Here is a 56,520-nt window from a genome sequence, read left to right as displayed (position 1 = left end):
GGTCCGGCACCACGACGGCAGCGTCGTGCCGCGCACCGCGCTCACCCTCATCGACGCCGCCGGCCGGCAGATCGGCCGCGGCGCCACCGGGGAGGACGGCCGGTACGCGCTGAGCGCCCCCGGAGTCGGCGGGTACGTCCTGATCGCGGCGGCCGGCGGGCACCAGCCGCAGGCCGTCACGGTGACCGTCGGCGAACGCCCGGTGGAGCTGGACGTGGTGCTCGGCGGCGCCGGGCGCCTGGTCGGCACGGTCACCACCGCCGAGGGCACACCCGTCCGGGACGCGACGGTCACCCTCACCGACGTCCGCGGCGAGGTGGTGGCGACCGCCCGCAGCGGACGCGAAGGCGGCTATGCCATGGGGGAGTTGGTGGCCGGCGCGTACACGCTCGCCGGCAGCGCCCCGGCCTTCCGGCCGGTCGCTCTCCCGGTGGCCGTCCAGGCGTCCCGCGAAACCCGGCAGGACGTGGAACTCGCCGGTGGCGCGGTGCTGCGCGGCACCGTGCGGGCCGGCGACGGGCACCGCGTCGAGGACGCCCGGGTCACCCTCCTCGACGCCGGCGGCAACGTCGTCGACACCGCGACCACCGGCACCGACGGGCTGTTCCGCTTCGTGGACCTCTCGGCCGGCGAGTACACCGTGATCGCCGCCGGGTACCCGCCGGTCGCCACCGTCCTGCGGCTGGCGGGCGGCGGTCGGACCGAGCGGGATCTTCAACTGGGGTACGAGGACTGACGCAGCCTCGGATGGGGTGCGCGCCCGCGCACGCCCTCTTGGCGCATTGCCGCCCGCCGGGTCCGCCCGCGGTCGTACCGTGGTAGCGGTGGCGCCACATCGGTGTACGAAGGAGCAACCGCCCATGGAGCGTGGCCCGACGCACGGCGACGATCTCTCGGGCCCGGCGTTCCGGGCGTCCGGCCCACGGGAGGCGGTGCCCGGACGGATCCCGCTCGCGGTCGTGGTGGTGGACTCCCGAGGGCTGGTCTCCCACTGGAGCACCGGCGCACGCCGGCTGTTCGGCGCCGCCCGCGAGGAGGCGGTGGGCGCCCCCGCGGTCGATCTGCTGCCGGTCGGCGGCGCGTTGGGCACCGAGGAGTGGGACGACCACGAGGACGCGCCGGGCGGCCCCGGAAGCCTGTTGCGGGACCTTCCCGAGAGCCCTCCGCCCGGACTGGCGGCGCCCCTCGGCGGCGCGTCCCACCCGACCGCGGGCCGGGCCCGGATGGCGGCCGAGGCCGGCCAGGTGGACCTGCTGTGGTGGGCGTACCCCCTCGTGGGCCCCGGGACCGAGCGGCTGCTGGTGCTCGCCGCGGACGCCGCCACCCTGCCCGGTGCTCCCGCGGACCCCGCGGCGGGCCCCGCCGGCCGGCAGCGCCACGCGCCCGGTTTCGCGCTGCACACTGACTTCCCCGGAGCCGGGGAGCTGGCCCGCCGCCTGCCCGAGATCCTGCCGAGCATGAGCCCCCGGGAGAGCGTCCGGATCGTCGCGCAGGTACTCGAACTCGGCTATCCCGTACTGGAGATCAGCCAGCAGGAGCGCGTCCCGGTGACTCCGGACTGGGGCGTGCCGCGCCGGGTGGAGCGGCGCGCCCGGCTGCTACGGGCGGTGCGGGCGGCGGAGCACGACCCGCGGGCCGCCGCGGCGGCCGTCGCCGAGCTGGAGTCGGACCTCGAATACGCCGCGGTCCGCGAACGCCTGGAGTTCCTCAACGAGGTCAGCGGCCGGATCGGCTCCTCGCTCGACCTGACCCGGACGATCCAGGAGGTCAGCGAGGCCGTCGTGCCCCGCTTCACCGACGTCGCCGGCACCTATCTGCGCGAACAGGTCGTCGCCGGCGAGGGGTTCCCCGACGGCGCGCCGGACGCCACCACCCTGTGGCACCGGGTCGCGGTCGAGCACAACGACGAGCCGGGCCGCTGGGACGACGTCGTCCCGGTCGGCGAGTCGATGCCGTTCCCCGTCCACACGCCGTTCTTCCAGTGCATGACCACCGGGCAGCCGGTGCTGATCCCGCGGCTCACCGAGGAGTTGGGCAACGCCATCGCCGCGCAGTTCGAGAAGCGGGACATCAGCCCGCTGATCAACGGCCGGTCGCTGCTGGTCGTCCCGCTCAAGGCGCGCACCGTGGTGCTCGGCTTCATGATCCTGCTGCGGCATCCGGAGCGCGCGGAGTTCAACGACATGGACCGGGTGACCGGCGCGGAACTCGCCGCCCGCGCCGGACTCGTACTGGACAACGCCCGGATGTACACCCTCCAGGAGAACGTCGCCGAGACGCTCCAGGACAGCATGCTGCCGCAGATCGCGCCCCGGATGCCCGGCTGCGACACCGCCACCCGTTACCTGCCCGGCACCCGGCTGGGCCGGGTCGGCGGCGACTGGTTCGACACCATCAAGCTGCCCGGCTCCCGCACCGCGCTGGTCGTCGGCGACGTCATGGGCCACGGCCTGAACTCCGCCGCGATGATGGGCCAGTTGAGGACCGCGGTGCAGACCATGGCGGCCATCGACATGCCGCCGGCGCAGCTGCTGCGCGGCCTGGACGACCTCGCCCAGCGGCTCGGCGACACCCACCTGGCGACCTGTCTGTACGCCGTCTACGACCCGATCGGCCAGCGGCTGACCCTCGCCAACGCCGGGCACATCCCACCCGTCCTGGTCCGCGCGGCGGACGGCCGCGGCGAACTCCTCCGACTGCCCACCGGCGCGCCGATCGGTGTCGGCGGGGTGCCCTGCGAGGCGGTGACGGTCCCGGTGGCGCCCGGCGACCGCCTGGTGCTGTGCACCGACGGGCTGGTGGAGGTGCGCGGCGAGGACATCGGGGTGGGACTGGCGGCGCTGGTGGAGTCCGCGGCGCACCCCGCGGCCTCGATGGACGACGCCTGCGACGCCGTCATCCGGGCGCTGAACGTCACCGACGACCGCAAGGACGACGTGGCGCTGCTGATGGCCCGGCTCAACGGCATCCCGCCGGAGTCGGTCGCCGAGTGGCGGTTGCGGCTCGATCCCCGGGAGGTCGGCCGGGCCCGCCGGCTGGCCGCCGGGCAGCTCACCGCCTGGGGCCTGGCGTCGGCCGTCGAGACCGCCCGGCTGCTGGTCAGCGAGGTCGTCACCAACGCCGTGCGGCATGCGCACACCGAGCGGGTGGTCCTGCGCCTGGTGCACACCGACGCCCTGCTGTGCGAGGTCTCGGACGACGACCACGCCCTGCCGCAGTTGCTCGACGCGGCCCCCGACGACGCGTTCGGGCGCGGGCTGACGGTGGTGAGCCGGCTGGCCCGGGAGTGGGGGACGAGCCGGACCGGCACCGGGAAGACGGTCTGGTTCGAGCAGTCGCTGCCCGGGGCGCGCCGCGGGCAGCGCTGAGCGATCGGGCACGACCGGCCGGCGGTCCGGCCCCCGCAAGCCCGTCGCGGGACCGCGCCGCCCCCCTTGCGGGCGGTCGCCGACCGGCGTAACAAAGGGCGATGACCGCTACGAGCCGCAATCTGCGGGCGTGGGAAGGCTTCTGGCGCGCGGCGCCGACCGGCGCTGGCCAGGTCTTCTGGGACGCCGACCCGGCACTGACCGCCGCGCGCCACCTCCCGCTCCTCGTCGAACACGCCGACACCGGACTGCCGTTGGTCGACCTGGGCTGCGGCAACGGCACCCAGACCCGCTATCTGGCCGGCCACTTCGGGCGCGTGCTGGGCCTGGACCTCTCCGCCGCGGCCGTTGCCCGGGCCCGGGCCGAGGACGTGGCCGGGGTGGCGGAGTTCCGTCGGCTGGACGCCGCCGACGGGGCGGCCGTCGGGGCGCTCCACGCCGAACTGGGCGACTGCAACGTCTACCTGCGCGGGGTGCTGCACCAGTGCGCCGCCGGTGAACGGTTTCGGATCGCCGGGCACATCGCCGCGCTGCTGGGTGCCCGCGGCCGGCTCTTCGCCGTCGAACCGTCCGCGTCCGCGAAGGAGGTGCTGCGGACCCTGGCGCAGGGCCCGGGCGGGCCGCCGGCCACGGTGCGCGCCGTCCTCGCCCACGGCATCACCCCCGGCGAGCTGCCCGACGCCGAGGTGCCCGGGCTGCTGCGCGCCCACGGGCTGCGGATCGCCGCCTGTGGTCAACTGCCGCTGGCCACAACGGAATACGGGCCCGACGGGTCCCGCCTCGACCTGCCCTCGCACTGGGTGGTGGCGGGTCCGGCCGCGGAGACCGGCTGAGGGGCGGTGGGTCGGGGGCCGGACCCCGCGGCTCCCGCCGTCGAGCCCGGCCCCGTCCCTCCGGTCGCCCCGCTACTGCCCCTGCTGGGCGGCGAGGATCTTGGCCACCTCCTTGCCGATGAACGCCTCGGCGGCCGTCTTGTCGATGCCGAGGTCGGTGAGCGGCCCGGAGCCGTTCTCCTGCTCCAGCAGGGCCAGCAGGAGGTGTTCGGTGCCGATGTAGTTGTGGCCCAGTCGCAGGGACTCGCGGTAGGTGAGCTCCAGCGCCTTCCGCGACTGGGCGTCGAACGGGGTGAGGGCGGGCAGGGAGTCGACGGCGGGCGGCAGCAGCGCGGTCACCGACTCGCGGAGCGTCTTTGCGGTCACGCCCTGGGCGACGATGGCCCGGAGGGCCAGCGCCTCCGGCTCGCGGAGCAGACCGAGGATCAGGTGCTCGGGGCGGATCTCGTCGTTCCGGGCCGTGTGGGCCTCGTTCTGGGCCCCTATCACGACGTTTCGGGCCCGTGCGGTGAACCGGCTGAAGCCCTGGTTGGGGCCCAGGTCGGAGCCGCCGCCCGGGCCCTTGGGGACGAAGCGCTTCTGGGCGGCCTGCTTGGTGACCCCCATGCTCTTGCCGATGTCGGTCCAGGAAGCGCCCGAACGCCGCGCCTGGTCCACGAAGTGCCCGATGAGGTGGTCGGCCACCTCGCCGAGGTGGTCCGCGGCGATCACGGCGTCGGAGAGCTGCTCCAGGACGTCCGAACGGTTGTTCTTGATGGCCTCGATCAGATCGTCGAGGCGGACGGGATGCGTCATGCGGACGGGTTCTGTCATGCGTCAACCATAAGTTGACGATCTCGCGAACGTCAACCGTTAGTTGACGATGAGATGCCGCCCTTTTCGCCCGGCTGCGCGCCCGCCGACGGGCCGCTCGGCCCGCTCGCCCCCTACCTGGCATCACCGGCCGCCGCCAGGTCCCGATGGATGACCTTGGCCGCCGCCTCCACCGTGGCCACCCCGTAGCCCATGGTGTCGCTGCCACTGGAGAGGACGGCCATCGCGTAGTCGGTGCCGCTGCCGTCGAAGGTGCCGACGCTGTGCACCCGCCAGCCCTTCTCCGCGCGCGGCAGCCAGCCGTTCTTCAGGTGGGCGGTCGTCGAGGCGGGCGCCCCCGCCGGTACGCCCCACCGCTGCTCGGGGACGACCCGCTGCATCAGGTCGAGGGCGTAGTCCCGGGACTCCTGGTCGAGCGCGCCGTTCTCCGCGGTCAGCAGCTGCAGCAGGGTGAGCTGGTCGGCGGCGGTGATCTGGGTCAGGCCCCAGGCGCCGCCGGACCCGGGCACCGTGTTCCGCATGCCGGCCAGGTCCAGGAAGTGCTGGATCCCGCTCCGCCCGATCTGATGCCACAGGGCGTCGGTCGAGGCGTTGTCCGACTTGGTGATCATGTCGGTGGTCAGCTTGACCTCCTGCGACGTCAGCGCGCGGTGCGCCTCCTCGGTCTGCCGCAGCAGCGCCCCGAGGACGGTGACCTTGACCACGCTCGCGGAGTCGAAGGGCGTGCCCGCCTGGAACGCGCAGTTGGTCCCCGAGGTGCGGTCGTAGAGGGCGAGCGCCGAGGTGCCCTGGCGCCCGTTGAGCGCCGCGGCGATGTCGTGGGACAGGGTGGGGGCCAGGCCCGGCCGGTCGGAGGTGCAGACGACCTTGGCGTCGCCCACGGTGTCGCCGCCGGTGCTCGCCGGGTCGCCGGTGCCGGCCGAGGCGGGGGCCGCCGTGCTCCATACGGCGAGCGCCGCTCCGGCGGCCACCAGGGCGGCCAGTCCGCGACGGGTGCAACGTGTCGTGCGTGATCCGTGCATGAAGGTGGTGTCCTGTCCCACTGTGCGCGCCGCCCGCCTGGCATCCACAGGGGAGCCCGCCCGGTATCCCACCGGCTACGGCGATCAAGCGACGGCCCGTGCCCGCTCTCGGGCACTTCAGCAGAATATGGGGCCGATCGACCTATGGGAAAAGAGCGAACGGGTGTGATATTCGCCAAACGGGCATAGGTGTCACCCTGTTCGATGCCTCCGCCGGCCCCACGGGTTCCCGCGCCGCCGGCCGCCCCGTCCGTGCGTCCCCCTGCCCGACGCACGCCCACGTCTCCGTGCACCGGCACGGTCGCGCTATCGGGGCAACGGCACACACCACCACCCCGATACCGCCCGGACCCCGCACTGCCCGGACACCGCGGCGAACTGCCGCCCGCCTACGGCAACAACGGCTGCTCCGGGTCCATCCACCACGCGGCGGTGGCCCCCGGAAGCGTCCCGGCCGGACAGGCACCACTGGCCAGCAGAGGGTCACCGGCCACCGGTGCGGGCACCGACTCGGTGCCGAAGTTCACCGCGCACACCAGGCCGTCACCGCGCACGAACGCCAACACCTGCGGCGGCGACGCCAACCAGCGCAGCGTGCCGTCCCCGAGCTGCGGCAGGCCCCGGCGCAGCTGGAGCGCCTCGCGGTACAGGTGCCAGAACGACCCGGTGTCGGCCACCGCGCGGTCGGCGGTGTGCCCGGCGAACGACGCGGGCTGCGGCAGCCAGGTCCGTGCCGCCTCGGCCGCGCTGAAGCCGTACGGGGCGGCGTCCCCGGACCACGGCAGCGGAACCCGGCAGCCGTCCCGGATGTGCTGCCGACTGCCCGTGCGGTGGAAGATCGGGTCGGTGAGCACCTCGTCCGGGAGGTCGTCGACCTCGGGCAGGCCCAGCTCCTCGCCCTGGTAGATGTAGGCCGCGCCGGGGAGGGCCAGCATCAGCAGTGCCGCGGCACGGGCCCGGGCCGGGCCCGAAGCGCCCTCCGGCGTGCCCGGTTCGCCCGCGTAACGGGTGACCGTCCGGACCTGGTCGTGGTTGTTGAGCACCCAGGTCACGGTGGACCCGGTGTCCGCGATGTCGGTCAGCGCCTCGGAGATGACCTTGCGGAAGAGGCCGATGTCCCAGCGCGCGGTCAACAGGTGGAAGAAGAACGCCTGGTGCAGCTCGTCCGGCCGGACGTACGCGGCCTGCTCGCCCGGGGTCCGCACCGACACCTCGCCCACCAGCAGCCGGTCGTGGCCGTCCCGGGCGGTGTACTCCTCGCACAGCGCCCGCCAGTCCCGCCACACCTGGTGTACCTCGGGCTGGTTCCAGGCCAACGGGTTGACCGAGTCGCGGGTGCGCTCGTCGGCCGCCGGGTCGGGGGAGTCGGGGAGCTCGGGGTGCTTGAAGAGCCCCGCGGCCACATCGATGCGGAAGCCGTCCACCCCGCGGTCCAGCCAGAAGCGCAGCACCTTGTCGAAGTCGGCCGCCACATCGGGGTTGCGCCAGTTCAGGTCGGGCTGCTCGGGCGTGAACATGTGGAGGTACCACTGTCCCGGAGTGCCGTCCTCCTCGGTGATGCGGGACCAGGCGGGCCCGCCGAACATCGCCCGCCAGTTGTTGGGCGGCAGCTCGCCGTGCTCCCCGCGCCCGTCCGCGAAGTGGAAGAGCCGCCGCGACGGCCCGTCCGGCCCTTCCTCCAAAGCGGTCTGGAACCAAGGGTGTTCACTGGAGCAGTGGTTGGGGACGATGTCCAACAGGACCTTCAGCCCGAGCCGGTGGGCATCGGCCATCAAGCGGTCGAACTCGTTGAGATCGCCGTACGCCGGGTCCACGTCGCGGTAGTCCGCCACGTCGTACCCGTGGTCGTGCTGCGGTGACGGGAAGAACGGGCTGAGCCAGATCCCGTCCACACCGAGCCTCTTGAGGTAGGGCAGCCCGGCACGGACCCCGGCCAGGTCTCCGGTACCGTCTCCGGTGGTGTCGCGGAAGCTGCGCACGTAGACCTGGTAGATGACCGCATCGCGCCACCAGCGCTGGGCCGTGTCCTGGGCGGGGGTCGGAAGGCCGCGATCTGCGGTGGCTGTGAACATCTGCCGGATCCACTTCTTACGGAGCAAGTCGGCGTGGCGCCTTGCGAGTTGCTGTGATGCATGCATGTTAGGTAGCCGCATCTTTTCGGTGTCAACAGAATGACGAAAGTCGAACGGTACGTGCCCGGATTTGTGGGGTATGGCGTCGGGATCCTGCACCGAACCGCACCGGTGTCTGCCATGAATCGTCCGCCTGGATTCGCCAACTCCCTTATGCGGCAAGCGAGTACGGGCGGTAGCGAGTGGGGGAGTGCGGCTTGGCGAGGGTGGCCCCGCTCTCCGCCCTCCCCATGTCCGGTTCGTGACCGCGCCTTTGCGTACCTGTTAGCCATGCGGGAGTGGGGAAGTGGGGAGCCTGGAGAAAGGATTTCCCTACGAGGTCCCGAAGGCGGGACCTCGACTGCGGACGACGACATGCAACGGGCGACGAGGGCACAGGGAGAGGGAAGGCGTGCGGCTGCCACTCCTGGCGCTGCTGGTCAGCGCACCCGCGCACGGCTATGAACTGAAACAGGCCCTGGAGGCACTCCTGGGTGCGGCCTACCCCCGGCCGAACATCGGGCAGGTCTACGTCACCCTGGGGCGGCTGGAGAGGGCGGGCCTCATCGAGGGCGAGGAGGTCGAGCAGTCGGACCGGCCGAACAAGCGGATCTACCGGATCACCGCGGCCGGCCGGGAGGCGGTGGAGGCGTGGTTCGAGGAGTCCACCGTCGGGCCGCGGCTCCGCGACGAGTTCTTCATGAAGCTGGCGCTCGCCTCCCGGGTCGGGGCGGTCGACCTGACCCGCCTCATCAACAGGCAACGCCGGCACTACCTCAAGAGCATGCGGGAGCTGTCCAGGTTGGCGGTGTCCGAAGACCGGGGCAACCGGGTCGCGCACCTGCTGGTGGAGGGCGCGATGCTGCACCTCCAGGCGGACCTCGAATGGCTGGAGCGCTGCCAGGAGGAACTGGAATGAGGGGGAGGGGCGACGTAAACGATCTTCAGTGGTCTGGACCTCCGGAGTTGTCCACAGCCCTGGCAGGGGTGTTCGCCGCCGCGTAACGTGACGGGTCGAGGGCCCTGCACACGCCCTCTCACCTGCGATGGGACTGATAGACGTGAAGATCTTGATCTCCGCGGACATGGAGGGTGCGACGGGAGTGACGTGGCCCGCCGATGTGCTGCCGGGCACACCGCAGTGGGAGCGCTGCCGCCACATGTTCACCTCCGACGTGAACGCCGCCATCGCCGGTTTCTTCGACGGCGGGGCGGACGAGGTGGTCGTCAACGAGGCCCACTGGACGATGCGCAACCTGCTGCTGGAGCAGCTCGACGAGCGGGCCGCGATGCTGACGGGGCGTCATAAGGCGCTGAGCATGGTCGAGGGCGTGCAGCACGGCGACGTCGACGGCATCGCGTTCGTCGGCTACCACACCGGGGCCGGGACGGAGGGCGTACTGGCCCACACCTATCTCGCCAACACCCTCACCGGCGTCTGGGTCAACGGCATACGCGCCAGCGAGGGGTATCTCAACTCCCTCGTCGTGGCCGAGTACGGGGTACCCGTGGTGCTGGTGACGGGCGACGACCGGACCTGCGAGGATGCCAAGGAATACGCGCCGCGGGCGCCCGGCGTGGCGGTCAAGGACCATGTGTCGCGCTATGCGGCGGTGTGCCGGCCGCCGGCCCGTACGGCGGCCGAGATCCGGGCCGCGGCCCGCGAGGGCGCGGCGCTCGCGGTGCGTCACGATCCGGTCCGCGGCGGCCCGTTCCGGTTCGAGTTGGAGTTCGACGCCGAACACCTGGTGGGGGCGTCGACATGCGTGCCCGGCGTGGAGCGCTGCGGCGAGCGCCGCGTCGCGTATACCAGTCAGAACATGTACGAAGCCATCCGGTGTTTCAAGGCGGTCACCACGGTCGTCTCGTCCGCCGTGGAGGAGCAGTATGGCTGAGAGGGAGCTGGCGGAGCACGGGCCCGGCCCGGCCGCCGAGACGGTCGATCAGCAGGCGCTCGACGAGGTCGTGCGGTTCACCTCGGAGCTGATCCGCATCGACACCGGCAACGCCGGCGACGGCAGCTGCCGGGAGCGTCCGGCCGCCGAGTACGTCGCCGAGCGGCTGACCGAGGTGGGCGTCGAACCGGTTCTGCTGGAGCGCACCCCGGGGCGGACGAACGTCGTCGCCCGCATCGAGGGCAGCGACCCGTCCGCCGACGCCCTGCTGGTGCACGGGCACCTGGACGTGGTCCCGGCCGAGCCCGCCGACTGGCAGGTGCACCCCTTCTCGGGGGAGGTCCGGGACGGTGTGGTCTGGGGCCGGGGCGCCATCGACATGAAGAACATGGACGCGATGATGCTCGCCGTCGTCCGGCAGTGGGCCCGCAGCGGGGCGCGGCCCCGGCGCGACATCGTGCTGGCGTTCACCGCGGACGAGGAGGCGAGCGCCGAGGACGGCTCCGGCTTCCTGGCCGACCACCACGCCGACCTCTTCGAGGGCTGCACCGAGGGCATCAGCGAATCGGGCGCCTTCACCTTCCACGCCGGCGGCGGGATGCGGATCTATCCGATCGCGGCCGGGGAGCGCGGCACCGCCTGGCTGAAGCTGACGGCCCGGGGCCGGGCCGGGCACGGTTCGAAGGTCAACCGCGACAACGCGGTCAGCAGGCTGGCCGACGCGGTGTCCCGGATCGGCGCGCACGCATGGCCGGTGCGGCTCACCCCCACCGTCCGGGCCGCGCTGCGCGAACTCGCCGCGCTGCACGGCATCGACATCGACCCCGAGCGGCCCGACGTCGACGTCGACGCCCTGCTCGACAAGCTCGGTCCGTCCGCCAAGCTGGTGGAGCCGACGGTCCGCAACAGCGCCAATCCGACGATGCTGTCGGCCGGTTACAAGGTCAATGTGATCCCGGGTTCCGCCGTCGCCCATGTGGACGGCAGGGTCGTCCCCGGTGGCGAGGCCGAGTTCCGCACGACCATGGACGAGCTCACCGGGCCCCAGGTCACCTGGGACTACCACCACGGAGAGGTGGCGCTCCAGGCCCCGGTGGATTCCCCGTCGTTCGCCGCGATGCGGGCCGCGATCGAGCGGTTCGACCCGGACGGCCACACCGTGCCGTACTGCATGTCCGGCGGCACCGACGCCAAGCAGTTCTCCCGGCTGGGCATCGTCGGCTACGGCTTCTCGCCGCTGAAGCTGCCCGAGGGGTTCGACTACCAGGCGCTCTTCCACGGCGTGGACGAGCGGGTGCCGGTGGAGGGCCTGCACTTCGGCGTCCGGGTCCTCGACCACTTCCTGCGCGGTGTGCCCGGCCGCGGCCGGCCCGCCGTCTGACGACGGGTGCCCGATCGGCCGGCGGGCGCCGGCCGGGAGACGGCGCACGGGTTGGGTGGGCGCGCGGGCGCACGCCGCTCGATCGGACGAGCCGCGCCGGTGCGGGTGACGAGGCGTGGCCATGGGTCGGACGGTCGGCCCTACGGCGTCGTCCGAACGGCCCCTCTCGCCCCCGTTTCCCGGTCGACCGCGGTGAACTGACGTCCTATCAGCGACTCGTGTCATGAGCGTTGACATGCTAGTTACTCGTGTCACAACATGAGCGCGCCGTTACCGACTGGTTGGTACGACGTGTTCTTGTGGAGGTCTGCGTGCTCAGCGTGTCCCGAGTCGTGTCCCGCCCCGTGCTCCGCATGTCGCTGGCCCTGCTGACCGGCACCGCCCTCACCGCGCCCCTCGTCCTGAACGCCCCCGCTGCCGCCGCGGGCGACGCCGCCGAACCGTACACGGTCTCCGCGCTCAAGGTGACCGTGCGGGCCGGCGACCGCAACTGCACGGTGGACGCCGACCTCTACCGCCCGCGGGGCGTCGACGCCGCGCACCCGGCGCCCGCCGTGCTGACCACGAACGGCTTCGGCGGCAGCAAGGCGGACGGCTCGACCGACGCCACCGCCCGGGCGCTCGCCGCCCGAGGCTATGTCGCACTCGCCTACTCCGGCCTGGGCTTCGGCCGGACCGGCTGCCCGATCTCGCTCGACGACCCCGCGATCGACGGCCGGGCGGCAAGCCGACTGATCGACGTGCTGGCCGGGTCGCGGGCCGCCGACGACGGCACCCGCGTCGACTTCGTCGCCGAGGACCGGCCCGGCGACCCCCGGGTCGGCATGATCGGAGGGTCGTACGGCGGGGCGATCCAGATGGCCACCGCCGCGGTCGACCATCGCGTCGACGCGCTGGTCCCGCTGATCACCTGGAACGACCTCGCGTACTCCCTGACTCCGAACAACATCGGCCGCACGGACGGCGTCGGCGGTGCGGTCCCCGGGGCGTACAAACACCAGTGGACGAACGGCTTCTTCCTCATCGGCGAGGCGCAGGGGCTGCTCCACCCGAGGCTGGACCCGTCCCGGGCCGGGGAGCTCGGCTGCCTGCACTTCGTCGCGCCGGCCTGCCGCACCAAGCGACTGCTGGAGTCCCGCAAGTACCCGGCCGACGAGACCCGGGCGATGCTCCAGTACGCACGCAGCGTCTCCCCGGTGTCCTACCTGAAGTCGGTGAAGGCGCCGACCCTGTTGGTCCAGGGGCAGGCCGACACCCTCTTCAACCTCAACGAGGCCACGGCCACCTACCGCACGCTCGCCGCCCAGGGCACGCCGGTCAAGATGATCTGGCAGTCCTGGGGCCACAGCGGCGGGATGAAGGACCCCGTGAAGGGCGAACTCGACCTGGCGCGGGGCAACTTGGACACCAGTTACGTGGGGCGCCGGATCCTCGCCTGGTTCGACCGGTATCTGCGGCACCGGACCGCCACCGACACCGGACCGGCCTTCGCGTACTACCGGGACTGGGTGACCAGTGGTCCCACCTACGCCACCTCGTCCGCCTTCCCGGCGGGCGGCAGCCGCCGGCTCTATCTCTCCGGTGACGGCAGGCTCGTGGACAGCCGTGCCGAGGTGGTCCGCGGGACCCGCGCGTACCGCAATCTGCGGGTGCCGACCAGCCACTCGGAGAACTCGCTGGCCGGCCTTGTCAGGGTGCCGGACTTCCAGCCCTACGACATCAAGGGCACCTACCTGGACTGGACCTCGGCGCCGGTGACGGGCGGGCCGCTGGACGTGGTCGGGGCGCCCAAGGTCACCCTGAGGGTGCATTCGCCCCGCGCCGAGCGGGAGCAGAACTCCTCGGACGCGGCCGACAAACTGGTGCTCTTCGTCAAGCTCTACGATGTCGCGCCGGACGGTCGGAAGGCGCTGGTGCACCGGTTGGTCGCCCCGGCCAGGGTGCCCGATGTGACCCGTGCGTTCACCGTGGAACTGCCGGGCATCGTGCACCGCTACCAGCCGGGGCACCGGTTGCGGCTGGTGATCGCCGCGAGTGACACCGCCTATGCGGGCAACCGCGGGGTGAAGGGGGTGTCGGTCGCCAGCGCGCCCGAGGACGGCGGAGTCCTCGAACTCCCCGTCACCCGCGGGGTCGTGCCGTAGCGGATGGGGCGGATGCCGTGGGTGTCGACGTCAGGGGCGGCACGTGTCGGGCGTGCCGCGGCCGCCCGGCGGCACCGGCCGGTCGGGGGCGGGGTGTTCCGGCGTCACTCCTCCGTGATCTTGATGGCCTGCACCGGGCAGGCGCGGACGGCTTCCCGCACCAACGGGTCGCCCCCGCCGTCCTCCCGGCCCGGCAGCAGCGCGCTGAAGCCGTCGTCGTCCTGGGTGAAGACCGACGGCGCCGTCAGCGCACACTGGCCGGCGCCGATACAGACGTTCGTGTCAATGGTGATCCGCATTGTCGGGCCCCTTTCGTGGGCGTACCGCCTCCGGTGGCGCCGATCGGTGCTACCAGGCAAGCGGCAGTTCGATCATTCCTTGGAGAGTGTGCCCCGGCTTGAACGGAATCTCGGCAGCCGGCACGGCGAGTCGCAGATCGGGGATTCGCCTGAAGAGCGAGCGTAGCGCGATCTCCATCTCGGCGCGGGCCAGATTCTGCCCCAGGCACTGGTGGACGCCGAAGCCGAACGCGACGTGGTGGCGGGCCGAGCGGTCGAGGTCCAGTTCGTCCGGGGCCGGGTAGGCGGCCTCGTCCCGGTTGATCATCGACGTCGAGAACATCACGCCGTCGCCGGCGCGAATGGTCCGGCCGGCGATCTCGATGTCGTCGGTCGCCACCCGCAGCATGCCGTCGGCGATGGACAGGAACCGCAACAGCTCCTCGACCGCGGTCGGGATCAGATTGTCGTCGGCTTTCAACTGCGCCAGCTGGTCGGGGTGTTCGAGCAGGGTGAAGGTGCCGAGCGAGATCATGTTGGCGGTGGTCTCGTGGCCGGCGACCAGCAGGACCATGGCCAGCCGGACCAGCTCCTCATGCCGCAGCGAGCCGGTCCGCAGCCGCTCGGTGATCAGCTCGTCCAACAGGCCGTCGCCCGGGGTCTTTTCCTTGGTCGCGATCAGCTCTGCCAGATATCCCTCCAGTTCGAGCCGGGCCTCCTCGCTCTCCTCGGCCGACCGCCCGCGCAGCAGCCGGTGGGACCGCTCCTCGAAGAACTCATGGTCCGCGTAGGGGACGCCGAGCAGCAGGCAGATCACCATCGAGGGGACCGGCAGGGCGAACGCGGAGACCAACTCGGCGGGCGGCCCCTGGGCCACCATCCGGTCCAGCAGCTCGTCCACGATCCGCTGGATCTGCGGCCGGAGCGCGATGGTCCGCTTGACGCTGAAGCTGGGGATCAGCATGCGCCGCTGGGTGTTGTGCTCCGGGTCGTCCACGCCGATCAGCGGGGTCCGCACGCGCCGCACGGCCTCGAACCGCTCCAACGTGATGGGGAACGCGGGATTCTGCCGGTCGGCCGACAGGCGCCCGTCGACCAGCAGCGCCCGTGCCTCGGTGTGGCCGGTCACCGCCCAGATTCTGCGGCCGTCGTAGAGGGCGACGTGGGAGAGCGGGCCGGACTCGCGCAGCGGCCGGTAGTTCGTCGGCGGGTGATAGGGGCAGGTGCGGTCCTGGGGGAAGGAGATGGTCTCGGTCACGGTTCCTCCCGTGCGGGTGGGGTGAGTTGCTCGTCACGGGGACGTCACCGGTGCCTGCCGTGTGACATGCCGCCCCGGCGGCGAGCAGTGTGCGCCGCGCTGATCTCCGTGGGTGTGCGGTGTGCGTGAGGTCTGCGTGAGGTGTGCGGGGTGTCGCCACGCCAGGTCGGTCAACAGGGCGCGACTGCGGTCCGGTTGGGTGCGATCACCCCCTCTCGGCTGCGGATCCCGCTACGCGCCGCTGCGGGTTCGCTTGTCGAACGTCCGGGCCCGCGCCGGGCGTTCCCGCCGGACGCAACAAGGTTTCCAGCAGCGTGTCCAGATGCCGGTCGCGGGCGGGGCCGGCCGGCAGGGACCGCGGAACCGCGTGGCTGAGCTGGGTGTGCCCCAGATACGCGGTGTACGCGAGCAGGCCGCGGCGGTGCGCCTCGTCCTCGGGGAAGCCCAACTCGGCGAAGAGTGCGGCGATATGGCCGATCCGGCGGTCGGTCACCCGGGCGAGCGCGGCGGCCACCCGCGGATCCGCGGCGGAGGCCAGCAGCGAGACCTCCAGTGGATCCTCGGCGGCCCGGCGGGTGGCCCGCAGGAACAGTCGGCGGAGCCGCTCGCCCGGATCGGGCTCGTCGGCCAGCTCGGCGATCACGGTTTCGGTGCGGGTCTCGGCCCAGCGGTCCAGGGCGGCCTCGATCAGTGCGTCGCGGTTGGTGAAGTGCCAGTAGAAGCTGCCCTTGGTGGTGCCCAGGCGGACCGCCAGCGGCTCCACGGCGACCGCCGCCAGGCCGCCTTCCCCCATGGCCGCAAGGGCCGCGTCGGCCCAATCCTGCACGGTCAGTCGCTGCCGTGCGGCGCCGCCGCCGGTCTCCTTCGTCCGCTGTCGCACCATGACCATACGCTACCGTACGGTAAAAACATACGCCACCGTATGGAGGTGCCCCGTGCACACGGTCCGCGACGCCCATACCCGCACCGTCCAGGCCCCGGCGGAGGTCGTGGGAGCCCTGATCGACCGGCTGGGCGGCCAGCCCGACCCGCTCTTCCCGACGCCCGTATGGCCAGCCATGCGCTTCGACCGCCCCTTGGGGGTCGGTGCGGACGGCGGTCATGGATTCGTCCGCTACCGCGTCGCCGCCTACGAGCCGGGCCGCCGCATCCGCTTCGCCTTCACGCCCGGCCCGTCCGGCGAGGACACCGGTCACCACGAGGTCACCGTCCACCCCCTGGGGGCGGACCGCTGCCGGGTCGACCACGTCCTGGAGTCCCGGCTCCCCCTCGCCCGCCGGATCGTCTGGCACCTGGCGATCCGCGCCGTCCACGGCACCGTCGTCGAGGAACTCTTCGACAACCTCGAACGGGCCGCCACCGGACGCCTTGGTGCCCCCGTCCACCGGTCGCCCCGGGTGCGGCTGCTCAACCGCCTCCTGTGGGACCGGCCGACGGCCGTCGCCCTACCGGAAGGCGCGCACCTGGCACGCAGTGCCTTCTCGCGTACGGACTTCCAGGACGCCTGGCAGCTGCCGCTGCGACCAGGTATGCCGCGCGAACCGGAAGCCTGGGAAGGGGTGTTGCGCGGGGCGTCGTTCCCCGTGCTCGCGCGGCGGGGCGGGGAGATCCTGTTGGGCAAGGACGCCGGTCACCTCGACTTCCGGGCCTCGCTCCTGGTCGCCGGCGACCAGATCACGCTCGGCACCGTCGTGCGCACCCACCACCGCGGAGGGCGCCTCTACCTGGCCGTCATACGCCGCATCCACCCCTTCGTGGTGCGCGGAGCGCTGCGCCGGGCCCACCGTGAACTGGCGCTGGCGGCGCCCGGCGCGGCCGAGCGGTGGCGGCCCGCCGTCCCGGAGGAAGGTCGAGAACGACCGTCCTGCTAGCCATGGATGGCACTCAGTGCCAGACTCGGCTCATGATGCAACGAGACGACACGGGACGGCGGCAGAACCTCGGCACGGACCAGGCGTGGGCGGCGCTCGGCGGCGACCTCGGGCTCACGGAACACATCTCCTACGACGGGCCGTCCGGCCTGCTGCCGGCTCGCCTCCCGGTCATGGCCCTGGCCCGTTCCACCGTGGCCGTCTGCGCGCTCGCCGCGGCCGAGCTGGCCGCACAGCGCGACGGCGGCCCGCTGCCCGCCGTACGGGTCGACGACGGAGCCGTGGCCACCGCCTTCGTCAGCGAACGGCATCTGCGGATCGACGGTCGCGCCCCGTCGACCTTCGCCCCGCTCTCCCGGTTCTGGCGCACTGCCGACGGCTGGCTGCGCACCCATGCCAACTACCCGCACCACCGGGCCCGTTTGCTCGGCGCGCTGGGCCTCCCGGACACCGCCGGACCCGCCGACGCCGAGGCCGTGATCGCCGCACGGCGGGCCGAGGAACTCCAGGAGGCCGTCTACGCGGCCGGCGGGCTGGCCGTCGCCGCCCGGACCCCCGAGGAGTGGGCCGCCCACGAGCAGGGCGCCGCCCTCGCCCGGAAGCCACTGCTGACGCGCGAGGACCTGGGGGCCGGCGCCCCGCCGCGGGTACTGCCGGCCCGAGCCGGCGACCCGGTGCTGCCCGCCGCCGGGCTGCGCGTGCTGGACCTGACCCGAGTGCTCGCCGGCCCGGTCGCCACCCGGACGCTGGCCCTTCTCGGCGCGGACGTCCTGCGCATCGACGCACCGCAGCTGCCGGAGAGTCAGGACGCCCACAGCGACACCGGTTTCGGCAAGCGCTCCACCGCGCTGGACCTGGGATCGCCCGGTGGACGCGCGTCCTTCGAGGCGCTGCTGGCCGAGGCGGACGTGGTGGTGACCGGCTACCGCCCCGGCGCCCTCGACCGCTTCGGGCTCACCCCCGAGGCCCTGGTGGAACGCCGCCCCGGGCTGGTGGTGGCCCGGCTCTCCGCCTGGGGCGACGACGGCCCCTGGGGCGGCCGGCGCGGCTTCGACAGCGTCGTACAGGTCGCGACCGGCATCGCCGCCGTCGAGGCGAGTGACGACGGCACCCCGGGCGCGCTGCCCGCGCAGGCACTGGACCACGGCACCGGGTACCTGCTGGCCGCTGCGGTGCTGCGGGCACTGACCGAGCAGGCCCGGACCGGCGGTTCGCACCTGGCGACGCTGGCGCTGGGCCGTACGGCACGCTGGCTGGTGCACGACCTCGGGGACACGCCCGGCCGGCCCGCCGTCGAGGCGGCGACCGGGTACGCCGTCACCACGGGCTACGACCCCGCCCACCACCTCCGCGAGACCGACAGCCCCGCAGGGCGACTGCTGCACGCACTGCCCCCGGTGTCCTTCGAGGGCGGCCCGGTGAACTGGGCCACGCCGTCCGGGCGTTGGGGCACCGATGCGCCCGTGTGGCGCTGACGACCCCGCGCTCCCGTCCACCACGGGACGCACCCGCGGACTCCGGGCCGGCCGGTCAACACCCGTCCGGAGTCCGCGGTGCGGCCTGGCCGTCGGGAAACGGGGCAGTCGGCCCGCCCGCACGGCCCCTCCCTCGTACGATCTGCCGATGACGAGCACCGACCGCTACCTCGCCCGTGGCCCCAGGGTGGGCATCCGGCGCTTCACCGCCGACGATCGGCAGGAGTTCACCGCCCTCGTCCGGCAGAGCATGGATCTGCACCGACCCTGGCTCTTTCCGCCGGGCACCGACGCCGCGTACGACGGTTACCTGGCGCGACTTCAGGAACCCCTGCGCGAGGGCTTCCTGATCTGTGCGCACGACAGCGGGCGGATCGCGGGCTACCTCACCGTCAACAACATCGTGCACGGCGCCTTCCTCAGCGGCGCCATCGGCTACGGCGTGTTCGCCCACGCCGCCGGCCGGGGCCTGATGAGCGAGGGACTACGACTGGTGCGCCGCTATGCCTTCGGCCCGCTGGGCCTGCACCGTCTGGAGGCCAACATTCAGCCGTCCAACGAGCAGTCGATCCGCCTGGTCGAGCGCGCGGGCTTCCGTCTGGAGGGCTTCTCGCCGGACTTCCTCTTCGTCGACGGCGCCTGGCGCGATCACGAACGCTGGGCCCTCACCCGTGAGATGGTCCAGAAGGACGAAGAAGACTAGGCGGACCAGGAAGGCGACCGGGCGGACCGGGGCGCCAGGAGAGGCGGCGAGGCGGAGTGAGCGACACCAAGGAGAAGGGCAGGACCAAGGGGGGCGACGGCACCCAGGCGGGGGAGGTCGTCGTCCGGAGCGCGGTACCGATCTTCCGGATCTTCGACGTGGCCAAGGCACACGAGTTCTACGTCGACTACCTCGGCTGCACCCTCGACTGGGAGCACCGCTTCGCACCCGGCATGCCGCTCTACACCCAGGTGTCCCGGAGCGGCCTGGTCCTCCACCTCTCGGAGCATCACGGCGATGCGACCCCGGGCTCGACCGTGTACGTCGAGTTGACGGGGGTGCGCGCCCTGCACGCCGAACTGACCGCCAAGGACTACCCGTACCTGCGTCCCGGCCTGGAGGAGGACGAGTTCGGCACCTGTCTCACCCTCACCGACCCGTTCGGCAACCGGCTGCGCTTCAACGAGCCGTCCCCGGAGGGACGGCAGGGATAGCGCGCGCCATCGGGCGGCCCGCTACCGGTCCTTGCGGTTGATCTTCATCGTGTCCATGTCGGTGGCGGTGGCCCGCAGCTCCCGGTAGCCCAGCCCCGCCGCCCGCAGCGCGCCCTCCGCCTTCTCCTCGCCGAGCGCGGCGGCCATCTCCTCGCCGAGCGCGGCGTCCGAGACGATGACGTAGCGGTAGCTGAAGGCGTGCAGGGCGGCGTCGTAGGCCAGCGAGCCCTCGGGCGTGAACCTCATCTGGGCGAGCCCGTGGTCGTCCACCTCGGCGAGCAGCTGCGCCCGGGCCTCCGCCGTGAGGTGGTCCCACTTGCCGCGGACGATCACTCGGTAGGTGTGCTGCGTGGCCATCTCCACCGCTTCCGTTCTGGTCTGCGTTCCACGTGTGCAGCAGTAGAGGCTATGCGTGCGGGCCCCCGACCGCCTGCGGTTTTCCCTGCAACCCCCTGCAACGACCGGCCGTTTACCGGCCGCCCGTTACGATCGCCGTATGCGCCGGAACGTGCTCATCGATGCCCCCTCCAACCTGGGACTGCGGCCGCCCGCACCCGGTGCGGTGCCCGGTTGCTACAAGCTCGCCGGAGCGCTGCGGGAACAGGGACTGCTGCGGCGGCTCGGCGCACTGGAGGGCGGGGTGGTGGTGCCGCCCCGTTACGGCCTGGGGGACTGGCGCGAGGGAGACGGGGACTTCCACGCCGCGGCGATCGCCGCCTACAGCGCGCGGCTCGCCCGCCGGGTGCAGGGACACGTGCGCAGCGGCGACTTCCCGGTCGTCCTCGGTGGCGACTGCAGCATCCTGCTCGGCGCGGTGCTCGCGCTGCGGCGACTGGGGCGGTACGGCGTGGCCTATCTGGACGGACACGGCGACTTCCGGCATCCGGGGAACACCGAGGTGACCGGCCCCGTCGGCGCCGCGGCCGGAGAGGGCGTCGCCCAGATCACCGGCCGCGGCCAGGCCGGCCTGACGGATATCGAGGGGATGCGCCCGTATGTCCGCGACGAGGACGTGAGCCTCCTCGGGGTCCGCGACGCGGACGAGGACCAGGAGGAGCTAGCCCGACTGGGCATCAGCTGCACCAACGTCGGCGAGATCCGGCGGCGCGGCCCCGAAGCGGTCGCCCGGGCGGCGCTGCGGCACCTCCAGAACTCCCCGCTGGACGGCTTCTGGATCCATCTGGACGCGGACGTGCTGGACCCCTCGGTGATGCCCGCGGTCGACAGCCCCGACCCCGACGGCCTGTTCACCGACGAACTACGGGCGCTGCTTTCCCCGTTGGCCGCCTCCCCGCGCTGCGTGGGGATCACCGTGGCGATCTACGACCCGGACCGCGACCCCGACGGATCCGGGGCAGTACTGCTGGCCGACCTCCTCGCGGGTGTCTTTGCGCAACCCTGACCCCACCTGGCCAACAGGGGCCCTGTTCAGACGGCCGATCACGTTGTTCCATGGTCAACAGCGGGCCGCCGTAGCCGAGGGGGTCCGGTCCGATCCTGCGAGGCAGCCGTGGCCACGAGTGTGCGACGCACCACCCTGACCCTTCCCCTGGCCGCCCTCGGCCCGGACAACCCACTGCCCGCGCTGCGCGGCCCCGAAGACGTGCACCGCATCGAGATCCCCCGGGACACCGCGCTGCCCGCCGACATGGCGCGGCAGATCGGCTATCGGCCGCTGCGCTCGATCCTGCCCACCCGGATGCGCGACGGCTACGGTCGGGACCGTCGTCGCACCGACCTCGACGCGCTGGTCATCGAGAACGACAAGCTGCGCGCCACCGTCCTGCCCGGCCTCGGCGGCCGGGTGTACTCCCTCCACCACAAGCCCACCGGCCGCGAACTGCTCTACCGCAACCCGGTGGTGCAGCCCGCCGCCTTCGCCCTCAACGGGGCGTGGTTCTCCGGCGGCATCGAATGGAACATCGGCGCCACGGGGCACACCACCCTCTCGTGCGCTCCGTTGCACGCCGCCCGGGTCCCGGCTCCCGATGGCGGCGAGATGCTGCGGCTGTGGGAGTGGGAGCGGCTGCGCGACCTGCCGTTCCAGGTGGACCTGTGGTTGCCCGACGGCGCGGAGTTCCTCTACGTGGGCGTGCGGATCCGCAATCCGCACCACCACACCGCCCCGGTGTACTGGTGGTCCAACACCGCCGTCCCCGAGGACGAGCACACCCGTGTACTGGCCCCGGCCGAGGCGGCCTGGCACTTCGGGTACGAGCGCACGCTGCGGCGCGTGCCGGTGCCGGAGTCCGCCGGAGCCGACCGGACCTACCCGTTGCGCAGCGAGTTCCCCGCGGACTACTTCTACGACCTGCCAGAGGACGCCCGCCCCTGGATCGCCTCCCTGGACCGGGACGGCCGCGGACTGGTGCAGACCTCCACCGCCGCCCTCTCCGGCCGCAAGCTCTTCCTGTGGGGCGCCGGACGGGCCGGACGGCGCTGGCAGCGCTGGCTCACCGAACCGGGCACCGGCGGCTACGCGGAGATCCAAGCGGGCCTGGCCCGTACCCAACTGGAGCACGTCCCGCTCGACGCCGGTGGGGAGTTCAGCTGGCTGGAGGCGTACGGGCCGCTGGACGCCGACCCCGTCCAGGTCCACGGCGCGGACTGGACGGCGGCGCGCGGCACCGTGGAATCCCGGCTGGCGGCGGTACTGCCCCGGGACCAGGTCGATGCGGCGTACGCGGCCTGGCTCCCGTACGCGGACGTGGAGCCGAAGGAACAACTGGCCACCGGCTCCGGCTGGGGCGCCCTCGAAGTGGCCCGCGCGGGCCTGGAGCTCCCCGGCACACCGTTCGCCCCGGCCACCCTGGGCGCCGAGCAGCAGCCCTGGCTGACGCTGGTCAGAACGGGGGAGCTGCCGGCCGCCGGCCCGGTCCCCGGACCCGCCCCGGTCGCCCCGGCCTGGCGCGACCTGCTGGAGTCCGCCCGTCCGGGGCCGGCCGTCGAGTATCACCTCGGGCTCGCCCAGTGGCACGCCGGCGACCGCGCACAGGCCGTCCGCAGCTGGGAGCGTGCGCTGGCGCACGGCGCCGGCTGCCTGCCGCTGTACTGCCTGGCCGTCGCCGAGTCCGTGGCGGGCGAGACCGCGCACGCCGCCGACCGGTTCACGCAGGCTTTCGACTGTGCTGTCGGTTCGGCCGGGTCCGACGATCCGGCGGTGGCCAGGGCCTGGCGGGATGCTCTGCCGGCCCTCGTCCGGGAGGCGGTGCCCGTGCTGCTGGCGGTGGACCGGGCCGACACCGCCGCCGGGATGCTGGCGGCGCTGCGCCCCGCCGAGCGCGCGGGCGGCCGCTTCCGCCTCCTGGCGGCGCAGGTCCTGCTCGCCCAGGGACAGCCGGCGGCGGCGCGCGAGATCTTCGACGAGGGCTTCGAGATCGCCGATCTTCGGGAGGGCGCCGAGGTCCTGAGCGACACCTGGTACGCCCTCGCCGAGCGGCTGGTGGCGGGGGACGGTCCGATCACCGCGGAATCCGCGGCCCGGGCCCGCGCGGAGCATCCGCTGCCGGAGCGGTACGAGTTCCGGATGCGGCCGGCGGAAACGGCATAGCGCAGGCGGGGCGCCTCGGGCAGGGAGGACGGCACCGCCCGGGGCGCCCCTGCGCAGGTTGGCATATGCCAGTTGGAAAAGATCGCAAGGGCGCGGAATCCTCGGGGATCATCACGCGTTGTGACGAACATGAAGGCAATCACCACGAACAGTTACGGCGGCCCTGAGGTTCTCACCTACTCCGAGCAGCCCGATCCGAAGGTCGGGCCGGACTCGGTGCTGATCCGGGTGCACGCCGCCGGCGTCAATCCGGTCGACTGGAAGGTCGTCGCGGGCTATCTGGACGGCATGATGCACGCTCACTTCCCGCTCATTCCCGGGTGGGACGTGGCCGGAGTGGTCGAGGCGGTCGGCGCCGACGCCACCGAGTACGCGGTGGGCGACGAAGTCATCGGCTACGTCCGCAAGGACGAGGTGCAGCACGGCACGTACGCCGAGCTGGTCGCCGCGCCGGTGCGCACCCTGGCCCGCAAGCCCGACACGCTCGGCTGGCAGCAGTCCGCCGGGCTCCCGCTCGCCGGGCTGACGGCCTATCAATCCCTCAAGCGGGCGCGGACCAAGGCGGGCGATCTGGTGCTGGTGCACGCCGCCGCGGGCGGTGTCGGCTCGCTGGCCGTCCAGATCGCGGTCGCCGAGGGGGCCCGCGTGATCGGCACGGCCAGCGAGCGCAACCACGACTTCCTGCGGTCCCTGGGCGCCGAACCGGTGACCTATGGCGACGGGCTCGCGGACCGGGTGCGCGCCCTGGCGCCCGAAGGCGTCGACGTCGCCCTGGACTTCGTCGGAGGTGGGGCCGTGGACGTCTCGCAGGAGGTGCTCAAGGACCGCAGCCGGGTGGTGTCGATCGCCGACGGCGAGGTCCGTGCGAAGGGCGGTCACATGGTGTGGGTCAGACCGGACACCGCCGATCTGACCGCCCTGGCCATCCTCGCGGACGCGGGGAAGCTGACCGTGCAGGTCGATACGGCGCTCCCGCTGGAGGAGGCCGCCGAGGCGTTCCGGCGCAGCATGGCCGGCCGGACCCGAGGCAAGATCGTCCTGGAGGTGTGAGGGGTGTGAGGGGCGAGCAGGCGACCCGGGCGCCGCACGGCGCGCCGCGAGTGTGCATCGGACGCCGTCCGGCCGTCCTCCGACGGGTGAAGGGAGTGCGGCGGAGAGGCTAGCTGCCTTGTGCGCGATCGACGTACTCGAAGACAGAGCCGTCGGGGTGACGGGCAATCAGATTACGTCCGATGGGGGTGGACAGTGGCCCGGCGATGATGTCCGCGCCGACCGCGGTGAGGTCGGCCACCGCTTGGTCGACATCTTTGACGGCGAGGGTCGCGGTGATCTTCCGCAGTACCGACAGCTCCGCCTCGGGGCCGCTCATCAGGAAGAAGCATCCCACCGCGGCGACCGCCACCCCGCCGCGCTGGAAGCGGATCGCCTCGGCACCGGTCAGTCGTTCGTACACCGTGACCGCGGCATCGAGGTCGCCGACACATACCCGAAGTGAGGTCCCCAGAATGTCCATATGAATCAGCCTAGTTGGGCTGCCGGTGACTGCGCGAACCCTGACCGTGGTGTGACTGCGGTGTGCCCACGCGGTGGAGGCGAGGTGGCGGAAGTGTCGATCTGACGCTACGTCAAACCCGGCACAGGATCTCGCCGTGCAGCATGCCGAACCAGCCGTCCTCCTCGGTGCCCCACTCCCGCCAGGCCGCGGCGATGCGGGTCAGGTCGTCCTCGGTGGCGTATCCGCCGTCGATCGCGATCTTGGCGTAGGAGGAGGCGACCGTGCGGTCCGCCCACAGTTCGGACCACCAGGAGCGCTCCTCGGGGGTCTGGTAGCACCAGGTGCTCGCCTGCGCGGTGATGTTCTCCGGCGCGAAGCCGGCCTGGCGTGCCCAGGCATGCAGTCGGCGCCCGGCGTCCGGCACGCCGCCGTTGCCGCGGGCCACCCGGCGGTAGAGGTCCAGCCAGTCGGCCATCCCCGCCACCTCCGGGTACCACGTGAAGGTGGCGTAGTCCGCATCGCGGACGGCGACGATGCCACCGGGCTTGGTGACGCGGCGCATCTCGCGCAGCGCCTGCACGGGGTCGCCCACGTGCTGCAGGACTTGGTGGGCGTGCGTCACGCAGAAGGTGTCGTCGGGGAAGTCCAGTTCATGGACGTCGCCAACCGTGAAGCGGACGTTCTGCACTCCGCGGGCGGCGGCCGTGGCGCGGGCCTGCTCCAGGATGCCGGGCGCGTGGTCCAGGCCGGTGACCTGGCCGTCCGGCACCAGGGCCGCCAGGTCGGCGGTGATGGTGCCGGGGCCGCAGCCGATGTCGAGGACCTGCATGTGGGGCAGCAGTGAATCCAGCAGGTATCCGGCTGAGTTGGCGGCGGTGCGCCAGGTGTGCGAGCGCAGTACGGACTCGTGGTGGCCGTGGGTGTAGACGGCGGACTCCTGCGGCATGGATCGGCTCCTTCGCGGACATCGGGGGCTGCCGCACGAGGCCATGTCGGAACGCGGCCGGGGTGCGGATGCCCTACGGCGGACTGCCTCACACGGTACGCCGGTGTCTCGTATGGCGAGAGATATGTCTTGCGATGTGGACGCGAGGTGGTGGCTCCTGGTGGGTGTGGGGTTGGTCAGTTGGGGAGGAGGCGGTAGACGGTCAGGGCCTCGTTCCTCTTCTCCAGGGTCAACTCGCCGGGTACGGCGCTCACTTCGCCGTCGTAGGCGAGCGGGGTGCCGTTCGGGAGGCCGCCGATGCGCAGGCGGGGGAGCCGGGCCTCGCCCACGAGCGGAGAACTGCGCGGGGTGCCCAGCAGGGCGGCGGTGAGCAGCCGGATGCCGGCCAGCCGACCGGCGTGCACCACGCGGACGTCGAGCACGCCGTCGGCCAGGTCGTGGCGCCGTACGGGCGCGGTGCCCAGGCCGCGGTACTGGCAGTTGCCGACGAACAGCAGCCAGACGGCGTGCCGTTCGCCGTTGATCTCGATGCTCAGGGGCGTGGAGGAGCGCAGCACTTCGCAGGCGGCGAGGATCCCGGCGGGCCAGGCGCCGATCCGATGCGCCCACCGCTCCCGGATCCGGACCAGCTCCGGATACGCCCCGATGGAGAAGGTGTTGAGGAAGTACTGGCCGTCCTGATGCGGCCCGACCTGGAAGCGCGCCAGGTCGACGGCCACGGCCTCGCCGCTCTCCACGGCGCGCGCCGCGTCCGCGTAGGTCTCGACGCCCAGGTCGTAGGCGAAGTGGTTGAGGGTGCCGCCGGGCAGGACCGCGAGCGGCAGTCCGTGGCGCACCGCGACCGTGGCCGCCGCGTTGACGGTGCCGTCGCCGCCGAGCACGCCCAGCGCACCGCCCCGCGCCAGGGCCTGCTCGGCCGCCTCCTCCAGTGCCTTGTCCATCGGCATGCCGTCCGGTCCGCCGCAGACCACCACCTCGGCCTGCGGGAGCGCTCCGTGCACCTCCGCGGCCCGGTCGGGGCGCGGCCCCGAGCGTTGTCCGGAGGACGCGTTGGCCACCACGTACAGTCCGCGTCCGCGGGGCAGTGCGGGCGCCTCGGCGCGGGGCCGGGCGGGCGGGGCCAGTTGGGCGCGGGTCGGCGCCATGCCGCGCACCGCGAAGGCCGCGCCCACGCCGAGCGCGGCACCGGCCAGCACGTCACCCGGATAGTGCACACCCGTATAGACGCGGGAGAACGCCACGGAGGCGGCGAGCGGGGCGAGGGTCAGGCCCCACCACTTGTTCTCGAAGCCGACACCGGTGGCGAAGGCCGCCGCCGAGGCCGCGTGCCCGGACGGAAAGGAGGAGGTGAAGGGCTGGCGGCCGAGCTGACGCATCATCGGGACGGCGTCCAGCAGCGGTCTGGCGCGGCGTACGGAGCGTTTGCCGAGGGTGTTCACCGTCGCGGACGCCAGGGCCAGCGAGGCCATGCCGCGCAGGGCGGCCCGACGCGCGGGCCGCCCGCCCAGGGCCGCCGCCCCGGCCGCCACACCGAACCACAGCAGCCCGTGATTGGCACTGCGGGTCAGCCGGGGCAGTACGCGCTGGGCGCCCGGCCATTCGCGCGCGGCGATCCGATCGAAGGCCCACCGGTCGAGGTGCGGGAGAAGTTTTCGGCTGTGCATGGGGCACGTGTACCCGGGGAGGGACGAGGCAGGCAGGGGGGAGACACTGATGGCCGGTGGCCGGTGGCCGGTGGCCGGTGGCCGGTGGCCGGTGGCCGCTGGCTGTTGCGGGCGTTGCGGGCGGGGAAGCGTGAGGGGTGGGAGCGGTGGAGGAACGGGAGGCGTGGGTGGTTCGGAGGCGGGGGGATGCTGACCTCGGTGCCTGTGTGGCGGTTCTCGCCGAGGTGCACGCCCACAGCGGCTACCCCCACCACTGGCCCGAGGAGCCGGGCCGGTGGCTCACCCCCGACGGGCTGACCGCCGCGTGGGTCGCCGAGGCGGGAGGCACGGTGGCCGGCCATGCCGCGCTGTGCGGACGCGAGGTGAGCCGCCTTTATGTCGCGCCCGGCGCGCGGGGGCACGGCCTCGGCGCGCGGTTGATGGCCGCCGTCGAGGCGGAGGCCGCGGCCCGGGGGGTGCGGCCCGTCTTGGAGGTGAAGACGTCCGACACCTCGGCGGTCGCGCTGTACGAGCGCCGGGGATGGGTGCGGCGCGGCACCGAGCGCCAGGTGTGGGGCGCGGCAGGGGCGGAGGAAACGGTGGAGGTGCATCGGTACGAGGCGCCTACGGGCGGGCGGAGGGCGGAGGCGGCAGCCGAGGCGAAGGCGGAGGCGGAGGCGTAGCGGTCCGAGGCCGCGCGGCCGGGCGGGCGCGGTGCGGGGACGGCTCGGGGACGGCGGGGTATGGCGGCGGGCCGGGGGAGGGCGCCCGGTCGGCGCCGTTCGGCCGGGCGGGCTCCGCGTTCGCCTCAGGAGGCAGTGGTCACCCTCCGCTGACGTGTCGCCCCCGGTCGCCACTCCCGTGATCTGCGAAGGTGGTCGGGGCCGTTCATCATGTGATGGGCCCACGACCGACCGGCCGCCGTGGAGTGGAGGTACGGATGCAGCGGACCGCCCCGGATCCGCAGCGGGAGCCGGATCCGGCCCCGCCGGTGGGCCTGCCGGTCCTTCCCGAACTCGCCGCGCACCTCTCCGCGGCTGCCGGCCGCACCGCCCCCGAACCCTCCGGCGGCTCCGCACCGCTGCGCACCGCCGCCTGCGGCTACTGGGAGCGCCGCGGCCTGTTCACCCCCGCCGATCGGGTGCTGGCCGCCCCAGGGGCAGCCGCTCTGCTGCTCGCCCTGTATGCCGCGGTCGACGGTGCGGTGCTGCTGACGCGGCCGTGCGCCGAGTGGTACGCGCCGCCCGCCAGGTTGCTGGGGCGGCCGGTCCACCTGACGCCGGTACCGGCCGAATCGGGCGGGCTGCCGGACCCGTTCGCGCTGCTGGAGACCGTACGGCGGGCCAGGATGCACGGCGACACCCCGCGTGTCCTGGTCCTCTCCGTCGCCGACGACCCGACCGGCACCTGCCCGCCACCGGAGCAACTGCACGAGGTGTGCGAGGCGGCGGCCGAGGAGGGGCTGTGGGTCGTCAGCGACGAATCGAGCCGGGACCTGCTGCACGACCCGCATGACACCGTGGTGCTCAGCCCCGCCGAGATGCTGCCGGGTGAGGTCGTGGTGCTGACCGATCTGCGGGCGGCGCTGCTGCCCGCCTCCTGGCCCGTCGCGCTGGCCCGTTTTCCGGGCACCCGTCGGGGCGCCCTCCTACGGGACGCGGTCCTGCAGACCCTCACCCGGATCCACACCCCGCTTCCCGGGCCGCTCGCCTGTGCGGTCACCCATGCGCTCGCCGAGCCCGACGCCGTACGGGAGCGGACCGCGGCCGCCGCGCGGGTGTACGGGGCACTCACCGGGGCGCTGTACCGCACGCTCACCGGGGCCGGTGCGCTCTGCCGCCCGCCGCATGCTGGCAGCTCCCTCTACGCCGACCTCGAACCGTTGCGGCGGTCGTTCGGCGCCCGTGGGCCCACCGGATCGGCGGCACTGGAAGGGGAGTTGGCGTCGTGGGCGGCCCGCGGCGCCCATCGTTTCGAGGACGATCCGGAGGCCCTACGGGTGCGGCTGGGAGTGGATGCCCTGCTCGGCGCCGACATGGAGCTGCGGCAGCGGGTGTTGAACACGGCCGATCCACTCCAACTTCCCCATGTGCGGGCGGGGTTGGGCGATCTGGGTCGGGCGTTGGCCGAACTGGGCGCGGCTCCGGCGCGACTCGCCCGCCCGCCTCGTGACTCCGGTTCTGCCCGGCCCTCGAATGGAGCCCCTGGATGACCGAACAGACCGAGCGCTCTCTCGCCGGGCGCTCCCTCGATGAGACCGCTCTCGATACGGCCTCTCTCGATGGGACGTCCCTGGATGAGACCTCATTGGAGGAAACGTCCCTGGACGAGACCTCCGTCGACGAGACCCCTCTCGACGAGACCTCCCCTGTCGAGACCTCCGGCGCCGAGCGGGGTTCGCATGCCGACGACCGACGCGTTGGCGATCGTCACAACGGCAATCGCCACGACGGTGATCGTCACAGGGGGAGCGGTAGTGAGCGCGGGGGCGGGGGCGGGGGCCGCGGTGACGGTGCTGCGGGCGGCCGTAACGCCGTTACAGAGGAGGTTGGTGGTGGCGCGGTCGCGGGCACGGCAGGCGGGCGTCTTGCCACCGCGGCGCTCCCGGAGACCGCGCCGCCCTCGCACCCGCTGGCCGAACCGCGCCCCCTGGGGGAGCCCCGCACCTGGCCCCGTGACTTCACCGACCGGTTGACCGCGCCGCTGCCCGGCGTCCGCGCGTTGGCCCGGATCGCGCGGGAGGGCAAGCTCCGCCCGGCGGCCGAGACGCTCCGGCAGATCCAGCAACTGCCCTTCGAGCCCGGCCCGATGCCGGAGGCCGGTCCCACGACCTTCGCGCTGACCTGGGCCGGGCACGCCAGTTGGGTCATCCGGATCGGTGGGCTGACGGTCCTCACCGACCCGGTCTGGTCCCGCAAGATCCTCGGTACGCCCGCCCGGGTCACCCCCGTGGGGGTCCGCTGGGAGGACCTGCCACCGGTCGACGCCGTCGTCATCAGCCACAACCACTACGACCACCTGGACGCGCCGACGCTGAAACGGTTGCCGCGCGACGTTCCGCTGCTGCTTCCCGCGGGACTGGCGCCCTGGGCCCGGCGGCGCGGCTTCACCCAGGTCACCGACCTGGACTGGTGGGAGGCGGTGGAACTGGCCGGCCCCGCCGGCCCGGTGCGGATCGACTTCGTGCCCGCGCACCACTGGAGCAAGCGGACGCTGACCGACACCTGCCGTTCCCTGTGGGGCGGTTGGGTGCTCACCGCCCCCGACGGGCGGCGGATCCACTTCGCGGGGGACACCGGTTACGGCCACTGGTTCGAGGAGATCGGCCGCCGCTACCGGGACATCGACCTGGCGTTGCTGCCCATCGGGGCGTACGACCCGCGCTGGATGCTGCGGCCGGTGCACACCGACCCGGAGGAGGCGGTACGGGCCTGCCAGGACCTGGGGGCGCGGTGCCTGGCGCCGATGCACTGGTCGACGTTCCTGCTGTCGGCCGAGCCGCCGCTGGAGCCGCTGCACCGCATCCGGGCCGCCTGGGCGGCGACCGGCCGTCCGCGGTCGGACCTGTGGGATCTGCCGGTCGGGGCGTCGCGGGTGCTGGCGGAGCGCTGAGGCCCCGCCCTCACACCCACCGCCCTTACACCCACCACCCTCTACCCTTGCCCCTCCCGCGTGTCCCCCCTCCCGTCCGCCCTCCGTCCCTCGTCCGCCCCCGCCCCGTCCGTCATCCCTCCCCTTCCGCCGACTGTTCCTCGCCGTCCGCCGGCGACGGGCGGAGGCGGCGCCATGCGACCGGGGCGGCGCTGAAGAGCACCGTCAGGCCGATCGCGGCGGCCACGCCCTGCCAGGGTTCGCGGAAGAGGGAGCCGCCCAGCAGGCCGATCAGCTGGTACGTGGCAGCCCAGGCCAGGCAGGCCGGGAGGTCGCCGCGGGCGAAGCGCCGGGGCGGCATCTCGGCGAGCAGGCAGGCCAGCATGACCGGGATCCGGCCGGCCGGTACCAGGCGGGAGAGCACCAGCACCAACACGCCGTGCTCCCGCAGCCTGTGCCGCGCCTGCGCCAGGCGTTCCGGTGCGGCGCGATCACGGAGCCGGGCGAGCCAGCGCGAGCCGTTGCGGGAGTGGACGCCGCGTCGCCCGAGCCAGTACAGGCCCAGGTCACCGAGGAACGCGGCGCCGGACGCGACCACGAAGACGAGCAGCAGGGCGAGCGGCGAACTGTGGTGGAAGGCGACCGCCGCCGCCGAGCTGACCACCGCGCCGGTGGGCACCACGGGCACCAGCGAGCCCAGCACCACCAGCAGGAACAGCGACGGGTAGCCGACCGCCTGCTGGGTCGATTCCGGCGGGGCATGGGTGAGCACCTGGTGGAGGCCGTCGGCCAGCGTCGTGCCGCTCATGGGCGTGCCGTTGATGGTCGTGCCGGCCGGTGGGGACCCGTGGGCATCATCGGGTGGTCCTCGGGTGCACCGACTCGCCGTGCCCGAGCCGGTGCACGGTGACCTCCGGCGCGAGGAGCCCGGCCTGTCGCTCGAACTCCTGGCCCGGCGCGTGGAACTCGTGGGGCCGGACGGCGTCCAGACCGATCGGCCAGTACGTGCCGTAGTGCACCGGCACCGCGCTGCACGGTGCCAGGCGGGCCGCCGCCACCGCGGCCCGCCGGGCGTCGAGGTGGCCATGGCCGAGGAACGGTCCCCAGCCGCCCACCGGCAGCAGCGCCACTTCGCACGGCCCGACCTCGTCCGGCAGCTCCGGGAACAGTCCGGTGTCGCCGGCGAAGTAGGTGCGGGCCGTACCACTGATGACGTAGCCGAGGGCGGGGACGCGGTGCGGTCCGTAGGGGAGTCGACGGCCGTCGTGGGCGGCCGGCACCGCGCGGACGGTCAGGGCGGCGGCGTCCCGGGGCGGTCCGATCCGGCACTCCTGGCCCGGCCGCAGCTCGCTCACCGGCAGGCCCCTGGCCGCGGCCACCTTGCGCAGTCCGGGTACGGCGGCCGGCGCGCCGTACGGCACGATCAGCCGGGTCCCGGGCGCGAGCCGGGCCAGCGAGGCCGGGTGCAGATGGTCGGCGTGCAGATGGGAGATCAGGACCGCGTCCGCGTGGGCCGCCTCGGGGGGCGGCAGTGCGCCGCGGCGGCGCCGCAGGTGGGCGAGCCGGGCGACGAACAGCGGGTCGGTCAGCACCCGCACCCCGGAGTCCTCGACGGTCACCGTGGCATGTCCCCACCAGGTGACTTTCACGGACATGCTCGGTCCACCTCCTTGCCCGGCCGGGCATCGCCCGATCCGGGACGCTCCGGCCGCGACGCCCTGCCCGGGCCGGGCCGGGTCGCTCATCGTCCAGCCGCCCTGCCGCGTACCCGTTCCGATCGTTACCGATCCTCCCTCATGCACCCCGCAGGCAGGTCCCGGGGACGCGTCCAGCGAGCGGCGGGCACATGCCCTGCCCCTCTGCCCTGCCCCCTGTGCCCTGCCCCCAGCCCCGTCCACTCTCCCCGCCCACAATCCCCGCCCGCTTTATGACACCCGCCCGCTTTGATGACACCCTTGGCCGGAATGCCCGTCCGGCTGGTGCGGCGGGCCCGAGCGGGGAGGGCGGGACGGCGTGCGGACCGCGCGGTGGAAGGCCCTCGGCGGCGCCCTCCTGAGGGTGCTGGCCGTCTGGGCGGTCTCCAGCCTGACCCTGCTCGCCCTGGCCGCGGTGCTGCCCGACTTCCGGCTGCAGGCCGTCGGCGGCGAGAGCCTCACCCGCACCGCACTCACCGCGGCGCTGGCCGCCGGCGCGTTCGGCCTGCTCAGCGCCCTGGTGTGGCCGCTGCTGGTGCGCGCGCTGCTGCTGGTGCCGGCGTTGGTGCTCGGGCTGCTGGTGTTCTTCCTCAACGGGTCGTTGCTGCTGGTCGCGTTGGACGTGGTCCCGGCGGGGCGGGGGCAGACCACGCCGGAGACCGCGGTGATCGTGGCGGCCGTGATGTCGGCGGCGTCCTCGGCGACCTCGACCTTCCTGGCGGTGCGCAACGACGAGGCGTACCGGCGTCGGCTGGTGCGGCTGGCCGGCCGGCGGGGGAGGCGGGCCGGCGCGGACCGCGGGCCGGCCACGCCCGGGACGGTCTTCCTCCAGCTCGACGGCGTCGGCCATGAGGTGCTGCGGGAGGCGACCCGCGGCGAGCGCCCGCTGATGCCGACCCTCGCCCGCTGGGTCGGCACCAGTCACCGGCTCGCCCCGTGGCGCACCGACTGGTCCAGCCAGACCGGCGCCAGCCAGCTCGCCATCCTGCACGGCAGCAACGAGGACCTGCCCGCCTTCCGCTGGTACGAGAAGGAGACCGGCGACCTCATCGTCAGCAACCGGCCCAGCAGCGCTGCCGAACTCCAGCGCCGGGCGGTCGCGCGCACCGGCGACGGCGGGCTGCTGGCCCACGACGGCGCCAGCCGCGGCAACCTCTTCAGCGGCGGTGCCGACCAGGTCGCCCTGGTGATGTCGGTGGCCGCCCGGCGCGGCCGGTACAACCGCTCGCGGGCCGGCTACTTCGCCTACTTCTCCGACCCGGCCAACGCCACCCGGACCGCGGTCTCCTTCGTCGCCGAGGTCCTGCGGGAGGTCGGCCAGGCGCTGCGCAGCCGCTGCCGCCGCGAGCGGCCACGGGTCAGGCGGGGCGGCCTCTACCCGGTCATCCGGGCCTTCGCCACCGTCGTCGAGCGCGATGTGGTGGTAGCCGCGGTGCTCGGCGACATGCTGGCCGGCCGCACCGCGGTCTACGCCGACCTGGTCGCCTACGACGAGGTGGCGCACCACTCGGGGCCCGTGCACCGCGACACCCACCAGGTGCTGCGTCGCCTCGACCGCTGCATCGAGCTGATCGCCGAGGCCGGCCGGTACGCGCCCCGGCCGTACCGCATCGTGCTGCTCTCCGACCACGGCCAGAGCCCCGGCGCGACCTTCCGGGACCGCTACGGGCTGACCTTGAGCGACCTGGTCCGCGCCGGGTGCGGGCTGCCGGTCCGGCGGCGGGCCGGGCGCACCGCCAGCGGCGCCGAGGCCCGGGAGGCGGCGCGGGCGGCGCTGGGCCGGCCGGAGGGGACGGCGGACGGGGACCGGCCCGGCGCGCAGCCGGTCGTGCTGGCCTCCGGCAACCTCGGCCTGGTCTCGTTCCCGGACGTCCCCGACCGGATCACCCGTGAGGAGCTGGACCGCCGCCATCCGGCGCTGCTGGACACCCTCGCCGGCCACCCGGGCATCGGCTTCGTCCTGGTCCGCTCGGTCGCGCACGGTGCGGTGGTGCTGGGCCCGGACGGCGGCGAGCACCACCTCGACACCGGGCGGGTCGTCGGCGCGGACCCGCTGGCGCCCTTCGGGCCCGGTGCGGCCGAAGCGGTCCGCCGCACCGACCGGTTCCCGCACGTCGCCGACCTCATGATCAATTCCGCCTGTGATCCGGCGACCGGCGCGGTGCACGCCTTCGAGGAGCAGATCGGCTCGCACGGCGGGCTGGGCGGCCCGCAGAGCCGGCCCTTCCTCCTGTGGCCCGCGGAGCTGTCCCCGCCGGTCCCGGACGGGACGCCGCTGACCGGCGCCGAGCAGGTCCACCAGGTGCTGCGGCGCTGGCTGCGGGAGGCGGACGGTCCGCAACTGCCCGTCGGCCCGGGGGCGGAGGAGCCGTACGGGCGGCTCGGGCCGGAGGCGGACGACCTGCGGCGCTAGGCCGGGCAGCCCGAAGGTTTTTCCGGTCGCCCCACCCCTGGCGGGACAAAAACCGGTGATTTTGCGGGGGCCCTCCGGTCGCCCACCATGTCCTGGCCCGGCAATCCCGGGTGCACCGCGCACGACGAGAGGGCCCACCACGCCATGCACGACCGGCACACCCGCCGTTTCGGTCTGGGGACCGCTACCGCCCTGGTGATGGGGAACATCATCGGCGGCGGAATCTTCCTGCTGCCGGCTTCGGTCGCCCCCTTCGGCACCGTCAGCCTGGTCGCCTTCGGCGTCCTCACCCTCGGGGCGATCGCCCTGGCCCTGGTCTTCGGGCGGCTCGCCGAGCGCCATCCGGACACCGGCGGGCCCTATGTCTACGCGCGCGAGGCGTTCGGCGACTTCGCCGGCTTCCTCTCCGCCTGGTCGTACTGGACGATGACCTGGGTCAGCAACGCCGCGCTGGCGGTGGCCGCCGTCGGCTACGTCCATGTGCTCTTCCCCGGACACGCGTCCCGGGGCGTCGATCTGATGGTGGCGCTGGGCGCGCTGTGGCTGCCGGCGCTCGCCAACTTCGCGGGCACCCGGTACGTCGGGGCCGTCCAGATGGTCTCCACGGTGCTGAAGTTCGTGCCGCTGCTGTTCATCGCGGTCGTGGGGCTGTTCTTCTTCGACCCGCACAAGCTCGGGGCGTTCCACGAGGGCGGCGGCAGCACCCTGGGCGGGCTGTCCGCGGCGGCCGCGATCCTCCTCTACAGCTACGTGGGCGTGGAGTCCGCCGCGATGAGCGCCGGCGAGGTCCGCAACCCCGAGCGCAACGTCGGTCGGGCCACCGTGCTGGGCACCGTCGGTGCCGCCGTCGTCTACCTGCTGGGCACCCTGTCGGTGTTCGGCACCGTCGCCCACGACAAGCTGGTCAATTCGAAGGCGCCGTTCTCCGACGCCGTGGACGCGATGTTCGGCGGCCACTGGGGTGGCACGGTCATCGCGGCCGCCGCGGTGATCTCCATCATCGGCGCGCTCAACGGCTGGACGCTGATGAGCGCCCAGTCCCCGTACGCCGCCGCCAAGGACGGCCTCTTCCCGGCGGCCTTCCTCACCAAGCGGCGCGGGGTGCCGACCTTCGGCGTGCTGGCCGCCGCCGTGCTGGCCTCCGCCCTGACCGTGATCAACTACTTCCTCGGCACCGGCGGCGTCTTCGAGATCCTGGTCCTGATCACCACCTTCTCGGCCACCGTCCCCTACCTGCTGGCCGCCGGCGCCCAGATCTACTTCCTGCTCTCCGGCCGCCGCGACAAGGTCCGCCCGGCCCGCTTCGCCCGCGACCTGACCCTCGCGGTGGTCGCCTTCGGCTTCACCTTCTGGCTGGTGGCGGGCGCCGGCTACGCGGCGATCTACCAGGGCGTGCTGTTCCTGTTCGCCGGGATCCTGGTGTACGCGCTGATGGCGGCCCGCCGCGGGCGCCGGCCGACCGTGTCCGAGGACGCGACGGAGGGTGCCCAGGGCGCCGAGACCGCTTCTGTGGAGGCGGCCGGGAACGCTCCGGCGGACGCGGCGGTGCCCCCCGTCCCCGCGGCGAGCTAGGGCCTGTCGTCAAACTCCCGTCGTTCGCCCGGAGGGCGGGCCTCGCGGCGTCTGGTGCGTGCGATCTCAAGGCGGAGGGTCATCCCGGTACCGGGTGTACCGGGGTGAGCCCGACAACGCAGAGAGCGTGCGTGCCAGGCGTCGCGAGGCAGGCGGGAGTTTGACGACAGGCCCTAGCCGCCCGCCCGCCGACCCCGATGCCCCTGGCCGCACGCCGCGACCAGGGGCATTACCTCATGCGTAATCGACCCTCGTCCGCCGCTCCGGCAGAGTCGAGGCATCGGTTCACGGGCCGGCGTACTCCGGGCCGTGAACCGATGCTGACGAACCGTCAGTCACCCGGCGGCCCGGATCCCACCGGCCGCCGCGACGGATACCACGAGGAGTTCACGATGTCGCAGAACGTGCAGCAGGGCGCCGCCGAGCGGACCGTTGACCACGCGGCCGCCGCCGAGCGGTACCTGGTGGCGTGGAATGCCACCGAGGAGGGCGCCCGGGCCAAGGCCGTCGCCGCGGCGTTCACCGAGGGCGCCACCTACACCGACCCGCTGGCCGAGGTCGCCGGGCACGACGGGCTGGCGGCGGCGATCGCCGGCGCGCACGAGCAGTTCCCGGGTTTCGTGTTCCGGCCGCTGGGCGTGGTGGACGGCCACCACGACATCGCCCGGTTCGGCTGGGAGCTGGTCGCGCCGGACGGGTCGGCGCCGGTCGCCGGCTTCGACGTGGTACGGCTGGCCGAGGACGGTCGGATCCGGTCGGTGCTCGGCTTCCTGGACCGCGTACCGGCGAGGTGAACCGCCCTCACCCCGCCGCTTTGCGCAGATGCTCGGCCGTTTCGGGGTCCGCGGGCAGGAACGCCTCCAGCGCCAGCTCCGAAACGGTCACATCCATCGGCGTGTTGAAGGTGGCGATGGTGGAGAGGAAGGAGAGCACCGTGCCGCGGTGCTCGATCACCAGCGGCAGGGCGAACGGCGGGTGGTCGCCCGGCGTCGCGGTCTCCCGCCCGCCGGCCGGTAGCGGGTAGGAGCGGAGCTCGTCGTGCAGTGCGCGCAGCGGCGCGGACCGCATCAGCGCCAACTGCCGGTCCAGCTGGGCGAAGAGGTGCTCCCGCCACTCCGGGAAGTTGCGGATGCGAGGGGCCATGCCGCGCGGGTGGAGCGTGATCCGCATGGCGTTCATCGGCGGCCGGAGCAGTTCCGGATCGACGCCGTCCAGCAGCACCTCGACGCCCCGGTTGGCCGCCAGCACGCGGTACATCCCGTCGACCACCAGGGCGGGGTACGGCTCGTAGCCCGCCAGCAGCCGGTCCATGCCGGCCCGGAGCTCGGACATCGACGGGTCGTCCAGCGGGGTCTCCGGGAAGGCGGGGGCGTAACCGGCCGAGATCAGCAGGGCGTTGCGCTCCCGGACGGGAATGTCGAGGTGTTCGGCCAGTCGCAGCACCATCTCCTGGCTCGGGCGGGCGCGGCCGGTCTCGATGAAGCTGATGTGGCGGGCGGAGGAGTCGGCGCGCAGCGCCAGTTCCAGCTGGCTTATGCGGCGCCGGTCCCGCCATTCTCGCAACAGGGTGCCCACACCCGTGGTTTCCGGCGCGGACGCCGTGGCAGTCGTCATGCCGGGGACGCTAGCCGACCGGCCAGGTGTTACCTATGGTAACTTCTGGGTTCGCGACGGCCCGGACAGGCCCTGGCCGCACCGGCCGCCCCCATTCGCCCCGCGTGGACGGGCGCGCGACCGCCCCGACGTGACAGGCTGGGACCGCCGCGCCCAGCGGCGGCGACCGGTACCCGGCGGGAAGGCGAACGCGATGAACGCACAGGTGGCACCACTCGACGACGCGGAGATCGCGGACCGCCTCATCGAACTGCCGGGCTGGACCGTCGAGGGCGACCACCTGCACCGCCGCTACCGCTTCGACCGGCACTTCCAGGCCGCCGCGATGGTCGTGCACATCTCCCAGATCCAGGAGGAGTTGGGCCACCACGCCGAGCTGACCCTGGGCTACAACCACCTCGGCGTCTCGGTCAACACCCACAGCGTCGGCGGCCGGGTCACCCATCTCGACTTCGGCCTGGCCCGCCGCGTCGAGGAGATCGCCGCGGCGCACGGCGCCCGCTGACCGGCCCCGCCGTCGCCCGTTCCGAGGCCGGCCCGGTCCGACGTCAGCTCGGGCGGCGCGGCCGGACGACCCGCCCGGCGCGCGCCAGCTCCACGTTGAACTGCGCCCCGGACAGCAGCGACAGGTTGGAGAACCACAACCAGATCAGGAACACCACCGGGCCGGCCAGCGAGCCGTACAGCCGGTTGAAGGTGCCGACGTACGAGGCGTAGAAGGCGAAGCCCGCCGACGCCACCAGCCACAGCAGCACCGCCAGCACCCCGCCCGGCCCGGCCCGCCGCACCCCGCGCGAACTCGGCGGCCCCGACCGGAACAGCACCATCGCCAGCACGGTCGCCAGCACCAGCAGCAACGGCCACTGGAGCAGGTTCCACAGCGTCTCGCCCGCCTCGCCGAACCCCAGGGCACGGCCCAGCGCGGTCGCCACCGGCCCGCTCACCAGCAGCGCCACCGCACTGCAGATCAGCAGCGCCATCAGCAGCAGCGCGGTCACCAGGATCCGCGGCGCCTTCCGCCACGGCGGCCGGTCGTCCTTCGTCCGGTGCATGGCGTGCAGCGCCCGCCGGAACACCGCCAGATAGCTGCACGACGACCACAGCGCGCTGACCGCCGCACCACCGACCACCACCCAGGCGGCCGTCCGTTGGTGCGCCATCACCACCAGCGCGTGCCGGACCGTCGCCCCCGACTCGGCCGGCGCGATCGAACTGAGGTGGTTGATCAGCTGCTCGGTGCCGGCCGGGTCGGCGAGCCCGATCAGCGAGATGGTGACGATCGCCGACGGCAGCAGCGCCAGCACCGAGTAGTACGTCAGGCTCGCCGCGTAGTCCGTCAGGTCGTCGTGCCAGACGGACAGCGGTGTACGGCGCAGCGCCGTCCGGTACCGCTGCCAGACCCGGCGGCGGGGCGGACGCTCCGGCCCGGTCCGCACCGGGGCCACGGACGATGCGGTCTCAGCCTCCATGCCGGACCCCCGCCGTCCTGGCCCAGCGCCGCGCGACGCTCCGCATACCGCTCCCGCCCATGTCGTATCCGTCCCCTGTGTCGTACTGGTCCGGCATCGTCCCGGTCCCCGGGCTGCATCATGCCCCGACGCGGCCGGCGTCCGCGAGGGGCGGGTGACCGGCCCGCCCGGGGGCGGAGCCAGGGGCCCGTCAGTCGAACGACAGACCCCGCCAGGGGGACGCCGGGTCCTGCGTCAGCACCCGGTGGAGGTGCGCCGTCTCCGCGTAGGCAGGCCCGAACCAGCCGTTGTCGTACGCCAGTGCCCGCCCGAGCGCGTAGCCCGCGGCGAACTCCTCCCACGAGCCGTAGACCTCCCGGGCCCGCGCCGCCACCCGCATCACCGCCTGCTCCGCCTGCGGCGGCGCGCACAGCCGCGCGCCCAGGCCCCAGCGAACCAGGGCCACCGCGTGCGCCAGGTCCAGTGCGACCAGCGACACCACCCGGCCGTCGGCCGGCAGCAGCCCGTCCGTCCTGAACCGTTCCTCGTACCGGTCCACCAGCTCCGGAACCGCGGGCGGCGCACCGTCACCGGCCCCGGCAGGGGACCCGCCCTCGGACGCGCCACCGGACTCCCCGCCGGACGCCGCGGCCCGGGCGCGCAGCGCCGTCTCCGCCTCGGCCGGCACGAACTGCCCGTCGAGCAACTGGTCGAACCGCTGCTGCCAGCTCACCGGATCGGCCACCGACCACTGCGCGCGCAGCGTCTCGGCGTCCTCCGAGTAGTCCAGGAACGCCGTGCCCAGCTCGTTCCACGGCACGCTGTGGTGCACCGCGAGCGGCGCGCCACAGGCCAGCCCCTGCGCCACCGGACCGTGCAGCGGCGCCGCGATGGGGGCACCTCCCATGCCATTAAAGCAATGGGGGAGGGTGACCAGCAGCCCGCCCGGCCGGACCCCGACCTGCGCCCGGACCCGCAGCCACGCCGCGCGGTGGGCCGGCGAGGCGGACAGGTACGCGGCGAACGGCGTGCCCGGGTTGATCGCCAGCCGCCACTTGTCGTTGGGCCAGTCCTGCGCCAGCTCCTCGACCGAGACCCGGTCGAAAAGTCGCTGCGGTTCCCACGGCGGCAGCATGCCGCGCGTCAGCACGGGAATGCACTTACCGCCCGCCGTCGGATCGTCGTAGACGGGCAGTGGCTCCTGCCCCTGCTGCGGCACCGCCAGATACAGGTCCTCACCGGCGATCGCCGCGACCTGTCCGTCCCCGTCCCCACGTGCCGTTGCCTCATACAGCCGCCGCTCGGTCTCCGTCGGCGGCATCCATCCCGGAGTACCCACAGGCCAAGACCCTACGGTGACCCCGCCCCCGGTCCGAACCAGGGGCCGTGCCGGGGCCGCCGGACCGGCCCCGCCGCTTGCCGGCGCCCACCCCGTATCGGAGGCTCGATGCCATGAGCAGTGACGACCGCCCCGTGCCAGGGGAGCCTTCGCCCGGCCCGCTGCCCGGTTCCCCCGGCAGGCACGCCCACGCCGGTGCCGACCAGGGCGGCGCCATCGACTGGGAGGTGCTCGGCCCGTTCCTGGAACGGGGCGCCGAGATCCAGACCCCGCTGTACGAGCAGGCCGCCGCCTGGCTCCGCGCGCTGCTCTCCCCGGAGGGCCCCGAGGGCGGGGCGGGCGGGGCATCGGGGGCCGCGGCACCCGGCGTCGGGTCCCGCGCACCGACCGTCCGTCGCATCCTGGACGTCGGCAGCGGCCCAGGGGTCGTCAGCTGCCTGTTGGCGCGGGCCTTCCCGGACGCCGAGGTGTGCGCGGTGGACGCCACCGAGGCCCTGCTGGCCCGCGCTCGCGCCCGTGCCGACCGGCTCGGCCTGGCCGACCGGATCCACACCCACTGCGCCGAGGTCCCGCACGGCCTGGACTCGCTCGGCGGCGCCGACCTCATCTGGTCCAGCAAGGCACTGCACCACGTCGGCGACCAGCGCGGTGCGGTGGCGGCGCTCGCCGGCCACCTGCGGCCCGGCGGCCTGCTCGCGGTCTGCGAGGGCGGCCTCGCCCCGCGCTTCCTGCCGCGTGACATCGGCGTCGGCCGCCCGGGACTCCAGGCCCGTCTGGACGCGGCGGCGGAGGACTGGTTCGCCGAGATGCGGGCCGCCCTGCCCGACGCCACCGACACCCTGGAGGACTGGCCCGCCTTCCTGGCCAACGCCGGACTGCGCACCCCGCGCACCCGCAGCTTCCTGCTGGACCTGCCGGCCCCGCTCGCCGAGGACGTCCGCCGCTACATCCAGGCCAACCTCAGCCACGCCGTGGAGGAGTACGGCGACCAGCTCGACCCCGGTGACCTGAGCACCCTCACCCGCCTCGTCGACCCCCACGACCCCGCCGGCATCACCCGCCGCCCGGACGCCTTCCTGCTCTCCGTGCAGACGGTGCACACCGCCCGCGCCCAGGAGCAGTAGCCATGGCGGCCGTCCACCACGCCTCAGCCAAGGCCGCCACGTCAACCAAGGCGGCCACGTCAACCAAGGCCGCTACAAGCCGAATCGGCGGACTGTCGGCAGTTCGGGTCACTCCATCGCCTTCGGGTGGATCAGGGCGAAGACCGCGCCCTGCGGGTCGGTCACCATGGCGATCCGTCCGGCGATCATGTCGAACGGTTCCATGATCGCGCTGCCGCCGGACGCGGTGACCTTGGCGACCGCCGCATCGGCGTCCGCCACCGCGAAGTACGTCAGCCAGTGGGAGGGCGTGTCGGCGGGGAGCTGCTCCGGCATCGGCTGCATGCCGCCCACGTGGCGGCCGTCCACCTGGAGCCCGTAGTAGTGCTCGATGCCCTCCATCGTCGTGGACTCGATGCCGAAGGCGGCCCGGTAGAAGGCGGAGGCGGCGGACCGGTCGGTGGTGTTCAGCTCGTTCCAGATCAGTGCGCCGGTCTCGTTGACCACGCCCGCGCCCGGGAAGTCGACCGGCTGCCAGACGCCGAAGACCGCCCCGGTCGGATCGGCGGCGATGAACATCCGGCCCAGGGACATCACGTCCATCACGGGCATCAGCACGGTGCCACCGGCGGACTCCACCGCCCGCTGGCTGGCTTCCGCGTCGGCGCTGGCCAGATAGGTGGTCCAGACGGTCGGCGGAGCGGGCTGGTCGCCCATCGCGACGGCGGCCATGATGCCGGCGACGGGCTTCCCGTTCAGCTGGCAGACGGCATAACCGCCGGTCTCCGGAGGACCGATCTCCCCGGTCCAGCCGAGGAGGCCGGCGTAGAAGTCGATGGCGGCCTTCTGGTCGGGGGCCGCGAGATCGACCCAGCAGGGCGTCCCGGGCGCGTAGGGAGTGGTGACGTCGGGCATCGGTGCCTCCTCGGAGCGGAGTGGCGGCCGCCCAGCGGCAGCCGCCCCCGGCGGCCGGCGCCGCTGCGCGACCGCCCCCCCCGTTCCACATTTCCCGCCGCCCGCGGAGCCCGCCACTCGGGGCCGCGGCCCGGCGCCCCGCGCTCCGGCGGAACGGCCCCTCGGGAAGCGCCCCGACATACGGCGGCGCCGCCCGCCCCGAGGGGACGGACGGCGCCGCGGCGCACCGCGCACACGGCCGCGGGCCGTGCCCCGGACGACGCCCGGACCAGCGGGCCCGGGCCGTGACGCGAGCGGTCGGGCCCTCAGGCCACGTCGAACGTGGCAGGGTCCGGGCCGAGGCGGGTGCCGGAGTCCAGGCCGGCCACGGCCGACAGGTCCTCGCCGTCCAGCTCGAAGCCGAAGACGTCGAAGTTCTCCCGGATCCGCGAGGGGGTGGCGGACTTGGGGATGACGACGTTGCCGACCTGGAGGTGCCAGCGCAGGACCACCTGGGCCGGGGTCCTGCCGTGCTTCTCGGCGATCTTGACGATCGTCGGGTCCGTCAGCAGCCCCTTGCCCTGGCCCAGCGGCGACCAGGCTTCGGTGGCGATGCCGTGCCGGGCGTGGAAGGCGCGGGACTCGGCCTGCTGGAGCTGCGGGTGCAGCTCGATCTGGTTGACCGCCGGGACGACGGAGGTCTCACCGAGCAGCCGCTCCAGGTGGGCGGGGAAGAAGTTGGAGACGCCGATGGCCTTGGCGCGGCCCTCGGAGTAGATCTTCTCGAACGCCTTGTACGTGTCCACATAGGTGTCGCGGGCCGGCAGCGGCCAGTGGATCAGGTAGAGGTCGACATACTCCAGCCCCAGCTTCGCGAGCGAGGCGTCGAACGCGCGGAGGGTGGAGTCGTAGCCCTGCTCGGAGTTCCACAGCTTGGTGGTGACGAAGAGTTCCTCGCGCGCGATGCCGGAGGCGCCGAGGGCCTTGCCGGTGCCTTCTTCGTTGCCGTAGATGGCCGCGGTGTCGATGCTGCGGTACCCGGCCTCAAGGGCGTGGCTGACGGCGGTGAACGCCTCGTCATCGGGGATCTGCCAGACGCCGAAGCCGAGCTGGGGCATCGTGACGTCGTTGTTGAGCGTGATGGACGGAACCGTGCTCACGGGGGATTCGATCCTTACGTCGACTGTCGTGTTCGGGGACGTCAACGATCATCCGCCCCCGGACATTCCCGTGCACGCCGAGAAAAACCGCCCGTTCACCGTCATGTCCGGCCGGCCCGCGGACCCACCGCTCTCACCCCCGGTACAGCGCGTCCACCTCCGCCGCGTACGCCGCCTCGATCGCCTTGCGCTTGAGCTTCAGCGAGGGCGTCAGCAGGCCGTGCTCCTCGCTGAACTGGTTGGCCAGTATCCGGAACGTGCGGATCGACTCGGCCTGCGAGACCAGCGTGTTCGCGGCGACCACGGCGCGCCGGATCTCGGTCTCCAGGTCGGGGTCGCGCACCAGGTCGCGCGGCGGCATCTCCGGCTTGCCGCGCATCGCCAGCCAGTGCGTGACCGCCTCCGGGTCCAGGGTGACCAGCGCCGCGATGAACGGGCGGTCGTTGCCGACGACGATGCACTGGGCGACCAGCGGATGGGCCCGCACCCGCTCCTCCAGCGGCACCGGCGAGACCGACTTGCCGCCCGAGGTGACCAGGATCTCCTTCTTCCGCCCGGTGATCGTCAGATAGCCGTCCTCGGCCAGGACGCCGAGGTCCCCGGTGGCGAACCAGCCGTCGTGCAGCACCGCGTCGGTCGCCTTGGGGTCGTTGTGGTAGCCCTGGAAGATCTGGCCGCCGTGCAGCCAGACCTCGCCGTCCTCGGCCAGGTGGACGCTGGTGCCGGGGACCGGCGTGCCGACGGTGCCGAAGCGGGTCCGCTCCGGCGGGTTCGCGGTGGCCGCCGCGGTGCTCTCCGTCAGGCCGTAGCCCTCGAAGATCCGTACGCCGGCGCCGGCGAAGAACAGGCCCAGCCGGCGCTCCATGGCCGAGCCCCCGGACATCGCGTGCCGCACCCGGCCGCCCAGCGCCTCGCGGACCTTGCTGTAGACCAGCTTGTCGAAGACCTGGTGCTGCATCCGCAGCCCGGCGCCGGGGCCGGGGCCGGTGCCGAACGCCTTGTGTTCCAGCCCCTCCGCGTAGCGGACCGCGATCTCGACGGCCTTGTCGAAGGGACCGACCTTGCCCTCGGCCTCCGCCCGCCGGCGGGCCGCGGCGAACACCCTCTCGAAGATGTAGGGCACCGCCAGGACGAAGGTGGGCCGGAACGCCTGGAGGTCCGGCAGGAGCGCCCGGGCCGAGAGCTCGGGCTGGTGGCCGAGCTTGACCCGGCCGCGGACCGCCGCGACCTGCACCATCCGGCCGAAGACGTGCGCCAGCGGCAGGAAGAGCAGGGTGGCCGCCTCGTCGCCGGGCTTGGAGCGGAAGACCTTGTCGTACCGCAGCACGATGTTGTCGGCCTCGGCCATGAAGTTGGCGTGGGTGATCACGCAGCCCTTGGGGCGGCCGGTGGTGCCGGAGGTGTAGATGATCGTCGCGACGGCCTCCGGGGTGACCGCCATCCGGTGCCGGTGCACCACCTCGTCGTCGAGGTGCGCCCCGGCCGCGGTCAGCTCGGCGACCGGGTCGGCGTCCAGCTGCCACAGTTTCCGCAGCTGGGGGAGTCTGCCGACGACCGAGCCGACGGTCATCGCGTGGTCCTCGTGCTCCACCAGGCACGCCGAGACCTCGGCGTTGTGCAGCATCCAGAAGACCTGCTCCGCCGACGAGGTGGGGTACAGCGGGACGGACTGGGCGCCGACCGACCACAGCGCATAGTCGAAGAGCGTCCACTCGTAGCGGGTGCGGGACATGATGCCGACCCGGTCACCGAACCGGACGCCCTGCGCGAGCAGGCCCTTGGCGAGTCCGATCACCTCGTCCCGGAACTGCCCGGCGTCGACGTTCCGCCATTGCCCGGCGGCGTCCTTACGCGCCAGCGCGGTCCGTCCGGGGTCGGTTTCCGCGTTGTCGTACACCGAGTCGGCCAGCCCGCCGACCCGGGGCGCGGTCGCCAAAGGAGGGACGGTGAACTCGCGCAATGACCCAGCTCCTCGTGGTGCTTCTCACAAGGCCGCGACCGTACCCCACGGGGACGGCCGGTGGGAGGGCGCTACCACGCCGCGACGGCGCTGCCACCGTAACCGGCCAGGACGGGAAATCGGGTTACTTCGGGTAACGGTGGACATTGCTTGACTGGTTCACCGCTGGACGAACACTGTGCCGGGACTGGATCTGCACCAAATCTCTGCATCTGTCGCGGGGTCAGAGCACGTCGGAGGCATATTCCGGGGCGCTGCGACGATCTCCGGGAGGTTCTCGGGAGATCCCGGGCAGGCCCGCGGAGGGCGCCGGCGCCGCCCGGCGCACGGCGCCGGCGACCTCAAGCGGTACGGCGGATTCCGGGTGCCTTCTCGGGCGCCGGGACGGCCGCCTACGGGAGGTGCAGCCGGTCGCCGCCCGCCAGGATCGCCTCGGCCAGCGCCTCCGCCGGGCCGCGCGCCGCCCCCGCCCGCTCCCCGTGCAGCAGGACGAAGTCCACCCCGCCCAGCTCCGGCAGCCCGGCCCGGGACGGTATCCGCACCAGGCCCGGCGGGATCATCCCGCGCGTGTGCGCCATCACGCCCAGCCCCGCCCGGGTCGCCGCGATCAGCCCGTTCAGGCTTCCGCTGGTGCAGGCGATCCGCCACTCCCGGCCCTGTCCCTCCAGCGCCTCCAGGGCCCGCGCCCGGGTCACCGCGGGCGGGGGGAAGACCACCAGCGGCACCGGCCGCTGCGGGTCCAGCCGCAGCCGCTCGCCGCCCACCCACACCAGCCGGTCCCGCCACACCAGCCGCCCCCGCGGCCCCTCCGGCCGATGCTTGGCCAGGACGAGATCGAGCCGGCCGGCCGCCAGCAGCTCGTGCAGGGTGCCGGAGAGCTCCACGGTCAGTTCCAGGTCGACCTCCGGGTGGTCGCGCCGGAAGCCCTCCAGCACCTCCGGCAGGCGGGTCAGCACGAAGTCCTCGGACGCGCCGAACCGCAGCCGCCCGCGCAGCCGGGTCCCGGCGAAGAAGCTCGCCGCCCGCTCGTTCGCCTCCAGGATGGTGCGCGCGAACCCCAGCATCGCCTCGCCGTCCTCGGTGAGGTCCACGGCGTGCGTGTCCCGTGCGAACAGCCGCCGCCCGGCGGCCTCCTCCAGCTTCCGTACGTGCTGGCTCACCGTGGACTGGCGCAGCCCCAGCCGGTGCGCGGCCTGGGTGAAGCTCAGCGTCTGCGCCACGGCGAGGAAGGTGCGCAGCTGCGCGGGTTCGAACACGGACGACGCCTCCCGACGGTGCTCCCGGTGCTCCCGGTGCTCCCGGTGCTCCCGGTGCTCATCGTGCTTCATGATGGCAGTCACCACGGTAAGAGGGGTTCCCGATTGCCGTTCCGCCCGGCAGTCTGGAGCGGGCACCGTCCATGCCACCACCCGTGAGCCGTCGAACCCGAAGAGAGACCATGCGCCGCCCTGTGTTCCGCCTGCCCGCCTGGCTCCCCGTGGACGGTTACCTCCTCGCGTTGCTCGGTACGGTCGGCCTGGCCGCCCTGATGCCCGCCCGCGGCGCCGCCGCCACCGTCGCGGACGGCGCCTCCACCGGGGCCGTCGCGCTGCTCTTCTTCCTCTACGGGGCCCGGCTCTCCACCCGGGAGGCGATGGACGGACTGCGCCACTGGCGCCTCCATCTGGCCACGCTGGCCTGCACGTTCGTGGTCTTCCCGGTGCTCGGCCTGGCCGCCCGGTTCCTGGTGCCCTTCGTGCTTCCGCCCGCCCTGTACACCGGTCTGCTCTTCCTGTGCCTGGTGCCCTCGACGGTCCAGTCCTCCATCGCCTTCACCTCCATCGCCCGCGGCAATGTGGCGGCGGCGATCTGCGCCGGCTCGTTCTCCAGCATCGTGGGGATCGTCGTCACCCCGCTGCTGGCGGGGCTGGTGCTGCACGGCGACGGCGGCGGCTTCTCCGCGCACTCCCTGGTCTCGATCGTCTGCCAGCTGCTGCTCCCGTTCGTCGCCGGGCAGGTGCTGCGGCGCTGGGTGGCCGGATTCCTCACCCGGCACAAGAAGGTCCTCGGGTACGTCGACCGCGGCTCGATCCTGCTGGTCGTCTACGCCGCGTTCAGCGCCGGCATGGTGCAGGGCATCTGGCACCAGGTCTCCCCGCTGCGGCTGCTGTGCCTGCTGGGCGTGGAGGCGGTGCTGCTGGCCGCCATGTTGACGGTCACCTCGTACGGCTCGAAGAAGCTCGGCTTCCCGCGCGGCGACCGGATCGCGATCACCTTCGCCGGCTCGAAGAAGAGCCTGGCGGCCGGGTTGCCGATGGCCAGCGTCCTCTTCGGTGCCCAGGCCGGGTTGGCGGTGCTGCCGCTGATGCTGTTCCACCAGATGCAGTTGATGGTGTGCGCGGTGCTGGCGAAGCGGTACGCGGCGCGGGCCGACGCCGAGCCGCCGCCGGCGGTCGGGCCCGATGGCTCCGGGCCCGACCGGGGCGGTTCAGCGGTCGGCGTCGACCCGGTCCAGCGGGAGTCCGAGCACCAGCGGGCCGGCCGCTGAGGCGTTGCGCTCGCGGACCCGGGAGAGTTCGGCGTCGGTGAGCGCCCGGCGGTAGACGCGCACCTGCGCCAGGGCACCGGTGAACTGCGCCCGGCCGTCCGGCCGTTGGCCCAGGTGAACGCCGAACACCGAGGTGCGGCTGACCGATCCGGGAACGTCCGCGGCCGAGGTCGTCGCGGTGCCGTCGACGGTCAGCAGCAGCCGGCCGCCGGCGCGGCGCAGCGCGAGGTGGTGCCAGTCGCCGTCGTTGTACGCGCCGGCGGTGGCGACCTTGGCGGTGGCGGGCGCCCGGGCGCCGTCGATGGCCGTGAGGAGCGCGGTGATCCGGTGGTGCGCGGGATCGCCCGCAAGGGCGACCTGCGGGGAGCTGCTGCCCACCCCGCCCATCCACAGCAGCGGCTGTTCGCCGGCGGCGGCGCGGTAGCGGAACCACAGGGCGCAGGTGAAGTCCCGGCTGCCCAGCGGGAGCGAGTCGCGGTAGGGGAGGCGGACGGCGTCGTCGGTGCCGTCGAAGGACAGGGCGCGGCCGAAGGGGCCGTCGGTGAGCCGGGCGCCGCCCAGGACCAGGGCCGGCCGGGCGCCGGGGGCCCGGTCGGGGGTGGTCGGGTCCGGGCCGCGGCGCGGTCCGAGCCACTGCTCGGTGAAGCGGGCGAAGCGGATCTCGTCCCGGGCGTCGGCGGTGCCGCCCTCGTAGAGCAGGCCGGTGACGGTGGGGGAGACGGCGACCAGGTCGGAGTAGCCGGACCAGTCGGCGCTGACCCGGGCGCCCCGGTCCACGCCCTCCCAGGTGCGGCCCTCGTCGTACGAGGAGCGGATGGTCATGGTGCGGCGGCGGTCCGGGTCGGCCGGCGCGGCCAACAGGGTGCGGCCGTGGCCGCCGTCGCCGGACGAGCGCGGCAGCCGCAGCGCGGACGCCTGCACCATCGGGGTGTAGAGGTCGGGGATCGTGCGGAACGGCGCGGTGAAGGAGTCGCCGCCGTCCCGACTCACCGTGGCGGTGCGGTTGCCGAGGTCGGTGCCGTCCTGTTCGCGGCCGTTGACGTAGATCGAGCCGTCGGAGCGCTCCAGGAGGGTCATCTCGGACGGCTTCTGTCGGAAGGTTCCGTCCGGGGCGATCGGCCAGGTGTCCAACGCACCCACCCGCCATGTGGTGCCGCCGTCGTCGCTGTGGACGAGCGCGGCGTGGTTGGCGGTGATCCGGGCGCCCGTGTAGCTCTCGGCGTTGACGCCGAAGACCAGCCGCCCGGCGTGCCGTCCGTGGGCGAGCTGGATGCCGTGCACCGGGCCGGTGGCGTACCAGGAGTTCCACCGGCGGGGGCGGATGCTGCGGGTCAGGTCGCGGGGTGCGGACCAGGTGGCGCCGTCGTCGTCGCTGTACTGGAGATGCGGGGTGCGGTCGCAGGGGACGTCGCAACTGAGGCCGTCGGTACGGCCCTTGTTGTAGGTCTCGGCGAGGATGATGCGGCCGGTGCGGCGGTCCACCAGGGGCGCCGGGTTCCCGTGGGTGTCCCCGTCGCCGTGGTTGACGACTTGGAGGGGCCCCCAGGTCCGGCCGCCGTCGGTGGAGCGCTTGAGGACGAGGTCGATGTCGCCGGCGTCCCCGCAGTCGTGCACCCGGCCCTCGGCGAAGGCGAGGAGGGTGCCGCGGACGGTCCGCACGATGGCGGGTATACGGAAGCAGAAGTAGCCCTTCTCGTGCGCCGCCTTGAACAGCACCTGCTGGTCGAAGCCGCCTGAAGGGGCGTCAGCGGCGGCCCGGGCCGGAGCCGTGGCCAGGGCGGCGAGGGCGGTGGCGGCCAGCGCGACGGCGGCGGCCTGGGCACGGCGGTGCCGGGGTCTGCGGCGGAGGCGGGGGTGCGCGCGGAGATCTGACGTCATGGTCCGGCCTGCCCTTCGAGGCATCGGGTCGGGTCATCAGGACATCCAACGTCCTATGTGCAGATGTGACGGAAGCTACTGCCGTGCGGGAGGTGCGACAAGGAGCCTGCGTCGGTTCTCCGCGCCCGACCCGGAATTCACTCTCCCGGGCCGGGCGCACTGCGCCGTGTGCACCACCTGGGGCCGGTGGGACGACCGCGTCCTACGGGGTCGCGGCGCCTCACGGCCGCAGCACCACCTTCCCGAGGTTGGCCCGCGCCTCGATGATCTCGTGGGCCTTCGCGGCGTCCGCCAGCGGCAGCTCGGCGTGGATCGCGGCCCGTAGCCGGCCGGCGCCGGCCAGCTCCCACAACTGCGCGCGGTGCCGCGCGTACATCTCCGGATGGACGGCGACGAAGCGCCGCATGGTCAGCCCGGTGATGGTCTTCGCGCCGGCCAACAGCTCGTAGGCCGGGACCGTGCCGCCGCCGGAGTTGAAGAAGATCAGCCGCCCGCCGGGCGCGACGGCGGCCAGGGCGCGCGGCAGCAGCTCCCCGCCGACCCCGTCCAGCACGATGTCGACCGGCTCTCCCCAGGACTCCTGGTCGTACGTCACCACCTCGTCGGCGCCCAGCCCGTACAGGAACTCCGCCTTGGCCGGGGAGCCGACCGCGGCCACCACCCGCGGGACGCCCTGGAGCTTGGCCAGTTGGACGGCGAGGTGGCCGGTGCCGCTGGCCGCGCCGGTGATCAGCACGGACTCGCCGGCGGCCGGCGCCGCGGTGCTCAGCGCGGCCAGCGCGACGTGCCCGCCGCGCACCAGCGCCACCGCCTCGACCGCGCTCGCGCCGTCGGGGACACGGCTGGCCAGCGCGACCGGGGCGAGGGCGAGTTCGCCGTAGGAGCCGGTCAGGGTGATCGAGGTGACCCGGTCGCCGACCGCGAAGTCGGTGACGTCCGGACCCAGGGCGATCACCTCGCCCGCGATCTCGCCGCCGATGACGCCGGGCAGCGGATCGCCGCCGCCCTTGCCGTCCCCGCGCACCCGGCGCACCGCCGGCAGGCTGACGCCGATCGCCTCGGTGCGGACGAGGAGTTCACCGGGTCCCGGCGTCGGGTCCTCGGTCTCCTCCAGCCGCAGGACCTCGGGGCCGCCGTAGGTATGGAATCGCACCTGGCGCATGGGCCGTCACCTCCGTGGGAACGAGCCGCGAGCACCGCGGCCGGTTTCATTGGGTGCCCCAACGATAACCATGAAACCGTTGGGAAGTCCAACGGTTCTTCCCTGGCGCTTACGTTGGTGGGACCCACGGTTTCCTGGGTACGGTGGCCCCATGGCCGACACCCCCTACGCCCCCAGCCGTATCCGCGCCCTCCCCAGTTGGCTGTTGGGCCGTGCCGCCGCCCGCGGGCACCGGCTGGTCGCCGAGGCGCTGGCCGCCGAGGGCATGCGGATGATGCACCATGCCGTGCTCTGCGCCGTCGCCGAACTCGGCCCGGTCTCCCAGGCGGAGCTCGGCCGGACCGTCGGGATCGACCCCAAGGACATGGTCGCGATCGTCAACGACCTGCAGAAGGACGGGCTGGTCACCCGCACCCCCGACGCCAGGGACCGGCGGAAGAACGCCATCGAGATCTCGGCCGAGGGGAAGCGGCGACTGCGTCGCACCGAGCGGCTCGGCGACGCGGCCAACGCCGAACTGACCGCCGCGCTCAGCGACGAGGAGCGCGCCCAACTGGTCGCACTGCTGACCCGGATCGTGACACCGGGGGAGTGAGGTAAGGGGGAGTGGGGCAGGGAGGCCGGCGGCGTCAGCCCGCGGCGGCCGCCGGGTCCAGCGCCAGCCGGTGCGCGCCCGCGTAGACGTTCATCGACCGCCCGCGCAGGAAGCCGACCAGCGTCAGCCCCGTCTCGGCCGCGAGGTCGACGGCCAGCGAGGACGGCGCGGAGACCGCGGCCAGCACGGGTATGCCGGCCATCACCGCCTTCTGCGCCAGCTCGAACGAGGCCCGTCCGGAGACCATCAGCACACCGGACGACAGCGGCAGTCGGCCGTCCTGCAGCGCCCGCCCGACGATCTTGTCCACCGCGTTGTGCCGCCCCACGTCCTCGCGGACGTCGAGCAGTTCGCCGTCCGCGGTGAACAGCGCCGCCGCGTGCAGACCGCCGGTCCGGTCGAAGACCCGTTGGGCGGCCCGCAGGCGGTCGGGAAGGGCGGCCAGGGTCTCCGGGGTGAGCCGGACCGCGGGATCCGGGGCGTCGTCCAGCCGCCAGCGGGCCGTGGTCCGCACCGCGTCCAGGCTCGCCTTGCCGCACAGCCCGCACGAGGACGTGGTGTAGACGTTGCGCTCCAGCGTGAGGTCCGGGACGACGACCCCGTCCGCCAGCCGGACGTCCACGACGTTGTAGCTGTTGCCGCCGCCCCCGGTCTCGGCTTCTCCCCCGCGCGTGGCTCCCGCGCAGTACACGATGTTCGCCAGCTCGTCCGCGCTCCCCAGGACGCCCTCGCTGACCAGGAACCCCGCCGCCAGCGCGAAGTCGTCACCGGGGGTGCGCATGGTGATCGCCAGCGGCTTGCCGTTCAGCCGGATCTCCAGCGGCTCCTCGGCGACCAGGGTGTCCGGCCGGCTGCTCACCGCGCCGTCGCGGATCCGGATGACGCGGCGTCGCTCGGTGACCCGTCCCATGTCTGATCAGCCCCGGTTCTGTCTGTGGTGATGGCCCGTCCATTGTCCGGTACGGGCGTTCGTCCGGCGCCGCCGGTGCGGACCGTGGCCGGCCGGCGGATCGCCGCGGCGGCCTGTGGGGGAGCGGGGACGCTCGGTAGACTGTAGACGATAGCCAATGATGGAGGGGGACCTCGATGCTGTCCAGAGGCTTGCCGCAGGGCACCGTGCCCAAGCTCGAACGCCCCGGCCCGTTGCGCGAGCGCGTCTACGAGGCACTGCTCGAACTGATCACCACCCGCGCGCTCCGCCCCGGCCAGCACCTGGTCGAGAGCGAGTTGGCGGGCCACCTGGGGGTCTCCCGCCAGCCGGTCCGCGAAGCGCTCCAGCGGCTCGACACCGACGGCTGGGTCGATCTGCGCCCCGCCCAGGGCGCCTTCGTTCACGAGCCCACCGAGGAGGAGGCCGACCAGCTGCTGACGGTGCGCACGCTGCTGGAGGCCGAGGCCGCCCGGCTCGCCGCGGTCCACGCCGACCCGGCCGGCATCGCCGAGCTGGAGCGGCTCTGCGACCAGGGCGAGCGCGCCGTCCAGGAGGACGACGTGGAGACCGCGGTGGCGCTCAACGCCACGTTTCACGCCAAGGTCACCGAGCTGGCCGGGAACGCCGTCCTCGCCGAGCTGGCCGCGCAGGTCGGACGGCGGGTGCGCTGGTACTACACCCCGGTCGCCCGCAAGCGCGGCAAGCGGTCCTGGGCCGAACACCGCGAGCTGATCGCGGCGATCGCCGACGGCGACGAGGCCCGCGCCACCTCCGTCATGCGCGCGCACACCGAGCACACCCGGCGGACGTACCACGAACGCGACGGCGAGGACGCCTGACGCGGCGGCGCCCTCACGGGTGGCCGATCCTCGCCCCCGCCGGCCCACCTCCCGTCCGATCCGCGAGACCAGCGGAGATGACCGGCCCACCGCCGGGTAGGGTGCAGGCGATCACGCACCACCTGATCACGGACGAACCACCCAGAACCCGACCAGAAACGGCGAGACGCACATGAGCGAAGGGACAGCACCGGCGGCCGGCGAGGCGGCCTCCGTCGCCGACGAGGCGGCCCGGGAGCGGCTGCTCTATCTGCGCGGCAGCATCGACAACCTCGATGCCGCACTGGTGCACCTGCTCGCCGAGCGGTTCAAGTGCACCCAGCAGGTCGGCGAACTCAAGGCCCGGCACAGCCTGCCGCCCGCCGACCCGGCCCGCGAGGCCGCCCAGATCGCCCGTCTGCGCCGCCTGGCCGAAGACGCCCGACTGGACCCGGCGTTCGCCGAGAAGTTCCTCAACTTCATCATCGGGGAAGTCGTCCAGCACCACCGCGCCATCGCCGACCGGGCCGTGACCAGCGGCGAGGCGAGGGCCGAGCAGCCCCGGACGACCGCCGGCTGATCACCGGGGAGACAACCGGGAGTTCTGCTTCCCAGGAAGCCCCCGACACCGGAGGACGCCCCGTCCCTGCCGTGGCAGGAACGGGGCGTCCGGCATTCCGTCATCGCTCCGTCCGACAAGCGCCGGCCGGCAGTGCGACCATCAGTGGCGCGGGTGCGCGGCCTTGCCGATGGTGGTCTTGCCGACCGGGAGCTTGCCGGCGTCCTGCGTCGTCTTCAGCTTGTCCGCGGTCTTGGCGACGGCGTTGACGACGGCGTCGATGTTCACGGGGGGCTTCTTGACGACGTTCTTGGCCACCGGGCTGCTGTCGAGCAGGTTCTTGGCATCCGTCGCGACACCCCGGTGGCCGTCGGCGAACGCGGGGGCGGCGACGCCCAGGGCCATTACCGCGCCGGCAACAACCGCAGCGGCCTTGGAGTACGTCATGGTGGACAGTCCCTTTCTGCTTCAGAGATCAAGCGGCGTCTACCGCCGGCCAAACGGACGTGGCGCGCGCGCTCTGCCGCTCGCGGCACGTCTTCCGTCGGCACACACCCAAACGGCCCCGCCGCTCCCAGGACACGGCGCCGATCCCCGCTGAAGGGGAATGCACCCGAACGTGTCGTCCCGCTCAGGTCATTTCCCTACTGATCGGCCGGGGGTTGGGCGGCACGTCGCGCAGCCGGGTCCGACCCGGCTGGTGCAGCAGCAGGGTGAACGCCGCAGCCACCAGGGAAAGGCCGCCGGCCAGCAGATATGCGCCGTTGTAGCCCCAGGCGCTGACCACCGTCGAACCCAGTCCGCCGCCGAACAGACCGCTGATCAACTTGCCGCTGTAGACCAGTCCGTAGTTGGAGGCGTTGTAGTTCTCGCCGAAGTAGTCGGGGGTGAGCGCCGCGAAGAGCGGATAGAAGGCGCCGCCGCCGAATCCGGACAGGAAGGCGAAGAACAGGAACAGCCACTGGCTGTGGATGTCCCCGGCCCACAACACCCCGAACTGGGCCAGCCCCAGGACGACGATCACGAACACCAGGGTCGCCTTCCGGCCCCACAGGTCCGACAGCCAGCCCACCACGGCCCGGCCGACGCCGTTGACGACGGACATCACCCCCATCGACGAGGCCGCGACCAGCGGGCCGAACCCCACGTCCTTGGCGAAGTCCACCTGGAACGAGATCCCGAAGATCGAGACGCCGGCGGTCAGCACCACGCTCACCCACATCAACGGGAGCATCCCGCTGCGCATCGCCTCCTTGGGCGTGAACTGCCGCACCGCCGGCGGATTCTTCGCCAGGAATGCCGGACCCTGCCCCGACCCGCCGGCCTTCAGCGGATCCGCCTCGACGGGCCACCAATCCTTCGGCGGATCCTTGAAGAACCAGGCACAGCCCGCCACCACGATCAGTACGTAGATCCCGATGCCGTCCAGTACGTCCTGGAAATCCCCGAAGTCGAAGGCGTAGTTGAAGACGAAGATGAACGGCAGTGCGCCATAGGCGAATCCGCCGTTGACGAATCCGGTCTTCGCGCCGCGCCGCTCCGGAAACCATTTGCCCACCATGTTGATGCAGGTGGCGTAGACGAGCCCGGAGCCGATACCGCCGACCACCCCGAAACCGCAGATCGCCGCCAGCACATCGTCCAGGTGCGCCAGTGACACGAAGCCCACCAGGCTCAGCACCGCCCCGAGGAGCATGGCCCGGCGCGCGGTGAGGATGCCGCGTTCCCGTAACCAGCCCGCCGGAAAGGCGATTCCGGCCTGGCAGAAGACCCAGACGCTCAGAATCCAGAAGGTGTCGCTCTGCGTCCACCCATGTGCGTGCGACAGCGTTCCCTCGGCCGAACCGTAGGCGTATTCGGAGACGCCGATGGCCATCATCGCGAGCCACGGCAGATACACCATCAGTTTCCGCGAGTGGCCGCCGAGAAGTTCCCGGTCGGATTCGCCGACCCGGTAGACCCGGCCCTTGCCGTCGACGATT

The 56,520-nt window shown here is 73.2% G+C and carries 50 protein-coding genes (2 of these 50 running past the window's edge); 26 read left to right on the top strand and 24 right to left on the bottom strand.

Annotation, left to right across the window (positions count from 1 at the left end):
- From MOV08_RS10470 to MOV08_RS10460, 3 genes are all read left to right on the top strand, one after another.
- Positions 1-736: the 3' end of an MFS transporter gene (locus tag MOV08_RS10470; RefSeq protein ID WP_275307199.1), read on the top strand. 1,766 nt of this gene lie to the left of the window's left edge; 736 of the gene's 2,502 nt are visible here — the last part of the coding sequence; its start codon lies beyond the left edge, outside the window; its stop codon occupies positions 734-736.
- Positions 737-860: 124 nt separating this feature from the next.
- Complete coding sequence (locus tag MOV08_RS10465) at positions 861-3,368, top strand: SpoIIE family protein phosphatase (RefSeq protein WP_275307198.1); 2,508 nt, start codon at positions 861-863, stop codon at positions 3,366-3,368.
- A gap of 101 nt (positions 3,369-3,469) precedes the next feature.
- Positions 3,470-4,201 carry a class I SAM-dependent methyltransferase gene (locus tag MOV08_RS10460; RefSeq protein WP_275307197.1) on the top strand — a complete coding sequence of 244 codons (732 nt, stop codon included), beginning with the start codon at positions 3,470-3,472 and terminating at the stop codon, positions 4,199-4,201.
- A 72-nt stretch (positions 4,202-4,273) separates the two neighbouring features.
- On the opposite strand, the gene MOV08_RS10455 is transcribed toward MOV08_RS10460, so the two are convergent.
- The 3 genes from MOV08_RS10455 to MOV08_RS10445 form a co-directional block, all read right to left on the bottom strand.
- Entirely contained in the window at positions 4,274-5,014 is a 741-nt protein-coding gene (locus MOV08_RS10455; protein WP_275307196.1) for a Clp protease N-terminal domain-containing protein, read from the bottom strand.
- 113 nt (positions 5,015-5,127) lie between these two features.
- Positions 5,128-6,036, bottom strand: coding sequence for a serine hydrolase (locus MOV08_RS10450; protein ID WP_275307194.1), 909 nt, complete (start codon positions 6,034-6,036; stop codon positions 5,128-5,130).
- A 389-nt stretch (positions 6,037-6,425) separates the two neighbouring features.
- Positions 6,426-8,108 (bottom strand): glycoside hydrolase family 13 protein, encoded by a 1,683-nt coding sequence (locus tag MOV08_RS10445; RefSeq protein WP_275307192.1) that lies wholly within the window; start codon positions 8,106-8,108, stop codon positions 6,426-6,428.
- Between the two features lie 451 nt (positions 8,109-8,559).
- On the opposite strand from MOV08_RS10445, the gene MOV08_RS10440 reads away from it, so the two are divergent.
- The 4 genes from MOV08_RS10440 to MOV08_RS10425 all read left to right on the top strand — a co-directional run bounded on the left by MOV08_RS10440 (position 8,560) and on the right by MOV08_RS10425 (position 13,567).
- Complete coding sequence (locus tag MOV08_RS10440) at positions 8,560-9,066, top strand: PadR family transcriptional regulator (RefSeq protein ID WP_275307191.1); 507 nt, start codon at positions 8,560-8,562, stop codon at positions 9,064-9,066.
- A gap of 142 nt (positions 9,067-9,208) precedes the next feature.
- A complete protein-coding gene (locus tag MOV08_RS10435; RefSeq protein ID WP_039640463.1) occupies positions 9,209-10,042 on the top strand; it encodes a M55 family metallopeptidase in 834 nt (277 codons plus the stop codon).
- Complete coding sequence (locus MOV08_RS10430) at positions 10,035-11,423, top strand: M20/M25/M40 family metallo-hydrolase (protein WP_275307190.1); 1,389 nt, start codon at positions 10,035-10,037, stop codon at positions 11,421-11,423. Before MOV08_RS10435 ends, MOV08_RS10430 begins: the two co-directional genes overlap by 8 nt.
- Before the next feature lie 353 nt (positions 11,424-11,776).
- Positions 11,777-13,567 carry a CocE/NonD family hydrolase gene (locus MOV08_RS10425; protein ID WP_275311750.1) on the top strand — a complete coding sequence of 597 codons (1,791 nt, stop codon included), beginning with the start codon at positions 11,777-11,779 and terminating at the stop codon, positions 13,565-13,567.
- 104 nt (positions 13,568-13,671) lie between these two features.
- Here MOV08_RS10425 and MOV08_RS10420 read toward each other — a convergent pair whose 3' ends face one another.
- The 3 genes from MOV08_RS10420 to MOV08_RS10410 all read right to left on the bottom strand — a co-directional run bounded on the left by MOV08_RS10420 (position 13,672) and on the right by MOV08_RS10410 (position 15,992).
- Complete coding sequence (locus MOV08_RS10420) at positions 13,672-13,866, bottom strand: ferredoxin (protein ID WP_039631207.1); 195 nt, start codon at positions 13,864-13,866, stop codon at positions 13,672-13,674.
- A gap of 49 nt (positions 13,867-13,915) precedes the next feature.
- Positions 13,916-15,103: a cytochrome P450 gene (locus tag MOV08_RS10415; protein WP_039631205.1), complete on the bottom strand. Its 1,188-nt coding sequence runs from the start codon at positions 15,101-15,103 to the stop codon at positions 13,916-13,918.
- A gap of 205 nt (positions 15,104-15,308) precedes the next feature.
- A complete protein-coding gene (locus tag MOV08_RS10410; RefSeq protein WP_275307189.1) occupies positions 15,309-15,992 on the bottom strand; it encodes a TetR/AcrR family transcriptional regulator in 684 nt (227 codons plus the stop codon).
- Positions 15,993-16,038: 46 nt separating this feature from the next.
- Between MOV08_RS10410 and MOV08_RS10405 the strand changes: the two genes are divergently transcribed.
- The 4 genes from MOV08_RS10405 (at position 16,039) to MOV08_RS10390 (ending at position 19,646) form a co-directional block, all read left to right on the top strand.
- Positions 16,039-16,974 (top strand): DUF2867 domain-containing protein, encoded by a 936-nt coding sequence (locus MOV08_RS10405; protein WP_275307188.1) that lies wholly within the window; start codon positions 16,039-16,041, stop codon positions 16,972-16,974.
- Between the two features lie 32 nt (positions 16,975-17,006).
- On the top strand, positions 17,007-18,449 hold the full coding sequence (locus MOV08_RS10400) for a CoA transferase (RefSeq protein WP_275307186.1): 1,443 nt from the start codon (positions 17,007-17,009) through the stop codon (positions 18,447-18,449).
- A 148-nt stretch (positions 18,450-18,597) separates the two neighbouring features.
- Positions 18,598-19,152: a GNAT family N-acetyltransferase gene (locus MOV08_RS10395; protein WP_275307184.1), complete on the top strand. Its 555-nt coding sequence runs from the start codon at positions 18,598-18,600 to the stop codon at positions 19,150-19,152.
- Positions 19,153-19,208: 56 nt separating this feature from the next.
- Positions 19,209-19,646 carry a glyoxalase superfamily protein gene (locus MOV08_RS10390; RefSeq protein WP_275307183.1) on the top strand — a complete coding sequence of 146 codons (438 nt, stop codon included), beginning with the start codon at positions 19,209-19,211 and terminating at the stop codon, positions 19,644-19,646.
- A 21-nt stretch (positions 19,647-19,667) separates the two neighbouring features.
- On the opposite strand, the gene MOV08_RS10385 is transcribed toward MOV08_RS10390, so the two are convergent.
- The gene (locus tag MOV08_RS10385; RefSeq protein WP_039631198.1) at positions 19,668-20,003 is read right to left on the bottom strand and encodes a DUF6204 family protein; all 336 of its coding nucleotides are present in this window, start codon (positions 20,001-20,003) and stop codon (positions 19,668-19,670) included.
- 139 nt (positions 20,004-20,142) lie between these two features.
- Between MOV08_RS10385 and MOV08_RS10380 the strand changes: the two genes are divergently transcribed.
- From MOV08_RS10380 to MOV08_RS10370, 3 genes are all read left to right on the top strand, one after another.
- On the top strand, positions 20,143-21,048 hold the full coding sequence (locus tag MOV08_RS10380; RefSeq protein ID WP_275307181.1) for an arginase family protein: 906 nt from the start codon (positions 20,143-20,145) through the stop codon (positions 21,046-21,048).
- Positions 21,049-21,156: 108 nt separating this feature from the next.
- Positions 21,157-23,196 (top strand): DUF5107 domain-containing protein, encoded by a 2,040-nt coding sequence (locus MOV08_RS10375; RefSeq protein WP_275307180.1) that lies wholly within the window; start codon positions 21,157-21,159, stop codon positions 23,194-23,196.
- 129 nt (positions 23,197-23,325) lie between these two features.
- Positions 23,326-24,246, top strand: a complete 921-nt coding sequence (locus tag MOV08_RS10370) for an NADP-dependent oxidoreductase (protein WP_275307178.1) — start codon at positions 23,326-23,328, stop codon at positions 24,244-24,246.
- Positions 24,247-24,355: 109 nt separating this feature from the next.
- Here the strand turns inward: MOV08_RS10370 and MOV08_RS10365 are convergent, their stop codons facing one another.
- The 3 genes from MOV08_RS10365 to MOV08_RS10355 all read right to left on the bottom strand — a co-directional run bounded on the left by MOV08_RS10365 (position 24,356) and on the right by MOV08_RS10355 (position 27,301).
- Positions 24,356-24,709: a VOC family protein gene (locus tag MOV08_RS10365; protein WP_039631189.1), complete on the bottom strand. Its 354-nt coding sequence runs from the start codon at positions 24,707-24,709 to the stop codon at positions 24,356-24,358.
- Positions 24,710-24,821: 112 nt separating this feature from the next.
- On the bottom strand, positions 24,822-25,637 hold the full coding sequence (locus MOV08_RS10360) for a methyltransferase domain-containing protein (RefSeq protein ID WP_275307176.1): 816 nt from the start codon (positions 25,635-25,637) through the stop codon (positions 24,822-24,824).
- A 176-nt stretch (positions 25,638-25,813) separates the two neighbouring features.
- Positions 25,814-27,301 (bottom strand): bifunctional phosphatase PAP2/diacylglycerol kinase family protein, encoded by a 1,488-nt coding sequence (locus MOV08_RS10355; protein WP_275307175.1) that lies wholly within the window; start codon positions 27,299-27,301, stop codon positions 25,814-25,816.
- A 206-nt stretch (positions 27,302-27,507) separates the two neighbouring features.
- Here MOV08_RS10355 and MOV08_RS10350 point away from each other — a divergent pair, with 206 nt between their 5' ends.
- From MOV08_RS10350 to MOV08_RS10340, 3 genes are all read left to right on the top strand, one after another.
- Positions 27,508-27,963 carry a GNAT family N-acetyltransferase gene (locus tag MOV08_RS10350; RefSeq protein WP_275307173.1) on the top strand — a complete coding sequence of 152 codons (456 nt, stop codon included), beginning with the start codon at positions 27,508-27,510 and terminating at the stop codon, positions 27,961-27,963.
- A gap of 257 nt (positions 27,964-28,220) precedes the next feature.
- Complete coding sequence (locus MOV08_RS10345; protein ID WP_275307172.1) at positions 28,221-29,492, top strand: aminotransferase class I/II-fold pyridoxal phosphate-dependent enzyme; 1,272 nt, start codon at positions 28,221-28,223, stop codon at positions 29,490-29,492.
- 419 nt (positions 29,493-29,911) lie between these two features.
- Positions 29,912-30,892 carry an MBL fold metallo-hydrolase gene (locus tag MOV08_RS10340; protein WP_052287399.1) on the top strand — a complete coding sequence of 327 codons (981 nt, stop codon included), beginning with the start codon at positions 29,912-29,914 and terminating at the stop codon, positions 30,890-30,892.
- 112 nt (positions 30,893-31,004) lie between these two features.
- Here the strand turns inward: MOV08_RS10340 and MOV08_RS10335 are convergent, their stop codons facing one another.
- Positions 31,005-31,679, bottom strand: a complete 675-nt coding sequence (locus MOV08_RS10335; protein WP_275307171.1) for a DedA family protein — start codon at positions 31,677-31,679, stop codon at positions 31,005-31,007.
- 46 nt (positions 31,680-31,725) lie between these two features.
- Entirely contained in the window at positions 31,726-32,526 is an 801-nt protein-coding gene (locus MOV08_RS10330; protein WP_275307169.1) for an MBL fold metallo-hydrolase, read from the bottom strand.
- Between the two features lie 358 nt (positions 32,527-32,884).
- Here MOV08_RS10330 and MOV08_RS10325 point away from each other — a divergent pair, with 358 nt between their 5' ends.
- The 3 genes from MOV08_RS10325 (at position 32,885) to MOV08_RS10315 (ending at position 37,344) form a co-directional block, all read left to right on the top strand.
- Complete coding sequence (locus tag MOV08_RS10325; RefSeq protein ID WP_275307168.1) at positions 32,885-34,978, top strand: phage holin family protein; 2,094 nt, start codon at positions 32,885-32,887, stop codon at positions 34,976-34,978.
- Positions 34,979-35,122: 144 nt separating this feature from the next.
- Positions 35,123-36,550 carry an amino acid permease gene (locus MOV08_RS10320; protein ID WP_275311749.1) on the top strand — a complete coding sequence of 476 codons (1,428 nt, stop codon included), beginning with the start codon at positions 35,123-35,125 and terminating at the stop codon, positions 36,548-36,550.
- 392 nt (positions 36,551-36,942) lie between these two features.
- Positions 36,943-37,344 carry a nuclear transport factor 2 family protein gene (locus MOV08_RS10315; protein ID WP_052287397.1) on the top strand — a complete coding sequence of 134 codons (402 nt, stop codon included), beginning with the start codon at positions 36,943-36,945 and terminating at the stop codon, positions 37,342-37,344.
- Positions 37,345-37,351: 7 nt separating this feature from the next.
- Here MOV08_RS10315 and MOV08_RS10310 read toward each other — a convergent pair whose 3' ends face one another.
- Complete coding sequence (locus MOV08_RS10310; protein WP_063777432.1) at positions 37,352-38,164, bottom strand: helix-turn-helix domain-containing protein; 813 nt, start codon at positions 38,162-38,164, stop codon at positions 37,352-37,354.
- Positions 38,165-38,357: 193 nt separating this feature from the next.
- Here MOV08_RS10310 and MOV08_RS10305 point away from each other — a divergent pair, with 193 nt between their 5' ends.
- The gene (locus tag MOV08_RS10305) at positions 38,358-38,669 is read left to right on the top strand and encodes a 4a-hydroxytetrahydrobiopterin dehydratase (protein WP_205369157.1); all 312 of its coding nucleotides are present in this window, start codon (positions 38,358-38,360) and stop codon (positions 38,667-38,669) included.
- Positions 38,670-38,712: 43 nt separating this feature from the next.
- On the opposite strand, the gene MOV08_RS10300 is transcribed toward MOV08_RS10305, so the two are convergent.
- Together MOV08_RS10300 and MOV08_RS10295 are read right to left on the bottom strand one after the other, a co-directional pair.
- Positions 38,713-39,633: a YihY/virulence factor BrkB family protein gene (locus MOV08_RS10300; RefSeq protein ID WP_039631173.1), complete on the bottom strand. Its 921-nt coding sequence runs from the start codon at positions 39,631-39,633 to the stop codon at positions 38,713-38,715.
- Between the two features lie 190 nt (positions 39,634-39,823).
- Entirely contained in the window at positions 39,824-40,933 is a 1,110-nt protein-coding gene (locus tag MOV08_RS10295) for a DUF1266 domain-containing protein (protein ID WP_275307167.1), read from the bottom strand.
- A gap of 131 nt (positions 40,934-41,064) precedes the next feature.
- Here MOV08_RS10295 and MOV08_RS10290 point away from each other — a divergent pair, with 131 nt between their 5' ends.
- Positions 41,065-42,075, top strand: a complete 1,011-nt coding sequence (locus tag MOV08_RS10290; RefSeq protein WP_275307166.1) for a class I SAM-dependent methyltransferase — start codon at positions 41,065-41,067, stop codon at positions 42,073-42,075.
- 108 nt (positions 42,076-42,183) lie between these two features.
- Here MOV08_RS10290 and MOV08_RS10285 read toward each other — a convergent pair whose 3' ends face one another.
- The 4 genes from MOV08_RS10285 to MOV08_RS10270 all read right to left on the bottom strand — a co-directional run bounded on the left by MOV08_RS10285 (position 42,184) and on the right by MOV08_RS10270 (position 47,324).
- Complete coding sequence (locus MOV08_RS10285) at positions 42,184-42,969, bottom strand: VOC family protein (protein ID WP_039631169.1); 786 nt, start codon at positions 42,967-42,969, stop codon at positions 42,184-42,186.
- 305 nt (positions 42,970-43,274) lie between these two features.
- Complete coding sequence (locus MOV08_RS10280) at positions 43,275-44,108, bottom strand: aldo/keto reductase (protein ID WP_039631167.1); 834 nt, start codon at positions 44,106-44,108, stop codon at positions 43,275-43,277.
- A gap of 133 nt (positions 44,109-44,241) precedes the next feature.
- A complete protein-coding gene (locus tag MOV08_RS10275) occupies positions 44,242-46,068 on the bottom strand; it encodes an AMP-dependent synthetase/ligase (protein ID WP_275307165.1) in 1,827 nt (608 codons plus the stop codon).
- 392 nt (positions 46,069-46,460) lie between these two features.
- Entirely contained in the window at positions 46,461-47,324 is an 864-nt protein-coding gene (locus MOV08_RS10270) for a LysR family transcriptional regulator (protein ID WP_039640445.1), read from the bottom strand.
- Between the two features lie 182 nt (positions 47,325-47,506).
- Here MOV08_RS10270 and MOV08_RS10265 point away from each other — a divergent pair, with 182 nt between their 5' ends.
- Positions 47,507-48,595: a bile acid:sodium symporter family protein gene (locus MOV08_RS10265; RefSeq protein WP_275307164.1), complete on the top strand. Its 1,089-nt coding sequence runs from the start codon at positions 47,507-47,509 to the stop codon at positions 48,593-48,595.
- Here MOV08_RS10265 and MOV08_RS10260 read toward each other — a convergent pair.
- Together MOV08_RS10260 and MOV08_RS10255 are read right to left on the bottom strand one after the other, a co-directional pair.
- Positions 48,536-50,473 (bottom strand): sialidase family protein, encoded by a 1,938-nt coding sequence (locus MOV08_RS10260; RefSeq protein ID WP_275307162.1) that lies wholly within the window; start codon positions 50,471-50,473, stop codon positions 48,536-48,538. The two genes, MOV08_RS10265 and MOV08_RS10260, sit on opposite strands and share 60 nt — an antisense overlap.
- A 220-nt stretch (positions 50,474-50,693) precedes the next feature.
- The gene (locus MOV08_RS10255) at positions 50,694-51,635 is read right to left on the bottom strand and encodes a quinone oxidoreductase family protein (RefSeq protein ID WP_275307161.1); all 942 of its coding nucleotides are present in this window, start codon (positions 51,633-51,635) and stop codon (positions 50,694-50,696) included.
- Positions 51,636-51,786: 151 nt separating this feature from the next.
- Between MOV08_RS10255 and MOV08_RS10250 the strand changes: the two genes are divergently transcribed.
- A complete protein-coding gene (locus MOV08_RS10250; protein WP_039631157.1) occupies positions 51,787-52,230 on the top strand; it encodes a MarR family winged helix-turn-helix transcriptional regulator in 444 nt (147 codons plus the stop codon).
- A 34-nt stretch (positions 52,231-52,264) separates the two neighbouring features.
- Here the strand turns inward: MOV08_RS10250 and fdhD are convergent, their stop codons facing one another.
- The gene (fdhD, locus tag MOV08_RS10245) at positions 52,265-53,140 is read right to left on the bottom strand and encodes a formate dehydrogenase accessory sulfurtransferase FdhD (RefSeq protein WP_275307159.1); all 876 of its coding nucleotides are present in this window, start codon (positions 53,138-53,140) and stop codon (positions 52,265-52,267) included.
- Positions 53,141-53,316: 176 nt separating this feature from the next.
- Between fdhD and MOV08_RS10240 the strand changes: the two genes are divergently transcribed.
- The gene (locus MOV08_RS10240; protein WP_039631153.1) at positions 53,317-54,000 is read left to right on the top strand and encodes a GntR family transcriptional regulator; all 684 of its coding nucleotides are present in this window, start codon (positions 53,317-53,319) and stop codon (positions 53,998-54,000) included.
- A gap of 172 nt (positions 54,001-54,172) precedes the next feature.
- A complete protein-coding gene (locus MOV08_RS10235; protein ID WP_039631151.1) occupies positions 54,173-54,559 on the top strand; it encodes a chorismate mutase in 387 nt (128 codons plus the stop codon).
- Between the two features lie 141 nt (positions 54,560-54,700).
- Here MOV08_RS10235 and MOV08_RS10230 read toward each other — a convergent pair whose 3' ends face one another.
- Positions 54,701-54,985 carry a hypothetical protein gene (locus MOV08_RS10230; RefSeq protein WP_275307157.1) on the bottom strand — a complete coding sequence of 95 codons (285 nt, stop codon included), beginning with the start codon at positions 54,983-54,985 and terminating at the stop codon, positions 54,701-54,703.
- Positions 54,986-55,169: 184 nt separating this feature from the next.
- Positions 55,170-56,520: the 3' portion of an OFA family MFS transporter gene (locus MOV08_RS10225; RefSeq protein WP_275307156.1), read on the bottom strand. It continues 53 nt past the right edge of the window; only the last 1,351 of its 1,404 coding nucleotides appear in the window; the start codon falls outside the window, past its right edge; it ends in the stop codon at positions 55,170-55,172.

It is taken from the genome of Streptomyces yunnanensis (genome assembly GCF_029011865.1).
GTDB classification, from domain to species: Bacteria; Actinomycetota; Actinomycetes; order Streptomycetales; family Streptomycetaceae; genus Streptomyces; species Streptomyces yunnanensis.
This window is presented reverse-complemented; position numbering and strand designations above follow the sequence as displayed.

Coding starts and splice junctions, on each gene's coding strand:
- MOV08_RS10445 (WP_275307192.1), bottom strand. CDS start 8,108: ATGTTCACAGCCACCGCAGATCGCGGCCTTCCGACCCCCGCCCAGGAC.
- MOV08_RS10410 (WP_275307189.1), bottom strand. CDS start 15,992: ATGGTCATGGTGCGACAGCGGACGAAGGAGACCGGCGGCGGCGCCGCA.
- MOV08_RS10460 (WP_275307197.1), top strand. CDS start 3,470: ATGACCGCTACGAGCCGCAATCTGCGGGCGTGGGAAGGCTTCTGGCGC.
- MOV08_RS10365 (WP_039631189.1), bottom strand. CDS start 24,709: ATGGACATTCTGGGGACCTCACTTCGGGTATGTGTCGGCGACCTCGAT.
- MOV08_RS10465 (WP_275307198.1), top strand. CDS start 861: ATGGAGCGTGGCCCGACGCACGGCGACGATCTCTCGGGCCCGGCGTTC.
- MOV08_RS10300 (WP_039631173.1), bottom strand. CDS start 39,633: ATGGAGGCTGAGACCGCATCGTCCGTGGCCCCGGTGCGGACCGGGCCG.
- MOV08_RS10360 (WP_275307176.1), bottom strand. CDS start 25,637: ATGCCGCAGGAGTCCGCCGTCTACACCCACGGCCACCACGAGTCCGTA.
- MOV08_RS10305 (WP_205369157.1), top strand. CDS start 38,358: ATGAACGCACAGGTGGCACCACTCGACGACGCGGAGATCGCGGACCGC.
- MOV08_RS10310 (WP_063777432.1), bottom strand. CDS start 38,164: ATGACGACTGCCACGGCGTCCGCGCCGGAAACCACGGGTGTGGGCACC.
- MOV08_RS10345 (WP_275307172.1), top strand. CDS start 28,221: ATGCAGCGGACCGCCCCGGATCCGCAGCGGGAGCCGGATCCGGCCCCG.
- MOV08_RS10335 (WP_275307171.1), bottom strand. CDS start 31,679: ATGAGCGGCACGACGCTGGCCGACGGCCTCCACCAGGTGCTCACCCAT.
- MOV08_RS10230 (WP_275307157.1), bottom strand. CDS start 54,985: ATGACGTACTCCAAGGCCGCTGCGGTTGTTGCCGGCGCGGTAATGGCC.
- MOV08_RS10235 (WP_039631151.1), top strand. CDS start 54,173: ATGAGCGAAGGGACAGCACCGGCGGCCGGCGAGGCGGCCTCCGTCGCC.
- MOV08_RS10385 (WP_039631198.1), bottom strand. CDS start 20,003: ATGGCCACGCAGCACACCTACCGAGTGATCGTCCGCGGCAAGTGGGAC.
- MOV08_RS10450 (WP_275307194.1), bottom strand. CDS start 6,036: ATGCACGGATCACGCACGACACGTTGCACCCGTCGCGGACTGGCCGCC.
- MOV08_RS10320 (WP_275311749.1), top strand. CDS start 35,123: ATGCACGACCGGCACACCCGCCGTTTCGGTCTGGGGACCGCTACCGCC.
- MOV08_RS10355 (WP_275307175.1), bottom strand. CDS start 27,301: ATGCACAGCCGAAAACTTCTCCCGCACCTCGACCGGTGGGCCTTCGAT.
- MOV08_RS10295 (WP_275307167.1), bottom strand. CDS start 40,933: ATGCCGCCGACGGAGACCGAGCGGCGGCTGTATGAGGCAACGGCACGT.
- fdhD (WP_275307159.1), bottom strand. CDS start 53,140: ATGGGACGGGTCACCGAGCGACGCCGCGTCATCCGGATCCGCGACGGC.
- MOV08_RS10315 (WP_052287397.1), top strand. CDS start 36,943: ATGTCGCAGAACGTGCAGCAGGGCGCCGCCGAGCGGACCGTTGACCAC.
- MOV08_RS10285 (WP_039631169.1), bottom strand. CDS start 42,969: ATGCCCGACGTCACCACTCCCTACGCGCCCGGGACGCCCTGCTGGGTC.
- MOV08_RS10395 (WP_275307184.1), top strand. CDS start 18,598: ATGACGAGCACCGACCGCTACCTCGCCCGTGGCCCCAGGGTGGGCATC.
- MOV08_RS10250 (WP_039631157.1), top strand. CDS start 51,787: ATGGCCGACACCCCCTACGCCCCCAGCCGTATCCGCGCCCTCCCCAGT.
- MOV08_RS10330 (WP_275307169.1), bottom strand. CDS start 32,526: ATGTCCGTGAAAGTCACCTGGTGGGGACATGCCACGGTGACCGTCGAG.
- MOV08_RS10420 (WP_039631207.1), bottom strand. CDS start 13,866: ATGCGGATCACCATTGACACGAACGTCTGTATCGGCGCCGGCCAGTGT.
- MOV08_RS10400 (WP_275307186.1), top strand. CDS start 17,007: ATGATGCAACGAGACGACACGGGACGGCGGCAGAACCTCGGCACGGAC.
- MOV08_RS10455 (WP_275307196.1), bottom strand. CDS start 5,014: ATGACAGAACCCGTCCGCATGACGCATCCCGTCCGCCTCGACGATCTG.
- MOV08_RS10380 (WP_275307181.1), top strand. CDS start 20,143: ATGCGCCGGAACGTGCTCATCGATGCCCCCTCCAACCTGGGACTGCGG.
- MOV08_RS10260 (WP_275307162.1), bottom strand. CDS start 50,473: ATGACGTCAGATCTCCGCGCGCACCCCCGCCTCCGCCGCAGACCCCGG.
- MOV08_RS10265 (WP_275307164.1), top strand. CDS start 47,507: ATGCGCCGCCCTGTGTTCCGCCTGCCCGCCTGGCTCCCCGTGGACGGT.
- MOV08_RS10430 (WP_275307190.1), top strand. CDS start 10,035: ATGGCTGAGAGGGAGCTGGCGGAGCACGGGCCCGGCCCGGCCGCCGAG.
- MOV08_RS10425 (WP_275311750.1), top strand. CDS start 11,777: ATGTCGCTGGCCCTGCTGACCGGCACCGCCCTCACCGCGCCCCTCGTC.
- MOV08_RS10290 (WP_275307166.1), top strand. CDS start 41,065: ATGAGCAGTGACGACCGCCCCGTGCCAGGGGAGCCTTCGCCCGGCCCG.
- MOV08_RS10240 (WP_039631153.1), top strand. CDS start 53,317: ATGCTGTCCAGAGGCTTGCCGCAGGGCACCGTGCCCAAGCTCGAACGC.
- MOV08_RS10255 (WP_275307161.1), bottom strand. CDS start 51,635: ATGCGCCAGGTGCGATTCCATACCTACGGCGGCCCCGAGGTCCTGCGG.
- MOV08_RS10370 (WP_275307178.1), top strand. CDS start 23,326: ATGAAGGCAATCACCACGAACAGTTACGGCGGCCCTGAGGTTCTCACC.